This window comes from Streptomyces sp. AC555_RSS877, from assembly GCF_019049245.1.
Taxonomy (GTDB): domain Bacteria; phylum Actinomycetota; class Actinomycetes; order Streptomycetales; family Streptomycetaceae; genus Streptomyces.
The window spans coordinates 1-54,954 of record NZ_JAGMUK010000033.1 but is presented as its reverse complement, the minus strand read 5'-3'; the positions used below and the strand labels follow the sequence as shown (position 1 = coordinate 54,954).

Below are 54,954 nucleotides of genomic sequence, written 5' to 3'. Positions count from 1 at the left end.
GGGGGGGGGGTAGCTGACCCTTTCCTTCTCAGGGCGGCTTGGGTGATTACGCCGTAATCACCCAAGCCGAGGGCTAGCGACTCCACTCCCCCAGCCGGTCTACCTGCCGGACGTCTGCGTATGAGGCCGGCTGCGTGCCGCAGTCCTGACCAGTCCTGCGGACCCGAACCTGCCAGTGCACTGCGGCCCTGAGGCGGTTCTGCTGGCGGAGCGGCGTGCCGCGGCCCGGCCAGCGGCCGAGCCCCTGACAGAAGAGGTGGGCCTGCTGTCGGCGTGCGCCGGTGACCCTGGTTGCACGGCGGCTTCTCGAGCACCGTGGTGCCCTCGATGGCGACGATGACGCGACGCTTTGGCTGGACCAGATCGAGGCGTACTCCCCCACTGAAAGACCCTCACGCATTCCTCAGCCTCGGGACATGCGTGGAAGCGGCCGTGCATGAGCTGAGGAAGATAGACCGCCTCACGGTGCGTCCGCATGAGTGAGGATGTTCTGGCGGCGCTCGAAGCTGCCCTGCACTCGTAGACGCCAGCCGCCCCTTCCCTACTCACGGCCGCTTGGGTGATTACGTCGTAATCACTCATGCTCAGCTTCATCCCCCAGCCGGTGGCCACCTACAGGAAGGTCCCGTCTCACTCGGTCGAGTAGCTTTCCCAACGAACCAAGCCGTTCGGGCTTCCGTCTCCGCGAACCTGTTCGCGCGGATGAACGCGCTGGCACAGCTCGCTTCCCGCCCCGAGCAGGGGAAGAAATGCCATGGCTCTCGACTGCCGAATCGGCCAAGGTGCAGTAGTGAGCACTAAAGAGGGTCCTGTCGAACACGAGGACCGGTGGATCCTGAACCTGCGCGGCATGCGAGTCACCAGAATCAGTGTGGACTTCCGGCTCGTGCTAGTCCTCGACTCAGACTGGGAAGTCACATTGGAAGCACCCATCATCCTCTCGCACGGGACAGCTCGTACCAGCCCATCCGAGCTTCTGAAGCCGGAGTCGCAGGACGTGGCAGCGGCTCTCGCTCTCTTCGGAGCGAATGTCCTGTCGGCGGTGGCGTTCAAGTCCGGTAGTCTGCGCCTCGTTTTCGACACAGGCCACCTCCTGACCTGCTCGTCCGATCTTTCCTTCGAAGCGTGGCAGGTGACTGGCACAACGGGATGGCGCTTCGTGGCGCTCCCTGGAGGCGAGCTAGCCATCTGGTCCGGCTAAGGAACGTGGCCCGTGCCTGGCCTCGACATACACGGCTCCGCCGCCTCAGCTGTGCGCCAGTTCAGCGGCACTGCCTCATCTACGGGTAACACGGGACGGGCGTTGCGCGTCGGCTTCTCGGGCATCGTGCCGCCTTGGGTGACGACGATGACGTGTCGTTCTGGCTGGACCAGATCGAGGCGGTACTCCCCCACTGCGAGACCTCAACGCAGTTCTCAGCCTCGGGCTTTAGGTTGAAGCGGTCGTCGTGAGCTGAGGAGGGCAGGCCTCGCAAGGCGTCCGTCTGTCACCAGTGAGGACGCGTCGCGACGGTCGCAGCTGCTGCCCAGCTCGTAGGCGGTAGTTGACCCTTTCCTTCTCAGGGCTGCGTGGTGATTACGCCGTAATCACGCAAGCCGAGGGCTCGCAACTCCGCTCCCCCAGCCGGTTGCAGGACGTGGGCGTGTGAGGCCGGCGGCGTGCCGCAGCGTCCCGCGTCGCCGAGTCCGGGCTCCTCCGAGTGGCACGCGGGCGGCCCCATCGGCCTCCTTGACCGATCGTGCGGGCCCGAACCTGCCAGTGCGCCGCGTTCCGGAGGCGGTTCTGCTGGCGGAGCAGCATGCCGTTCGTGGACGCATTTGTACGTGAGCTGAAGAGCAGACCGGCTCACAACGAAGCCGACTGAGGCACGTGAGGACGGGCTCGCGGCCACGGCAGCTTCTGCCGCACTCATGGACGGCAGCTGCTTCCTTCCCTTCTCACCGCTGCTGGTGATTACGCCGTAATCACCCAGGCGCAGGCTTCACTCGCCCAGCCGTTGGCTACCTACGGGAAAGGGTGCGGGTGATGCCTGCCGCGATGGTCGTGGCCAGGATCCAGCCTGCTGCGATGAGCGCCGCGGCCAGCCACTGCTGCCAGCCTGCCGCGTGGAAGGCATTCTGCTGTCCGAAGTCCACGACTGGCAGCAGTAGATCGAGGGCGTAGAGGACTGCGTTGAAGGGTGGGGCTTCGGCAGGTCGTGCGGCGGCAGGATGTTGGGCCATGAATGCGAGGGTTGCGGAGGTGAGCAGGATCATCAGCCATGCCGCGGCTCTGATGGGGCGGTAGCCGTATCCGACGGCCCAGTCCTGAAGGTAGCCCCATATGCGTAGGCCCGGTGGCTGGCTTGAGCGATGGCGTCGGCATCGGGCGAGGAGAACTTCGCGGGCTTCGGCGTCGCGGCCCTGGCGGGTGTAAAAGGCGGCGAGCTGTTCGTAAGGCTGAGGCAGGTATTCGCTGTCCGGCCGGCCGAGCCAGGCGAGACGTTCGTCGAGGGGTGCCGTCTCCAAGTAGGTGTAGGTGAGGCCATCCAGGCTTGTCTCGTCGGGCCAGCTGGCTGGGGCATCTGCCAGGACGTCGATGTGGGCGTGCCGGAGGTCGACTGCGCTGCGCAAGGTAGTGGCGGCGTCGGTCTTCATTGAGCCGGCTCGCAGGCTCTTGAAGCTCAGGCGTTCTGTGATGGTTGCGCTGGTGAGGCAGAGCGTGCTGGTGATGGCGCTGTTGGTGAAGGACATGCGGCCCTGGGAGACGAAGCCGTCGCAGCAGTCGACGGTGCCGCCGACGGTCATGCCCCAGGCGGTCAAGGTGTCGGCGCCGGGATGTGCCAGCTGTGCGTTCGGGAGTTCGAGGCTGGCGCCGATCTGGGCGTCGGTGAGGACGATGTGACCCGTGGAGGACAGGCTTCCGCCGTAGAGGCGTCCGCGTACATGCAGGCGTCGGGCGGAGAGGCTTGCGCCTGCTGGGTTGTACAGCACGGCCTGGGTGAAGTCGGCTGAGCCGTCGATGTGTGCTTCCTCCAGCAGGGTTTCGCCCCGGATGGAGACGCCAGAGCTGGCGTTCAGGTCTCCTGAGATCCGGGCAAGTGAGGCGTTCAAGGCGGGTTGGCCGGCCGTGTTCAGGGTGGCTTCCCGGAGGAGGAGCGAGCCTTGAACGTGTGCGCCGGTCAGTTGGACGGTTCCTTCGGCGGTGAAGCCTGCGTCGAGGGCGAGGGGGCCGTCGACGTGGAGTCGCTCCGCGTTGAGTGCGGTGCCGTGGGGATTGTGCAGTCGGCTTCCGCTGAACGTGCAGCAGCGGGAGATCCTCGCGTCTTGCAGCCTGAGTTGCCCTTGAGAGGTGAAGCGGTGTCCGGTCCTGGCGCCGGGGGTTCCGCCGAAGAGGCCGTTGCCGACGACGAGGCCGTCGCCGTTGAGCGTCACGCCGGGGGAGTTGGTGATGCGAGTTCCTTCGATCACGAAGGTTCCGCCGATTCGGGCACTCCACATGAGGACTTCGCCGCTGATGTCCGCGTCCCGGAGTATCAGGTCTTGGTCAACGGTGAGGCTGTCGGCCAGTACGGCCGGTGTTCCGGCGGCGTGGAGCCCAGCCAGGTCTGCAGTGCCGGTGACTGTGGTGCGGCTGAGCCGCACGTGACGGAAGCTGTGGCAGCCGTTAAGACGGAGAGCTCCGTCGACGCGGGCATCGTGCAGTTCCAGGCTGGGGAAGCGTGAGCCGCTGAAGTCGACGAGCTTCAGGGAAGCCGCTTCAAGCCTCGGGGCCTGTTGAAAGGAACAGTCCTGCAGGAAGAGGCTGCAGGGCACCTCGCATGCTGACAGGTCCAGCAGCCCTGTCACCGTGGCGCCGCGCAGACGAAGTGACGGTACGAATCCTGGCCTCGGCTCCTGGTCGCCCAGTAGCAGCCGGGAGATGATGCTGGCCCGTACGAGCCGGCGGTTGGCAGAGGCGGGCTCGGCGGCCTGGCTCAGATCGACGATCTGTCCCGTAGGGAAGGCGTCCCAGAGTGCCTGTTCTTGGATGGAGAGTCCGGTGCCGGTCATGAGTCGCGTCCCCCTGTATGAGTCGCCTCATCGGTCTGCTCTTCCTTGGGATGCGCAGGCGTGTGGGCAGGGTTCCGCAGGGCGCTTCGGCTGTGTACAGATCTGGCACGGTCGCCAGAGACGGGGTACTGGTGCTTCGTCTCAGATCGCGCCATGAAGTCCCCTGCGCCGGGGGCGAGGCAGGTGGTTGCCCGTGAGGTAAGCGCGTCGGTCAGGGGAGGAGCGGTTTGGTGCGCATGGCTGTGCTGCCTGATTACGCCGTAATCACCGGAGTGGGGGAGTGAGTGCGCGGCGGCAGGTTGATTACGGCGTAATCACTGGTTTGGCGGCAGCCCATGCATCAACTTGGCCTAACTAACGTGTCACTGAGGTAGATGATCTACGGCGTTAGTATGGTGCCACCATGACTACCTCAGCCACCTCGAGCGACCGCGAGAAGGTCGTATCCAAACTGCCGGGACAGCTCCGGCAGAACCTCAAGATCAGAGCCGCGCAGCTCGGCATCGACATCCAAAGCGCAGTTGAACAGGGCATCAGTGACTGGTGCAGCCTCGCCTCAACTCTCCCAACCCTCGACACAGCCGGCGCGGACTCCTTCTCCACCTTCCTGCCTTCTGGCCAATGGGAAGAGTTCCGTCAGATCGCCACGGACCGGCGAGTCTCCCTCATCCAGGGCCTTGCCCAGGCTGTCCAGCTCTGGCTCGACACCAATCCCACTCCCGACGTGCAACGTCCCGTCATCACCCGCCGCATCGTCGTCTGCAACCAGAAGGGCGGCGTCGGCAAGACGGCCATCACCGCCGGCCTGGGCGAGGCACTCGCGGAAGACGCCAACTCCCTGCACCCCGTGCGCGTAGCCAAGGCCCTTACCAAAGCCCTGCGCGCCAGTGAGACAGAAGAGGGCGAAGCGGTCCTGGAGGACGGCGCCCTCGACATCGAGAACCTGCCCGGACCCGGCCAGCGCGTACTGCTCGTCGACTTCGACCCGCAAAGTCACCTCACCAACCAACTCGGAGCCAGCCCGCTGCCGCTCGACGGCGACAGCTTGACCAACCACATGGCCGGCGCGCCCAAGGGCGACCTCAGGGACCTCATCGTCTCCGTCGACGACGACAGCTTCGCCGGCCGACTGCATTTGCTGCCCGCCTGTAACGACGCCTTCCTGCTCGACGTGCGCCTGTCCGGTGTCCGCGCCCGCGAGTCCGCCCTCGAGCGTGCCCTTGCCCCAGTCGAGAGTGATTACGACGTAATCATCGTCGACTGCCCCCCGAGCCTCGGCCTGAGCATGGACGCTGCCGCCTACTACGGCCGCCGCCGTGACAACGAGAAGCCCGGCCAGTCCGGCGCCCTCATTGTCGTCCAGGCCGAGGACAGCTCCGCAGACGCCTACGAACTCCTCACCACGCAGATCGAAGACCTGCGTAACGACCTTAAGGTCGACATCGACTACCTCGGAATCGTCGTCAACCTGTACGACTCCCGCCGCGGCTACATCGCCACGTCATCCCTCCAGGGCTGGGTCGACATAAAGGATCCGCGGGTCGTCGGGCTCATCGGAGACCTCAAGGAACAGAAGGAAGCAGTCCGCGTGAAGAAGCCGTTGCTGTCCTACGCGCCAAAATCGCAGCAGTCCGTCGGCATGCGCGCCCTGGCCAGGGAGGTGCTGTGAGCAAGGCCGACCAGCTGGGCAGCGGCCGATTCGGCGGGGGAGTGCGCCAAGTCAGCGCACGCCGGCAAGCCGTCGCCGCCGCAACCGGGGTCCCCACCGACGGTGTCGCCGCGCCCACCGAGCTTCCCCTCAACCGCATCAGCCCCAACCCCGACAACCCCCGCTCCAGCCTCGGCGACCTCGCCGACCTTGCAGGCAGCCTCCAGACACATGGCCAGAAGCAGGCCATCACGGTCATGAACCGAGACGCCTACATCAAGGCCAACCCCGACCGCGAAGCCGACCTCGAACCAGACGCCACCCACGTGGTCATCGACGGCAGCAGCCGGCTTGCTGCCGCCCGCGAAGCCGGGCTCGCCGCACTCAAGGTCATGGTCAGTGACGAACAAGGCGGCACGTCGGAGGAGCTCCTGGAGTCCGCCCTCGTCGCTAACATCCACCGCCAGGACCTCGAAGAGCTCGATGAAGCGCGCGCTCTCCAACGGCTCCTGGCCATCTACGGCAGTCAGCGCGCTCTCGCCAAACGCCTGCACCGCTCCCAGGGGTGGGTGTCTCAGCGCCTTGCGCTGCTCAACCTCACTCCTGAACTGCAGGAACGCATTGGTGAGGAGTCCATCGATCTGCTGCGTGCCGTCGGCAACAAGCCCGCCGATCAGCAGGCGGCAGCTCTGGCGGACCTGAAGGCGGAACGGGCGCGGAAGGAAGACCAGGTTCGTGCCGCGAGGTCTCAGCCTGCACAACAGGACGAGGTCGTACAGGAGCCGACTGCGCGTCCGTCGGAGGGCGACGACGGTGATTACGACGTAATCACCAGCAGCACGGTCAACAACTCCCCGGCCACACCCGCCGATGAGGAGCAGAAGAAGCCCGTTCCCGAGCCCGAGCAGGGCGTCCCTGAACCGCGCGGCGCTCAAACTCGCCAGACCAAGGAAGCGCCGAACAACGAGGACAGGCAGCCCCGTTCCCTGCCCTACGACGATCCGTTCTTCATCGGGATGCACCTGTCGCGCAAGATGGAAGAGCCGGCGTTCTTCGAACTGCTGCGCGTGCTCGCCCAACTTGGCCAAGAGCGCGACCCCGTGAAGTACGCGGAGATCATGGCGTCGTTCTCCGCTGAGTCGGCGAGTTGAGCCTGACGGGCGCCTCCGCTTCGACCCGTAAGAGGAGGCGCCAAAAGTGGCGCGGTGCCGTGAGACACGTGAAAGTGTGAGTCTGTCCAGAGTTGACGATGTGGCGGGGGAGTAGGAGCGTGGCTGCCGGAAGCGGCGAGATACCTCAGCTGAACCGGATGCACCGAACTCTCATCGGCGTGGTCGTCGCCGGTGCGGTGGTCATCGCGGGCATCGGCTTCGCCGGTTCCTACGCAGCGGTCCGTGAACTGGCCCTACAGAAGGGCTTCGGGAACTTCTCCTACGTCTTCCCAATTGGCATCGACGCAGGCATCTGCGTCCTGCTGGCCATGGATCTGCTGCTGACCTGGACCCGCATCCCGTTCCCCCTGCTGCGTCAGACGGCCTGGCTGCTGACGGCGGCGACGATCGCCTTCAACGGCGCGGCCGCCTGGCCGGACCCGCTGGGCGTAGGCATGCACGCCGTCATTCCGGTCCTCTTCGTCATCTCGGTCGAGGCAGCCCGCCACGCGATCGGCCGGATCGCAGATATCACGGCCGACAAGCACATGGAGGGCGTCCGCCTCACCCGCTGGATGCTTTCCCCTTTTCCCACATTCCTGTTGTGGCGTCGGATGAAGCTGTGGGAGCTCCGTTCCTACGAACAGGTCATCAAGCTGGAGCAGGAGCGCCTGGTCTACCAGGCCAGTCTCCGGTCCCGTTTCGGTCGGGCCTGGCGTCGCAAGGCTCCCGTCGAGGCGTTGATGCCGCTGCGTCTGGCCCGGTACGGCGTCCCGCTTGCCGAGACCGCGCCCGCCGGTCTCGCCGCCGCCGGCATCGAAGAGCCACCCATCCTGTTCACCGTCGACCGGGACCCCGCCCCGGCCCGGCCGGCAGAGTCCGCGCTCGAGGCCGCCCCAGAGCGCGAGCAGCCAGTGCCCGAGCTGGAGAGCGCAGCGTCGCAATCGGTCCAGGTGCCGGTCCCAACTCCGGTGCCCGACCGGTCTCGCGAGCCGCAGGAATCGGCCGAGGAAGCCGCCGAAGGGTTCGCCGAGGCCTACCAAGCGTTCCTCGTCCAGTTCCAGGCCGAGCCGACCCCGACGCAGTGGGCCTTCTGGCTGCGCGACACCTACGGTATTTCCACGGGAGCCGGCGCCCCGCTCTCCGAGGACCAGGTGCAGCCCCTGCTCCAGGTGCTGCAGGCGCGCTATGCGCTCCACCTTCAGGAGCCCGAAGGCTCCGACGAAGCAGAGCCGGACGACCAGTCCTGGTACGACTACTTCCACAGCGCCTGGACCACCTACGCGCACGAGCACGGCACTTACCCCGATGCCGCCGCGCTCGCCGCGTACGTGTACGAGCGGGACGCCATCACCGGAAGCGGCGGCCAGCCCATAACGGGCGACGACTTGGCAGGCTTCGTCACCAGCTTCCAGGAGCAAGAGTCCGGCAGCACCCAGCCGCCCCCAGAAGACACGGCCGTGGATCCCGGCGAGCAGGGTGACGAGGTGCTCCCGGAGGAGACGGAGAGCGAGGAGGAGCCCGCCAGCGCGGGTGCGCAGCCCGCGAAGGAGAAGCGCACCCTACGGGTGAACGCCGCTATCGATGACCCGCCGCCAGAACCGGAAGAACCAGCGGGGGAGCGTACTGCCCTCACCACAGTCGATCGCTACTACCTCGCGTGGGCCGACTACCAGACCGAGCACGGCGACGAACCGACGGCCGAGCAACTGTCCGCCTATCTCGCGGACAAGGGCATGCACGGCCGCGGCGGTCGACCCGTCAGCCCTGCCAACCTGCGCCGCTACTTCCTGCCCTCCCGCGTCTACAACGTCTGGGCCGAGTACCGAACGCGCACCGAGCAGCCTGCGCCGGACGCCGTTGCGCAGGAGTGCGCAGCCCGCGGCATCACCGCTCAGTACAACAAGCCCGTCACCACCGACTACATCACCGAGAACGCCGTCGACTTCGAGCGCCGCTGGCATGCCCTCATCCGCCACCACGCCAGCGCACAGCAGTAAGTCCGCCACCGCGCACCGACTGCGCATCCGATGTCACCTCACGCCCAGCAGGCTGCGCAATCAGAAACCCCTGATCAGCCGTGCATTGCGCAGACCTCGTGATCATTGCGCAGCCCTGCGCGCCGCGCCTGCGCAGTGCGCAGCCGAGCCCTCGAGCCCCCGAGCCGACGAGGAGGAACCATGCGAGCACTGCGCATCGACCCAGATGCCACGGTCACCGTCCTCGATCTGCCCGCGACCGATGCGCAATCCGCGAGCCAGGTGCAGGTCTGATCCGACGCCGTCTACCAAGGGATGTACAACCGGCGGGCCCTTCTGCACATTCACGGCAACGGCCTAACTGATCGTTTCAGAATGAATTGAGCCGCAGGACTTGTGCTGGGCGATCTTGGTCGGCAGGGTGTCCGGGTGCGTGCTGATCTTGTTCCTGACGCTTTGTGGGAGCGGGTGGCACCGCTACTGCCACCCGCTCCCGCGCGACGCCACCGCTTCCCCGGACGGCTGCGCGTCCCCGACCGAGCGGCGCTCGCCGGCGTGATGTATGTTCTGCGCACCGGTGTCGCCTGGCGCGATGTCCCCGCGGAGACTGTGGGCTGCTCAGGCGTGACGGCCTGGCGCCGGCTGAGGGACTGGACGGAGGCCGGCGTGTGGCCGCGTCTGCAAGCCGCCTTGCTGACCGAGCTGCGCCGTGCCGACCTCCTGGACCTCGACGACTGCGCCGTGGACGGATCACACGTCCGGGCGCTCAAAGGAGGGATCACGTCGGCCCCTCGCCCGTCGACCGCGCCCGTCCCGGCTCCAAACATCATCTGATCGTCGACCGCCACGGAACCCCGCTCGCCGTCACGCTCACCGGTGGCAACCGACACGACGTCACCCAGCTCCTGCCGCTGCTGGACGCGGTCCCATCGATCCGGGGACGTCGGGGACGCCCCCGCCGGAAACCGCGGCGCCTGTACGCCGACCGGGGCTACGACTTCGACAAGTACCGCCGCCTGCTGTGGAAACGCGGCATCAAGCCGCTGATCGCCCGACGCGGCGTCGCCCACGGCTCGGGGCTGGGCAAGGTGCGTTGGGTGGTGGAGCGCGCCTTCGCCTGGCTGCACCAGTTCAAACGACTCCGGATCCGCTACGAACGACGCGCCGACCTCCACCAGGGCCTGCTCGAACTGGCCTGCAGCCTTATCTGCCTCCGCCGCCTGCGCACCGCACGTTGAAGCGATCAGTCAGAACAGGATGACCGGATTGGTGAGTGCGGCGACGGGCCCGTTGGGATGGCGGACCTCGATGCGGACGAACGCCGAGTCCTCCGCCGTCGTGTGCCACTGCACCACACCTGCTCCGTCACCGGGAAGGGCCGCGCGGTGAACCTTCCCTCGATCGGTGTGGAAGCTGACGGTCGCCGCCGGTACGCCCTGTATCGCTGCGCGCACTTCGACCCGCCCACCATGAGTTGCGAGCAGTTCTCCCACTCCGGCGATGCGACCCTCCACATTGGCCGTGAACGACACCTCCACGGCCGCCGACTCGGCGATCCAGCTCCGGCCCGAGCGGATCCCGGCCAGGATCGCCGCCGTACTCAACTCCTCGGCGAAGACCACAGTGTGAGGGATGCCGATCTGCCCCTCCAAGTGGGTGTCACTGTTGCCCATCGCCGGTCGCCACGAACCCGTCTGGATGTCGGCTGCGAGGCTCCGCCCCCATTCGGCCAGGGCAGCCTCGTTGTCAGCATTCCAGGGCCGGTCTGAAGTCCATGGCCCGTTCCACACCTCCACCACGTCGAAGCCCTGGAAGGAGTACATGAAGTCGCCCGATGGATAGGGCACATGCGGGTGCGCCGCCACGCACAGGCCTCCCACTCGATGGACCTGGTCCAGACACTGATCGATCAGTCCGTCTCTGACCCCGTAGTTCCAGTCGACGACCTGGCCGGGGCTGACGCCGAGCGCGAGCCAGTGCCCGGTCTTCGTGGTCACTTCCTCACCGAGAACAATCAAGAAGTCCTCGGTAGCCAGATGTCCCCATACACCGGGTTCCGCAGCAGACCTGTGCTCTGTCGTCGCGATGAAGTCGAGCCCGGCGGCGCGGGCTCCGAGCGCCAACTCTTCGGGAGTGAGTTCTCCGCCGCCCGAGCGCACGGAGTGGACATGGCAATCACCGCGATACCAGGCCGCCCCGCGTCCGACAGCCCGCACCGGCGGGAAGCTCAAGCTCGACAAGGTTCTCCCCTCATAGACCTGTCGAGCCAACGCGCAAGCAGAGCAACCGGTTCCGTGGCATCACCGAGTTCCACGCCGCCGAGCAGTCGAGATCAAGGTCTCATTCTGAAACGAGCAGTAAAGCTCGACCTACCTCAGAACCTGGCCCCCTGGGCTCTGGCGAGCGCCTGGGCGTGGCATGCCCCTGTACCCGTTGGCAGGTCCCATCGTCGTCACGGGCCGCACTGCGAGCGGGGACGTGACGGCTCTCGACGGCGACCTGGTGCAGCGCGCGAAGGCCGTTGCGCAGACCGTCCGCGACACGCTGTCCCAGTGGCGTGAACGCCCTCCTGCCTCCCAGGAGGCCGCCGTCAGGGAACTCCTCGCGTACGCAGCTCGCGACGTCGCCCCCAGCGGGCAGTGATGCGCTGCGCATCTGCGCGCACATCGGCTAGAGGGCCTTGCGCGCCGCCGGGCCCGGCCCGTTGAGGAGTTCGTTGATGAGCTGCTCGGTCTCCGTCTCCAGGGAGCAGTCGAGCGTCCGGTTGACCTGTTGGACACGGGTGATGGCGGTGTGCAGTCCCTGCCGGTTGCCTGCCGCGGCCTCAATCCTGCACCAGTCGCGATACAGCAGCTCCGCGGTGTCGTCGACGTCGAGGCCGGTCGCGATCGCCTGGCGGGCCGCGCTGAGGTCGTGGTGAGAGCCTGCGGGGGTGCGGTAGGTGGCCACGGTGTGCGCGACGTCGATGATGCGCGCGATCATTTCCTGCTGGTGCGGCTCGGCCCAGGGCAGGGACTTGCCTCCGAACGGCCGGCCCCGCACCAGGGCGAGGGCCCGCTCCAGGTCCGGCAGGCCAGCCGGTCCCAGGGGCAGAGCGCGTTCGACGAGCTGCAGGAAGCGGCTCCAGTCGCAGCGCACACCGGGGGAGAGCCGGTACGGGTCCTCGCCGGAGCTGCGTCGCGGCACGTAAGGATTGCCGGCGGGATCGCTGCCCAGGGAGCGACGCAAGCCCTGCAGACGGGCGTTGAGGGTGCTCGGCGACCAAGGGCTGACGGGGTCCATGTCGGAGCACAGCACGTCCGCACTCCGCCCGGGCCGGAAGAAAAGCAAGGCGGCGAGCTGTGCCATCCGCGGGCCGTGGCCGGTGCTGTCCACGCCGGTCACCTCGACCGGGCCCAGGACCCGGATCTCCGGTGCGTGCAGGTCAAGCGCCTCGCACTCCTCAGCCTCCGTCGCCTTGCTGTCCCTGGCGGACTCCTCGTGATCGGCGGCCCCCGCGGCCTCTCCAACGGCCGGGGTCTCCGCGGGCGCCGGGGGCGCTGCTTCGGTGTCCGGGCCGGGCTCGTCGGCGGACTGAGTCGACGCCGTGGCGGTGGGCAGGAGGCGAAGTCCGGACGGATCAGTGGTGGCGGCGAGCAGGGCCGGGAAGACCTCACCGCTCACATCCGTTGCCGCCGCCGGCGAGAGGCTCGTGGCAGCGGTGGCTGCGGGCGCGCTGGTTTCCTCCGGAGCGGGCTGGGCGGGCTCATCCATCCTGTCGGGCTCGTTGGGGACCTCCTGCCAAGGACCCTCGGCCGCATGCGGCGGCTGCCCGGACACCTTCAACGCGGTGGTGATCTGCAGATAGGCGGCGTGCTCCAGGCGCTGCACCGTGACGTCGATGCCGGCGTAGTCGAGGTGTTGCGGCTCACTGAGTGAGGCGTTGAGGATCTTCGCCTCGGGGAAGTGTGGGGCAGCCGAACTCGCCGGGGCGATCAGCGTGACGGGGACGGTGCCGGACTTGTCGATGACATCGGCGAACTGCCAGGCCGTGTCCGTGTCCAGAGAAGACGCGCACAGCAGCAGATACGGCTGATGCTGGGTCTCGGGCATCTGGTGTGCTTCCAGCAGCCGCTCGGACAGATCGCGCAGTGCGTGGGCGGCCTGCCGCATGTGGGCGATCCGCGCGGTGGGCAGCAACTGCGGCAGCTCCTCACCGAAGCCCACGGTGACGACCTCGACTTCACTCGCCCACGGGCTCATCCCGAGCTCCAGGGCAAGCGACGTGCACACCTCGGTGATGTGGACCGGGTTGCCGTCCAGGAGCAGCGCGGGCAGTTGCGCGAGGTTGAGCAGCAGAAGGTCACCGGCCTTGGTGCTGCCGATCGTGACCAGCCCCGGATACGGTGCCGGCACCTCGCTGGCGGCCTCCTCGTCCAAGAGGACGGCATCAGAGGACAGGGCCCACCAACCGGCCTTCCCGGACACAAAGGGCGCCTGCGGCTCCTGGGAGAGATCCTCGGGTAACACCTCCAGCGTGCGGGCGCCGATCCGCGCCGCCCGCATCGGCGGCAGGACGGCGTCCTGCGCCTGAGCCACCCGGTGGGCCAGGGTTCTCAGCGCCACGTCCAAGCGGGCGGCCCCGTCCGGTTCGGCGGTCGCCGCCAGCTGTGCCTCTGCCGTGGATGTCTCCGGTCCGATGGCGATCTTCTCGCCCGGTTTGCGCCGGCGGCGCTGCAGCGTCCTGCGTAGGGCGAGAGCGCCGGTGACGGCGGCGGCCAACAGTGCGCCGGCGCCGAGAACAGTGCGCAGGTTCAGCGGGTTGCCGGCCGGAGCCGTCCCCGGTGACTGGGACGCCGTGGTGTCAGGGGAGGAGGCAGCGGAGCCGGACGATTCACCCGACGCCGACGCCGACGCCGACGCCGACGCCGACGCCGACGCCGACGCCGACGCCGACGCCGACGGCGAGACGGCAGACGGCGAGACGCTGACGCTCGGCTCGGGCCGTGCGGAAGGAGAGCCCTGATCCTGCCCGGGCTGCCCGGCAGGGCGACTCGCCGGGGCGCTGGGTGCCGACGACTCCGGGGCAGGCGCTGCGGTGTGGCTGGGCACGGGCGTCTCATTCCCTGCACCCTCGCCCGGCTTCTCCTCACCGCCGGGCTTCTGAGTGGCCGGGGGAGTGGTCTCCTGACTGCCCGACTCCTCGCTCTGATCGCGGTCCTGGTCGCGGTCCCGGGGCGACTGGTCGGGCTGGGCGCCGGGCACGGTGACCTGCTGCCCCGCGTAGATGACGTCCGGGTCGGAGATGGCGGGCAGACCGTGCGGCTGCGGTTTGCCCTCGGTGGCCTCGAACAGCTGATGCCACTTGGCGCCGTCGCCGAGTTCCTCCTCCGCGATCTTCGACAGGTAGTCGCCGGAGTGGACCGTGACGACGTGCTCGCTCTTCTGGCCGGCGGCCGGGGCGCTGTCACCTAGTTGGGTACGGACGCCTCCCACGGGATTGGCGGTATCGGGCATCTTCAGCTGCCAGCCGGGCTGCAGAAAGCTGTTCGCACGGAAGACCTGTCCATCGACCATGGTCCGGCCCTCGTTCAGGCTCGCGATCTCCCGCCACAGTTCGCCGTCCCCCAACTCCCGTTCGGCGATGCCCCACAGGCTTTCCGCGGGCCGCATATCGCGCACCGTGTACGTGCGGGACGCCGATGCACTCGCGGCAGACGACGGAGCCTGATCGGCTTCGGCGGCTGGCGGGGCCTGCGATGCCTGTCCGGGGATGGGAGCCGCGGTGGCGGCCGGCGCGGCCTGCGCGTCGGAGGCCAGAGCCGAATTCGTGGGCAGCAGGACCAAGATGCTGCCCACCAGAAGCGCGGCGGCCCGCTGCGAGGAGCCCAGACCGCGCGGGGCGCGCCAGGTCCGGCCCCGCAACTGGGCGATCAGCTCACGGACGGCGCAGAACGCGAACTGCGCCCACCCGATCCAGCCCACCGCGACGAGCAGCAGCAGGAACACTGCCCCGGTGTCCTGCCGGTCCAGCAAGTGCATGAGGTCGTCGTGAGTGGAAGCCCAGATGGCCGGGGTGACCCAGGCCAGCAGCAGCGGCAGCCCGGCGACCGCAGCGGCCAGGACGATCAAACTCAGCACGGCCTTGAGAACACGGGCCAGGGTGCGGCCGGCCGACGCGGCGCGGGAGGGGGTGGTGCGCATCAGTTTCCTTCAGGAGCAGTGACGCCATGCAGGAGGGTGGCCTTGCCGTGGCCGGTCACCGACAACGAGCCGATCCCAACCGCCGACAGAAACTTCGTGTCGTACGAGCCGGTGACGACGACGCTGAGGGTCTTGCCGTCGCCGGACACGCTGACCCTGCCGGTGGCACCCGCCGAGCGCAGGTAGGCCTGGGCGGCGGCCTGCGCGTCCTGCGGATTGACGACGATCGCGTTGCCGCTGATGGCCTCGGCGGGGTCGATGGCCTGTCCGCCCGCCCGGGCCGCTTCGCCGGCGACGTAGTCGGCGCGTTCCGTGGCGCGCATCTTGCTGCCGCCGTCGACGGCGACACCGATGATCCCGAGCAGCGCGACGACGCACACCGCGACGAACACCGTCACACCACCCCGGTCATCCAGCCGGGTTCGGCACCGGCCAGTCCGACGGAAGATCATCCGTCACCCCGCTGCCTGTACTGGTCCACTACCGAAGTGGCGGTCGACGTGAGCGTCTTCGCTCCCGGCACTCCCGGAAGCAACAGGTCGGCGAGAATGACCGTGCAGGTCACCGTCGCGGTGACCGTCCCTACCTGCCCCACCGGCACGCTGAGACCGGCCGTGTTGATGCTGACGCTGGTCGACGCGCACTTGATGCCCTGGTCGTTGAGGGACTCAGCCGCCGCCGCCTGCGCGGCGCCCTGCGCGGCCCCCGCTGTGCGGTGAATGGAGGCCTCCCGCGCCGCGTCCTCCGCTGCCGCGTCGATCTTCGAGCCAGAGGTGACAATGCGTCCCCCGGCGATGGCCATACAGATGAACATGATCAAGGCAGGGAGGATGATGGCAGCCTCAATCGAGGCGCTGCCCTCATCGCCGCGGAGTCTGCGAGCCCATCGGACCGTGTATCGCACCTGGTTCACCCTCCCGGGACAGTCCAGCGCTCCACCGGACCGGACGCGGACTGCGTGACCTGCAGGCCGGACAGGCCCGGGATCATCGACATGGCCGTGCCCGAGACCTGGACCTGCACACGCTCCCCATCGCTGTTCGCCGTGACGCTGTAGCCGCGCAGGCTGTCACCCGCGGCACGCCCCAGGACCTCGCGGGCCCTTGCCGTGCCGTCGGCCGGGGAAGCCTGGTAGGAGCGGGCTACGGTGAGACCCTCGCGGGCGGCCGTCAACGCGATCTGCCGGGCGTAGTACCACATGGACGCCTGGATGACGGCGATCGTGGCCAGCAGCACGAACGGGTAGACGATCGCCATCTGGATGGACGTATCGCCCCGGTCATCGCGCAATCGTCGCCCGCGCCACCAGGCTTTCAGCCGGTCGCCGCCGTTCATCAGATGCCGGCCAGGTTTCCGTTGTACTTGGCGATCACCACGGCGATACTCCCGGCGATCACCAGGGCGCCCGTGACGGCGGCGACCCAGATGATGACGGTGGTGATGCTGATGTCACCCCGGTCCGGGTGACGCGCGGCCTCAGCCGTCGCCTCTTCCAGGCGCGTGGTCAGCCAGCGGACAGCGCGGTAGGAACGGATTGCGGTGTACTTCATCAGGTGTGCTCCTCCACCAACCAAGTTGGAATGTGAGAACGGTTGATCAAACGGTGAGCATGCGGATCACCGCGGGGAACGCCATCAGCAGCATGACCAGCACGGCGAGGAGAGCTCCGGGGGCGGTCATCTTCTCGCTGGCAGCGTTCGCTTCGGCAGCCTGCGCGGCCAGCAGCTCGCTGTTGAGAGCGGCAGTGCGGGCCCGCAAAGCCTTGTAGACGGCGGCGCCGTCGGTGGCCGACCCGCGCATGATGTCGGCGACATCGTCCAGGACACGCAGGTCGTACTGCTCGGCGAGTTCCGTCAGTGCCTGATAGGGCGGGATCTTCTCCAGCCGGGCCCGGCGCAGTGCTGCCTGCAGATAGAGGAAGGGCCAGCCGCGGCCGACTTCGGCGGCCTTTTCCAGTGCTTCCGCGGGGCCGGCGTCGGCGGCCCGCTTGAGCGCGACCAGGTCCAGGTAGGCGGACAGGGCGTGCGTGAACTCCTCCCGCGCCCGCTTGGCCTGGTCTCGCACCGCGAGATCCGGGGTGATGAACAGCAGCCCCGCGATGAGCAGGCCCACGGCGGCGGGAACGTAGAACGGCAGGGCGACGCCCGCGATGATCCACGGGATCGTGACGAGGACCGGACAGAGCAGGCCGAGAGCGGCAAGTGCGGTCTTCTTCAGCATGAACTGGCCCGGTCCCTGCCCGAGCAGGGCCAGGTTGGTGCTCGGGACCCGCACTCCAGGCAGGCGCTCGAGGCGGGCCAGCAGCCACCGTCCCCACTGCTCTTCGCGGTCCAGTTCCGGCTCGGGCAGAGTCATGGCCGTCGGGGCGCTGCGCGCGAGCGCGGCCGCCAGCGCGGGCTGGGGGCGCAGCAGTTCCCGCACCAGCAACGCGAGGCCGGCGCCGACCGTGCCACCGGTGACTACGACGGGAAGCAGGTTCACGAGCTGACTCCTTCCGGCTCACGGCCGGCGACCGGCACGTCCGGCATGTCCGGGTCCTTGGCGGGTGCGGGCAGGCGGACGGTGCTGGAGGGGTCGGTGATCAAGAAGCGAGGGATGCGGCGGAAGGAGCCCAGCTGCCGCATCAAAGCGAGCACCCCGATGAACCCGGCCATCAGAAGCGCGAGCACCAGCTGGCCCAGCAGCGTGGAGTACGGCTTGGTGTAGGACGGGACGAAGAACCCGGCCACGACGACGCCCACGGTGAGGATGGTCATCCACCGCACGGTGGTGCGGGGTTTGGCCCGGTCCGCCTCGATGGAGCGCTTCTTGGCGACCTCATCGCGGACCGTGCCTGCCAGGTCCTCCAAGGCCTGCGCCAGACCCGGCCCGCGGTCGTTGACCGACAGGATGAGCGCGGCGACCACCTTGTCCGCGGTGACGTCGTCAAGCTCCTCGGCGAACGCCCGCAGCGCCTCCTGCGGCCGCCAGCCCAGCCGCAGCCGGTCCGACAGGTTGACGATCTGCCCGGAAAGCTCCTCCGGTGCACCCTGACGGCTGGTGATCATCGCCTGTTCCAAGCCCATACCCAACCTCAAGAGCCCAGCCAGCCGCTGGGTCCATTCGCTGAGCGCCTCCAACTGCCCGATGCGTTCCTGCGCAAGCTGCGCCGGGGCGATCAGCCAGGGCACGCCGATGACCGCCGAGCCGAGCAGCGTGCCGCCCACGAAGTTCCCCGACACCAGCCACACGCCGACGAACACCACGACCGCCAAGACGGTGAAGGTCCGCCGCCGCAGCCGTACGTCCTCAGCCTTTTCCCGGCCGCGCAGGGCCTGCCACCGCTGCCGCAGCGGGGCCCGGCGCGGTGCGGTCGTGCCCACGACACCGGCCACGGCGCCGATCAGCCCGCCGATCACGGCCATGCCGCACAGCAGCCCCAGCAACAAGGTCATCGCCTTACCTCCACTTTCAGAGGCAGCGGCGCCTGCCAGGCCCCGTAGGGCTGCTGCAGGAGGGCGGAGTCGAAGCCGACGCGGCGCAGGTCGTCGATACAGCTCGGATCCATCCGCGGGACTGCCCGCAGGTCACCCCACTCGGTGCCGGGGGAGAAGATCGTGTTCGTGGCGGGACGGCCGTTCTCGCCGATCCCGGTCAGCTCCAGGACGTGGGAGACGTAGCGGTGACGCCGCCCGCCGATCTGCGTCTCGTCCGTCATGTCGACGTAGACGATGAAGTCCAGGCCGTTGGCGGTCTGCCGGTAGGCCAACTGCTCGCTCAGATTCTCCTGGGCGAGCGCGTACAGCTCGGCGATCCGGTCGAAGATGATGTCCGGGCGGCGGGCGTGGATGGTGCACAGGTTGCCGCCCGACCCGTTCGTCAACGCCTGCATCATGGCGACGACTTCCGGGCCGCGGACCTCACCGACCACGATCCGCTCCAGCGACATCCGCAGCGCCGGATGCATCAGGTCCAGCAGGGTGACCTCGCCGGCGCCCCGGCCGGTGACGTCCTTCTCACCGTTGGACTCACGCCCGACCAGGGAGACGACCTGGCGGTGGTAGCCGTTGGCGTGGGCGAACAGCTCGTCCTCGGTCTGGATGGTGGCAAACCGCGTCTCCGGATCGAACTCCTTGAGCATCGCCCGCAGCAGCGTGGTCTTCCCCGCCTTCTGCTTCCCCGCGATCATGATGTTCTTCTCCGCGCGCACGCACGCGCCGAGGAAGTCACGCAGGACCGGGTCGATCGTGCCCAGCCGTACCAAGTCATCGAGGTCCGCGTGGGAGACCCGGTGCCGGCGGATGACCGCATACGTCATCGGCCCCAGCCCGGAGATCGCCTGCAGACGGGAACCGTCCTGCAACGACAGCGCCAGCGTCGGGTTCGCGGTGGAGATGGTGCGCTCGTTGTGCCCGGAACCACGGGCCAGCTCCCGCAGGAGCTCCAGCAGTTCCTCTTCCGAGTCCGCGATCGGCCCCACCATGCGGCGCTCGCCGTCGCCGTAGTCCAGCCACACCTCGTGCGGCCCTTGGATGATGATGTCCTCGACCCGCTCATCGTCCAGATACGGCTGCAGCCGACCCGCCCTGAAGAGCAGGTCGTAGACGGCACGCCGCAGTGCTTCATCTTCCTGCGGCGCCATCGCCTGGGCGTCCGACCACACCGCAACAGCCTCGTTGATCCAGTCCAGGCACCGCTGCTCTTCGCTGGCCCGGTCCATATCGGGCGTCGACTTGAGCAGTTCCTCGCGCTGCTTGGCGACCTGGGCCGCGATATGCCGAGCGACCTTGTAATCGACGGTGACCTGAGGAGTGGTGGCGCCGAGCGCGTGCGCACTTGAGGCAGCACCGGCACGGGCAGGTGCGCCGTTCGCCTGGTGCGTCCACGCCTGCAGGGGGTGGCCAGCCGGCGCAACCACACTGGGATCGGTGTGCAGAGGCCTACCGCGCACGGGTCACCTGCCCGCCCGCGGCACGCACGCCGCCCGGATCGAGACGGGCCCGCCGCACAGCGGCCCGCTGCACCAGCAGGGCACTGCCCGTCCGGGCGGCCTTCATCAGCGGCGACTTGGTGAAACGACGGGCCTGCTCGGCGCCGTCCGACAGCACACGGGCGTCGTCCGGCGCGTACGGCAGGGTCGCTACCACCGGCACCTGCAGCACCCGCTGCACCTCGCCCGCTGGGTAGGGACCCTCATCGATCACAATCAGCCCTACCTCGCCGACCCGTTCCTCCAGCGCACGCACCCGGGCTTCCGCGGCCTGCAGGCAGCGCAGGGTGTTACGCACCACCACGATGACTGTGTCGGCCTGCTCGGCCAGGACACCGGAGGGCCCGAACGCCCCGCAGCGGCCAAGGTCGATCAGAACGTCGTGCCCGCTCTCGGCTTCGATGCCGCGGAACATCTGGGCCAAGACCTTCCATACAGAGCCCAGGCTCGCCGCCTGCGCGGGATCGGTAATGCCCGGCAGCAACAACCGGTCACGCGGCGATTCCTTCTTGCCGTCCTCACCGCTCAGGTCGATCAGCTGACGCCAGAACGCATCGCTGAACTCGCCCTTGCGGGCCGCGACGGACAGGTTGCGCAACCCGTACCGGTCACCCAGCGTGCCCTGCAGCAGCCCGTGCAGCACCGCCCCGCCATCCGGGTCACACTCAGCCAGGATCATCCGCCGCCCCGGATCCAGCGGCCACGACAGCAGCAAGGCGAGCGCACTCGTGGTCACGCCGGGTGCGCCACTGCAGCCTGCCAGTGCGATCACAGACATCAGTTACCGCCCGGAGCGGCGAGGACCAGACGCAGCGCGCCGGCCGACACCCACGCGGCGGCAGTGGGGCCGTCTTCCGCGGTGGTGGCGACATCGACGACCACAACTCCAGTGCCGGGCGCGGCGCCGGAAGCCTTCACGACCCGCCCGTCGATCGTCTGCGGTGTGGTGTTGGACGTCTTGTCGGTGTCCGTTGCGCCCTGGGCCGGGACGTGGACCAGCTGCACCTTCTGGCCCGGCACCAGCGCGGTGGCCGGGACCTGCTCGGGCTTGAGCCCGATCGGCACCAACTGCTCACCGACCTTCACCAGCGAGTCCTTCGTCACCTGCGACGGGGCAAGCAGGGAGCCGGGCTTGAGTTCCACGGCGGCCCGCTTGCCCACCACCGAGTCCAGGTCGTCGCTGTGCACAGCCTTGACGGCCGGGTCCAGCGCCATGGAGGCCTTGCCCAGGTCGTCTTCGGTGAGGACTTGGCCGACCTGGACGTCACGGACCACGGTCACTACCTCGGTGCGGTTGCCGACCTGCAGCAGCAGGACAGCGACACCTGCGCCTCCGGCGGCGATCAATGCCAGAGACAAGGCGATGACACCCGGCCGACGCCTGCGGGCCGATACCCGCGGGGGAGCCACCGGTCCAGCAATGCGTCCCTGCTGGGGAACTCGGTTCGAGCTGACCGCGTCTACACGTTCTTGGATGTTGCTCAACGTTCTGTCCTTCCGGCGGCGTTACCTGACGACCTGCAGTTCGCCGATCGCCACCTGCACGTTGGTTTGCCGGATCTCGGTGAGCTGGCCAGCTGCTCCGCCGCCCTGCCAGTCGATCGTCCACGTCGAGGTCGCGGTCACGGGGTACTTGCCGTTCTTGGCGCCGACTGAGGTCTTGGAATACACGTGTCCGCAGGTCGGTGACTGGGCCATGCCCTCGGAGCCCTGATAGGGCGTGCCGGGTCCGTTGCACGTCACGCTGGCTCCGTCTCCCAGATCCCATACGATCTTCGACACCTTCGCGGTCGCGGTGACGGTGATCCCGCCCGCCGACGCCGAGGCGGTGTTGGGCCCGTAGGTCGTGGCGCTCTGGTTGACCCACATCCACATCGGGACACCGACCGTGTACTTCCCGGCCGCGCGCGGACTGGCAATGTCCGGCCCGAGCAGCGTCATTGAGTCAACTGCGCGCTGCGCCAAGACAGCCGGGTCGACTGCCTCTTGCTCGGGCGGCTCGGCCAACCACACCATCCGAGCGATGGTGAGGTTCCCTCCGTCTCGCGTGCAGGTCTGTTCGTACACGGCCCCGTCGCCGGGTTCGTGGCCTTCCCAGTCCAGGCTGCCGGCGGGCGGCTGCGGGTCTGCGAGCTTGTAGGAGCAGACATTCGCGAACTCGCCGTCGTCGCCCCCGGCCGACCCGCTGCCTCCGCCCGATCCGCCCGTGCCGTCGCTGCCGCCGTCTTGGCCACCGGCCTGCCCGGGGACGTCAACCTCAACCTCGCAGTTGTACAGGCCGCACGTGATACCGCCGCCGCCGTTGGGGTCCTCGTCTGCGTAGCTGTTGGCAGGGGCGGCGAGCGCTGCGACTAAGAAAGTCGCCGCACTGGCGGCGATTCGGCGGGTCAGCATGATTTCCCCTGGGGCTCGTCGCTGGTGACGCGCCAGCCCTCTGGATACTTTTCGACCGTGCTGACGATCATGTACTTCGTCAGCCGGTTGTCCGGGAGGGGCGCTGGTTTCTGGGTCCTGGCGTCGACGGTCTGCCAGCGCGAGATGTCCAGGCAGCTGGAGACCGTCGCGTTCGGGATCTTTCCCGAGGCGTCGATCTTGGTGACTGTCTGGTCTGTGACGGCGACATCGCCGAGGTAGATGAGGCCGTTCTCGTGAGCGCGTTTGGCGTCGGACTCGGCGTTCTTCAAGGCTGCGGACGCGGCGTACTGATCGAGGCGGGCGCTCTTGCCTGTGCGGTCGGCGTAGAGCTTTTCCATCTCCTGCCAATACGCTCCATACGCTGCGAGCGCTTCTTTCTTCGCCGTCTCCTTCGGATCAGGGGTGGCGGACTCCGTCGGGGACTGCGTGACAGCCGGGGACTCGTCGCTCGTCTCGTCCTTTTTGTCGGATGAGCTGCAAGCGGTCAGCCCTGCCAGGCTGCCCGCGATCAGCAACGCGGCAGCCTTCCGGTGGATGCGCCTCGTGATGGACGTCCTGCAGCGAGTCGGGAACGCGCAGCGGATGGTGCCGTGGGGGGACGTCATGGCCTTACGGGTCTCCTCGAGTGCGGGCGGATGCAGGACCGGTGCGAACGGACTCGGATGCAGAGGACGTGTCCTTGAGCGGGGCCTAGGCCGAGTCGGGCCGTCGGCTCCTGTGGTGGGAGCCGATGGCCGCTCGGGACGGATCGCACCGTGGGGCGCACGCCCACAACTCCGTCGGTTCGGCCAGCAGGCCTTCGCCGGTGCAGAACATGCCCAGACGTCGGCTGTTGAGCAGGCGTGCGTCGCATGCCGCGCAGTGAGATCCATCGATTTGACCTTGGGTGAGGTGCGCGAGATCGGGCCGTACGCGGTCCGGGGCGGCAGGGCGAAGGCCGAGCGCAGTCTCAATGGCTGCACGCAGCTCGTCGGTACGCGTGTGCCACAGGCCCCGCTGGGGGGAGAGGAGCCAGTATGGGCCGGGCGGACGGATGCGGTAGTCGGGCGGGAGCGCGACATACGAGGCGGCGCTCAGCGCCGAAGTCTGCGGAACGTCCCACGAGCCGGTCGTGCCCGGCGGCACGAGAAAGTACATGCCGCGGGCAGGAGGGCCCATGAGGACGGCGCCCACAGACCCTGACACGTAGGTCATGGTCTGAAGGCCGAGTTCCCGGGGGAGCCGGACGGCATCCCAGTACGTGCCGGCGGGGGTGAGGGCGAACCCGTCGACGCTGCGTATCGTGCCGCCTCTGGGGTCACCGCGCATGACACAGCAGCCCTGACGGCAGCGGAAGCCTCGCTGGGGTGCCCGGATCACGCCGGGCACCCCAGCCCAGGTCAAAGCCTGATCGCGCGGGGGCAGCGATCCCTGGATGGCCCTGACCTGGCCCGGTCATCAGGGGCGTTAACCCTGTGACCGGGAGCCGTTGGCGACTCGGAGCGGTGGGCAGCAGGACTCTTCGCGGATGGCGGCCTCGGCCGGTCCCGGTGCACCTCCTCACCTGTGCTCCTTTGCTCATGCTGTCCTCCGGTGCCATCTAGCGGCGGAGGTGGTGCGCAGCGGATGACTGGACGGCGTTTTCTGCCCGGGGGAAGCCCTGATTGGGCAGTTGGCAGCGAGCACGCCGATGTACGACCACGTGTCGAGGCTGGCCCAGCGACGAAACTCCAGCCACACCCGATCCTGATACACCACGAACCAGAGTGTCAATAATTGTGAACGATCGTGGCGTTGGGGGGAGCATCCCCGTACGATCTCGGTGGATCCCCCGATACGGGGGCAGCAAGCGGGGTAGCTTCAGCGAACCCCCCTGCCAGATCTGTCGGGCCACCCATGGAGAGCTCAGGTGAACGAGGCCGTCGAGCCGCCCCCGGTAGCGGGTGACACGCCTGCCCATGCCGAACCGGTATCCGCCGAGGACAGCCAGCTCGCCCTGGTACTCGCCCAGCTAAACGAACTTCGGCAACAACTCCCACCCGAAGCCCGCGACAAACTCGCCCCATTGCTGGACCCCGAAAAGATCAGCCACGACACCGGCCTCACCCCGGAGCGGGTGACCGAGCTCCTCAACGGCGAGAGCCCCGAACAACAGGCTTCGAAGGAAGCCGTACAAGCCCGCTTCCTGCAACGCCTGACCTTCCTGCGCGAGACCCGACTCAAACAGCCGGTCACCCGCAGGCTCAGCGGCCGGACGCCAAGGCCATACAGCTACGGGGAGATCGCCCGCGGCGCACAGATCAGCAGGCAGACCGTCCACTACATCTTCACCGAGGGCCGCCAGGCGAACCCGGAGACCATCGCCCGCATCGAGCGGTTCTTCGGAGCGCTTCCCGGCTTCTGCTCCTACACCGAGAGCGAAGCCCTCGTCGCATCCCTGCGACCGATCGTGCGCGAACTGACCTTCCTCAACAAGGTCACCGACGCGCTCGCCCATGGCGTGACCAGGGTGGCGGCGCGCAGCACCGAGGAACTCGGCCAGGACACCGATGCGATGGACAGCATTCTGGCCGCGGTCATCGCCGCGCGTCGCCAAGGTCCCAGCTAGTGCCGTGACCGGGGTGGTGCCTTGTGGCGGCCCTCGAGGAGCTTCCGCACATCAGCTCAGGGAGCCGGTCGAGCCGGTCCTGTCCGCCGGGAGTCCCGGGGGCCTTGCGAGGTCAGGGCAGCCAGACGGACGCCGGGCCGGACAGCACCTTGGAGGCGCGGTCGCAGGGCTGGCCGAGACAGCGCTGGCGCACCTTGAGATTGATCCGGCCGACGCCCTTACGGCTCCTGGAAAGGAGACGTGACAGGTCGGCGAACAGCGCCGCGGAGTCGTCCAGTTCGGCGAGGATTCCGTTGGGTGACGGCGCCCAGGTGCCTCCGGTGCCGTACTGGTCGACCAGGGCCGTGCACGACGAGAGCAGGTCACTCAGCACCTTACGGAGTTCGGCGATGTCCTCTGGTGTGTAGTCCTCGGTCGCCCTTACCTGATTCATGAGGCCCGCTCCGTGTGCGGGAAGGCCGATACGAACAGGGAGGAGCCTGTCTCCGAACCTGCCGCCAGGCAACCGGTGCGGCTTGGCCGGGACGCGGGCCCCACGGTGCCCGCTAAGCGGGTGCCCGTGGCGCGCTGTTCTGCGGATCGTGGGCCCCAGCCCAGGTCTCGTCCCGCCGCATTGCCCAGTGCCGGCTCTTCGCCGCAGGCTGACGCTTTGCGCATGTGGTCCTCTCTCGTTGGCACCGGCTCGATCGTGACCTCGGTCTGCAGTCTGTGGAGCAACGGCCAAGGATTGCGCGCTTGAGCAGCCCTGGTGGCGGTTCGGGCCGGTGAGATCGCAGGTTCAGATCCTGCTGGAGCACTCACCAAAGTGTCAATGATCGTGGACAGTTTGGCTTAGAGTGGTGATCATGCGCATGAAAATCTTTGCAGTCGTCGGGTGCACCCTCGTGCTGGCCACGGCCTGCGCGGAAGGAGACAAGGATGACGCCGGCAGCACACCAGCACCGACAGCGTCCGTGCTCCCACAGAAGCTGACGAAGCCCGCCGCAACCGTCGTTGACGACGAGATAAAGCCCTCGCCAGCCGAAGACGCCCCCTTCGCGGATCAGCTGGAATACGAGCTGCGGCGCCGCACCGTCAAGATGGCTCACACGGAGGGCGAGACCACCGCCACGTGCCCCAGCAACCTCGCCTCCACGAGGTCCACCAGGGCGACCTGCACCACCACATTCGACGGACTCAAAGTCGAGTGGGCCGTGACGATCGGCGACAACGCCGCCTGGTCCGACAACTACGTGCAGTACGAGGCGACCCCGAACACGGGCATCCTCACGCGCGACGGAGTCGCCGGATACCTCTACGGGAACAACAAGGGCTACATCGACTACGCCCTGTGCAGCAACATCCCCGAGGCCGTCCTTGTCCCCCTGGACAAGGACACCAAGTACCGCTGTGAGGTGGTCCGCAAGGGCAAGAAGCCCACCGGTTTCTCCAATAAGGTCTGGGCCACCAAAGTGGGACCGCGGTCTTACTGACCACCGCCCTCCGCCATGGCCGCAGCGCCGGCCTGGCCGCGGAATGAGCAGGGGATGCCTCAGCCCTCTCCGGCCACGGCACCCCCTGCACCGCGCTACGAGCGCGGTGTCCGCAGACGAAGTTTGTCTCTCACGCCGGAGAGGAACTTGCCGATCATGATGGCGCGCATGACTCCGGTCGGTATACCTAGAGGGAATGGGGCCATATGAGTCCCTGCCTTCTGCTTTGATCAAACGGAATCGGCGGGCAGTGTCTTCCCCGGCTGGAATGCTCAGACACGGCCTTCCCCCGGACTGGCTGGAATTCGCCTGTCCAGAGCTGGCTCAACGGCCCGCGTGTGCTGCACCGTGGTCCGAGTCCCGGCGACGCTGGACGGTCATGCGGAGAGTCTTGGGCCGCACGGTGGCACGCGCCACCGGCTGTACGGTCTGGCCTGGAGCGAGAGTGAACCGCACTGCTCTGACGATCGTCGCGATGGCAGTGACGAGCTCGGTCAGCGCGAAACGGTCACCTATGCACTTGTGCTTGCCCGCGCCGAACGGAAGGAACGCTGGCGGAGGGCTGCTGTCCTTCCACCGATCCGGATCGAAGCTGAGCGGGTCGGGGAACAGCTCGGGGTCGCGGTGCAAGGCGTGTTGGCAGTAGGCCAACTCGGTGCCCGCCGGCAGCGTCCACTGGCCGATGCGGGTCTCCTCTGTCGTACGGCGGGTCACGAGCCAACCTGTGTGGTGCAGCCTCAGGGCTTCGTTGATGACCCGTTGCAAATAGGGCAGACGGCCGATGTCGTCGAAGGTCACCGGCCGCCCGCCGAGGACGTCGCCGAGTTCGGCCTGCACCCGTTCCTCGATGCCGGGATCACGGGCGAGCTCATACAGCACCCACGACAGCACCGAGGCGGTCGTCTCGGTACCGGCCACAGCCAGGGTGAGGATCTCCGAGCAGACCTGATGCCCGGTCAGCGGCCGGCCGGTCTCCTCGTCCTCGGCCCGCAACAGCATTGAGAGCATGTCCCCGGTGTCGTGCCCGGAGGCCTGCAGCTCGGCGACGGCCGTGCTGATGGTGGCGCGTACCGCCTCGCGAGCCTGGTCGAAGCGGCGGTTGAAGGGCAGTGGTAAGCGTTCGACCCAGTCGGGCAGCATGATGCGGGCGCCGACGCCGTTCATCACCACGGACAGATCCCGGCGCAACCGGCGGAAGGTGGCCTCGTCGAGGCTCCCGGAGAAGACCGTTTTGGAGAGCATGTCCAGGGAGAGACCGACCATCGCCTCACGTACGTCGAGGCTCTGGCCGGACTTCCAGTTGGCGACCGTTGCGGCCGCCTCGTCGCGCATGAGGTCGACGTAGCGGGCGATGTTGGTGTGGGTGAACGCGGGCTGCAGCTGGCGGCGCTTGCGTACATGGGTCTGGCCGGCAGCGGTCACCACGCTGTCGCCCAGGAGCTGGCCCATCTTCTCGAAGAATCGGCCCTTGTCGAGGCTGGGCCCGAGGTCGACGAGCATCGTCTTGATCAGGGCCGGGTCCTGGACGATCACCGTTCGGGTTCCTGGCTGCAGGGTGATCTCGACGAGGGGGCCGTAGGAGTCGCGGAGCGAGGAGATGAACGCGAGATTGTCACGCACGAGTTGAGGCGCATGGCCCAGAAGCGGAAATGATCCTGCCGCCCTGGGTATGGGGGGAGGCGCTGCGAGCGTCACGGGGGCATGCTCCCTTCAGGGCAATCACGGGCGCATACATCAATTCCCTTCTGAGGTCCCACCGCAATCTGCGCCTGGGCGTGTTCTTTGCCACGGGGCCATCGACCGGAGGATGCCGGACGCTCATGGTCAGCCGGGCCGGGCAGGGCGCGTGCCTGCGCGTTGCACCCTTGTATGTCGTACTCGACACATGCTCTACTGATTGCATGTCAACTCCTAGGCTGACAAAGCCAACCATCGCAGTGCTGGAGGTGCTGCTCTCAGCCACAAGCGACGCCCCTGCGTGGGGTCTGAGCATCTGCGCAAGCGCGGATCTCGGCTCGGGGACCGTCTACCCCATCCTTGATCGCCTGGCGGAGCGAGGATGGATCGTGAGCCGTGAAGAGGTAGGCCCACATCCGGGGCGGCCGCCACGTCGCTACTACGAGCTCACCGGCGCTGGCCGCGCGGAAGCACGCGCCGCTCTCGAAGCCCGGCGAGAAGCGCGCCAACGGCGGTTCGGTCTGGGATACGCGGGAGGCAGCCCGTGGTAACGAGCGAGCAGCGGCGCCGCGGCCTGGCCCACGAAAAATACCTGCGTCAGCAACAACGGCGCCTACAGGCGCGGCGAGCCGCCCGATTCCGCAATGCGGGTGCTCTGCTTGGGCTCAGCTTCAGCCTCGGCATGGCCCTGACGGAGGGGCTACGGCCGTACGCCCCCCTCGGGGTCGTGCCCCAACTCCTGCTCTACATATTCAAATACGCGACAGGGCCCCGTGCCCAGCAGTGGTGGATGGACGCAGCGGTCTACACAGCGGGTCCTCGCCGATCCCACCTTCGGGAGGACTGGCGCGCGGTTCTCGCCGGTTCACCTGAGGATGGGCTGGAAGTGCCGCCGAGAGGTAGGCGTCGCCTCCTGGCAGGCTTCGTGGTAGCCGCCATCCGTATGCGAGTCTCCGACATCGCCCGACCGATATGGCGGCCGGTCGACTGGCTCCTGGCGACCGAGCAGCGCACGAATACTGCCATGGCGGCCGTCGTAGGTGGGCAGGCGATCTACATCGTCGGTGACGGTGGTCTAGGTGCTCTGGCGACCGAGATCTGGGAACCCTGTGCAATCCTCAGCGGCGCGTTGTTCGTGCTCGCGCGATGGTTGCGCCGGCTGCGTGGGATCGAACTGGCCCCTGTCGATCGAACGGACACGACTGGAGAGGAATAGAGCCACCGAGCGAGCCCCTTGCTGCGCACGTCGCGGCGAAGGGCTCCCCACCTCCAGCGCCGGCCCTTGCACGCCGCAGCTAGTGGCACCTTGTGGCCCGCTCCTTTCTCTGTCGAGCAGCAGCGAGCAATGAGCGCCTCAGGCGAGGCGCTTGAGCGCCTCGGCCACGAGGGGATGGGACAAGTGCATAGCAATGCGCACCTGTCGGGCGCGCTCCAGAGTGGGAGGCGTGTCTTCACGGGGCGCCTCGTCCGGTCCGAGCGGCTCCGGCAGTGCCGATGCACTCAGGTCGTCGCGCCGCTGCCGCGCGTACTGGATCACGGCGGCGGTCTGGAGTGCTTTGGCGTCCAAGTCCTTCGCATCGGGTCGGCTCCGGGCGAGGGCCGTGACGGCTTCGGCGGGAGCCGTACTCATCCAGGGACGCAGACTGTACGTAGCGTCGAGAATCTCCGCGAGGAGGTCGGAGAGCGCGTATCGGCGATTCCACCACGTCATGCTGGGCGCGGCGGCGCCGTAGACGTCCGGGGCAGTGACGGTCTCCCAAAGCGCGAGCAGGGCTTCATGGTCCGCGCGCTCAGCAGCGCGTGCCGCGAGCGCAGGTTTTGCCAGGCCATAGCTGGCAACGAGTGCGCTGGTACTGCTGGCACCCGAGCCGACAGCGGCCAGAAAGTCGAGCGCGTGGTCCCCATGCGCCGCCGCGATGACGGCCGTGGCGGTGCAGGCCACGTAGGCAAGGTCCAAGCCGACAGCAAGCGCGAACAGGCGCAGGCTCTCGGCGAGTTCAGGACGCCCGGGAAGGGCGATAACGCCGTCCGGGCCACGGCACTGACGCACCGTGGCGACGATCCCGAGGACCAGGGCGGCTAGATACACCATCTGAAGCGCGAACGCTGCCGGCACGTGGGCATAAGAAGTGGCGAACGACAACGGCCGGGCCGGACCGCTCAGGTCGGCCCACCAGAACAGGACGGCCATCGCGGCGATCGCCGATCCGTACATCGGCGCCCATACCGCAACTGCACGGCGCAGCGCGTGCGAGGAACGTCGGCGGGGATGCCACAGGAACGTCAGCGCGTGGGCATGCCCCACGCACACAAGTATGGCGATGCTGACCAGCAGCGAAGGCAGGCTTGGAGATCCGGCCGAGGCACCGACCAGGCGGTAGACGGCCGGCGCGGACAGCAGGTAGACCACGGACGCGCACAGCAGCACGGACGCTGTGATCCGCAAGGTCGTGTCACGGTCGCTGCGGGCGGCCACTGTTTTAGCGGTGCCCACGGTGAAGCACACCGTAAAGATCGCCAGATTGACCGCAGTGAGGACGGCTTCGAGCACCGGCGTCAGATGCCCGTACGGCGGTGCGCAAATGACGAGGTGATGGCGCCGGTGCCGTCCGAGTCCTCGTCCAGCGGAATCATCTGCAGCATCTGCCGGGCGAACACCTCGGCCGGGTCATGGCCATGGTTGTGCTCACCGCGCATCTTCACCGGCCTGCGCTGCGCGATCACCTCACGGACCAACTCGGGAGACAGGGCGCCCAGCATGTGGGGAAGGCTGTCCACGTCGAATACCGAATGATCGCCGAAGGCGGATGCCGTCCTCTTCGGCTGCCGAAGTCCCCACCGCTCAAGCGGCCCAATCACAAACTGCCGCCACAAGCGGGCGAGGGGACCGGGCCCCACGAAGTCCTCAATCAAGTGCCACAGCTCATGAAGCGTGATCAACAGGCGGTGCAGGGGTTCGGCTGCAGCATTGACGACGATGGTGTCCCTGTCCTCGCCGAAACATGTCAGGCCCGTTGCCGTCACCGGCAGCGTGACGACCTGAATGTCGATCGGCTGACCGCGCAGACGCTCGATGTGGCTGATCATCGACGGCAGCCCCAGATCGGGGCGCAGACCCAGCTTCGTGGCGACCCGGACAACCCGCCTGCGGGTCCAGCCCTTCACGATCGCCTCACGCACACGGGCATGTGCCGTACCAGGCCGACGGGAGCCGGCCATGCGGCTGAGGGAATACGGCGACGGCGCGTTCATGAGGGCTCAGCGGCCCGCGATCTCAGCGGCGGACGATATCGCCGCGGCGACATCCTGGAGGTCAGCCGCCCGGGCGGCAGTGCTGCTCATCGGCCGGTACACGCTCCCATGTCCCCTCGTGGCAGGCCGTACATGCATGGTCACTGACGTACTCACGGAGAGTACCAGCGCCCGCAGTTTAAGAACGGCGGCCAGCGAAGCTCCACCGTCCACATCAAGACAGAGCCGAATCGGCGTCCGTCACCATGGGCGCCCTTCACGGTCGCAGCCCTCGCTTGCCACAACAGGCGCCCGTGAGCGGCCGATGCCGTGGCCATCATGTTCACGATTGTTGACTGTTCGGTAGATGGTGCACCAAGATCTGGAATCGCAGGGCATCGCGCGTGTGGCATTCGCGCGCGCCCTCCCTGAGACCTCCTCCTCACGATCGCGCGCGGCCGCCGCGGCGGCCGCGCTGCCGTGGGTTCACATTCCTTCAGGAAATCGGTGCCGCGATGACCTACCCGCCTCATGCCCGCCAGAACGACGGCGCTGCCCCTTTACCGCCTCCCCACCCCGCACACATCGAGCGTGTCCGTCTGACCAGTGACGACATGGTGGAAGAGCTCGGCGATCTGTACGGCAAGTGGCGGGCTGAGCACGGGCCAGTCGTGCCGGTCGAGCTGGACGGCGGGGTCCCAGCCTGGCTGCTGATCGGACACCGGGCGATCCAGGACGTCTGCCGCAGCGAGGCCACCTTCACCTCGGACTCCCGGCATTGGCACGAGCTCCGGGAAGGCCGCGTGCCCGCCAACTGGCCGCTGCTGCCGCAGATCGCCTTCCAGGAAGGCAATGCACGGTTCTTGAGCGGCGGGCCGCACCGCCGACTGCGAGGCCTCCTTACGTCCGGTCTCAACCAAGTCGACCCGGCTGGGACCCGCCGATTCGTGGAGTGGGTCGCGGACCGCCTGATCGACCGGTTTGCCTACGCAGGCCGAGCCGACATCGTCGCTGACTATGCCGCGCCGCTGCCGCTACTGATCATGCTCCGTCTGGTAGGGCTGCCCCACGAGGCGGGTGAGAACCTGCTGCCCGCCATCTTCCGGCTCCTGGAAGGCGGCGCCGAGGCCCAGCCCGCCAATGAAAAGATCAACGCAATGCTCGACCAGCTCGTGGCGGCGCGTCGTGAACAGCCCGAGCGAGATCTGGTCTCCTGGCTGATCCATGGGCCCTTGGAAGCAGGTCCGCCGCTTAACGATGTAGAGGTACGCAACCTGGCGTGGCTGACTGTCATGGCGGGGGCTGGCGGGACGACCGGCTGGATCTCCAACGTCATGGAACAGTTCGTCCGCGGCCAGGACCTGCATTCGCTGTACCTGAGCGGCAGGGCCTCCATCGCCGAAATCATGAACGAGACGCACCGCACGAATCCCGCAGTGCAGAACGTCATGGGTAGATTCCCTTTGCGGGACCTGTCGGCCGGTGAGATGGGCAAGTACCCGATCCCGCGCGGCGCTCTGCTCGTGCTCGGACTGGCCGGCGCCAACGCCGACCCCGAGGCCACCGGCGGCGACGCAGCAGGCGCCCACCACCTCAGCAACGAGTACCACTTCGCGTTCGGCGCGGGGCCCCACGAATGCCCCTCGGCTGCCCAGAGGCTGGCCCACATCATCACCCAGAGCGCGATCGAGCGCTTCCTAGTCCGCTCCAGGGGCCCAAAACTCGAGGACGCTGATGCTGTGCGCTGGGGCGGGTCGGTCATCGTGAGGCAACTGCAGAGCATGCGCGTCACGTTCACACCCGGGGAAGCTGCGGCGCGCCCCGACGCCGCTGGCCCGGCGCTGGGGGAGGCTTCCCGCAGCGCCCACTCCCTGTTCCCGCCTCGAATGCGCACCCTGCTGACAGCACGAGCTGACCACTGAGCTGTGTCCGGCAGTTCCTGTCTCGCACGGTCAAGTTCGCGACAGGAACTGCCGGACTGTCGCCTAGCTCTAAGCCGTCGTCCTCGCAGCGAGGTGGACCGGGACTCGGGCCGGGGCGTTGCTCGACAGCGACGCAATCTCCTCGAGTGCATCCAAGGGCTCAGCGGGGGTGACGGTGAACCGCTCGAACAGCGCGGGTAGCGCGATGCTGGCCTCCAGACGCGCCAGCGGAGCACCGAGGCAGTGGTGCGCGCCGTATCCGAAGGCGCGGTGCTGGTTCGCGTCGGCCCGGTCGGCGATGAACGCGTGAGGGTGGGGGAACACCTCGTCGTCACGGCCGATCGCAGCCGTATAGATCATGACGGCTTCGCCCGCACGGATCGTCACTCCTGCGACGCTCACGTCGCTCGCCGCGTAGAGGAACATCGTGGTCGCGGCGGGGGCATCCATGCGCAGTCCCTCTTCCACTACGCCGGGCCAGGGATTCTCCCCAAGGTGGCCGTCCAGGATCCGGGTGAGCTGATCCGGGGACTGCAGCAGGCGCCGGACCACGTTCGACAGCAGATTTTGTGTGGTCTCCTGACCTGCGATCAACATCAGGAACAGGCTGCCTGCCAGTTCCGCTTCGGAGATGTTGCCGGCGTCGAATTCGGCGATGAGCGCGGTGGTGAGATCCTCGCCCGGCTCCGCACGCTTGGCAGCGATCAGCTGTGCCATAAGACCGAAGATCGAGGCCTGTGCGCCAAGCCGCTGGTCGGGAGGGGTCGTGCTGCTCAGCAGCAGGCGCGTGTCGACGGCGAGCTGTCGTCGCACTGCCGGGTCGTCGACGCCGTACAGCTCGCAGATCACCGTGACCGGCAGTTGGAAGGCGTACGTGCTGCGCAGATCCGCCACCGTACCGGGATCGGCGGCCGCCAGGGCGTCGAGGAGGTCACGGACGATCTCCTCGATCCGCGGGCGCAGGTCTTTGACCCGGCGGGCGGTGAAGGCGCGCTGGATCGGCTGGCGCAGTCGGGTGTGGTCGACGTCGTCCATGATGAGCATCGTGGGGGTGGTGAGGATCTGCAGCAGGGGCGTTGAAGCCGGTATGCGGCCCTCCGTGTACGCCCGCCAGTACGCGGGGCTCTTCTTCATCTCCGGATGCGTCAGCAGCAGATCGGCGATGGTTTGCCGCGTCACTGCCCATGCCACCACCTCGTCAAATACTTCCACCGGGACGATCGGCCCGATCTCCTGGAGCGCTTGTCCCTCACCGGTGAAGTCGCTGCCGTGGGGGTCGAGGCGATAGAGAGGCCGGTCGAGTGCCAACTCGTGGGGGGCGGGGACGGGGTTGGTGAGCTGGGGCTCGGTGAGTTCCACGCAGGGCCTCCGAAGGCAGATTGAACAGGAGCCCGGCGAGGGCTGGGCTCGGTTGGGGTAAAACGACGTGCAGTGCGGCGGGGGCCCGCACGACGAATCGGCCAGCTCGCAAGGGGCAGCGCTGGTGCTGGTCTCCCAAGGACGCATCGGCGGACAGATGTCTGGAAGAGTGGGGCGAAGTCATCGCACCGTTTCCTGTCGAGAAAGGGAAACTTGCGGGCAGCGCGGCCGCGGCCGTGTGTGATCTCTACGGGGCGATCCTGAAGCACCAATCGTTAAAGTGTCAATAATTGTGAACGTTTTGGACTGTAGGTGCTTAGAATCCGTTCAGGGTCTCGCCTGAGCATTCCTGCACGGTCACAAGCCAACCCCTGCATGTATCCATCGATCCGCAGCCGTTGGCAATCAACCGCTCCAGCCCCCGGCATACGCTGCCGCCATGGGATTGGACCTCACCCTGCGCATGGTGGACTGGCAACGGCTGCGTGAGATACCCGCCGAGGAACGCATCCGAACGCTGGACGAGGCGACCTGGCCGACGGGTCTCGACGACGAGTCCTACAGCACGTATGGCTTGGCTGACGGCTGGGTATGGCCCCCGGACCAGGACCCGGCGTGGTGCGCCGAGTACCGCTTCTTCAGCACCAGTGGCTCCTACAAACCGCATTCACGCGCAGGCAATGCTTGGGGCGACATGCGGATGTTCGCCGATGAATCCCTGCGCGTTCCGATGGACCGCTTCTTGAACGGCCTGATCTGGGACGAGGAACCGGACGAGAACCTCACGCTGACCGGCAGCGCGGGATTCTTCCCGCCCGCCGACCGCTGGCGACCCCATCTGCTCCTCGTCTGCCCGCCGGAGGCGGCACGCCTCAAGGCACGCGCCTGGGAGCTGGTGGCGCCTCATCTGGAGCAACTGCGTGGACCCTTCGCCGCGGAGTGCGAGGGCTGGGCCGGCCGGCCGGACACCTTCGAAGAGTTCACCACGCTCGTCCTCGAATGGGGTGATGTAGTAACAGAGACCGCTGGCCGCGGCTTTGGCCTGGTCGGCTTGCCGTAGGAACCCACACCCAACGCGCCCCGCCGTAAGCGCTTGACGCGGCAACGGCTCGGCCGTGCTGGGGATGCCCGTGGACGACGTGGACTCTGTACCGGTACCGGTGGTCACTTGGCTTTGTTCACCGGTTTCGGTTCTGGCACAACTTTCGTGAAGTCGAGCCGCTCCTTGGCGCCAAAGGCCGGTAGTCCCAGTGAACCGGCAGGTCAGCGGCTTCTCGGACGCGGGCACGTACTCGGCCGACACAGCTTCACGGATGTTGTGCCAGAGCCCGAGAAGTGACAGCACCCGCGCACGCCGACGAGAATGTTGCCGCTCCAGGCGGACCCTCCGAGCTACTGAATGCTCCAGCGGTGCGGATGGCCAGTATCAGTGGAGCAAGCGAAGACGCTGAGCTCGCCGGAGCGACCCACGGTGACCTCGGTGGGGGTTGCGGACCGAAAGGCGGGCAGGTCTCGGTCCTAACGGCCAGCCGTCGGCGTGGCCGTCGGGTGCCACTCGCGGCGGAGGAGGCCGAAGACCCAGGAGTCGGATACGTCGCCGTTGACGACGCAGTCCTCGCGGAGGGTGCCTTCGCGAACGAAGCCGAGCTTCTCCAGGACCCGGGCGGACGCCACGTTGCGGGTGTCGGTCTCGGCCTGGACGCGGTTCAGGTCCAGGGTGTCGAACGCCCACCGCAGGACGGCATGGGCGGTCTCCGCGGCGTAGCCGTGGCCCCACGCGGCGGCGTCGAAGACGTAGCCCAGGGACGCGCTGCGGAAGTCCGGGTTCCAGCTGGTCAGGCCGCACCAGCCGATAAACGCGCCGTCGGAGACGCGGTCGACGGCCACCCGCGCTCCCGTGCCTTCCTCCTCGATCGTCCGGCAGGTCGCGAGGAAGCGCTGGGCGCGGGCCGGTTCGGTCCACGGCGGGGAGTCCCAGTAACGCAGCACGTGGGCGCTGCTGTGCAGCGCGTAGAGCGGCGCCGCGTCGGCGTCGGCGAACGGCCGCAGTCGCAGGCGGGCGGTGTGCAGCTCGGGGGTGGGCAATGTCATGCGGAGCATCCTGCCGCGTCACGCTCGCCCCCGACCATCCGTTTATCCGGACGGTCGGGGCGCGTACGTCCCCGGTGACGCCGGACGCGCCGCATGGGCGGTGAGTCCGCAGTACCGTCCCGGCATGGCGAGCAAACGGCGGCCGTACTGGCGCGCCCTCGGGACGCCGACCAGCCTCGTCCCGTACCGGACCCCGGACGGATGGAGGTACGCCGTCCACTTCACCGGCCTGGCCGACATCGCCGACGGCACTCTCGCTGGTCCTCCGCACTCGTCCGAGCCGGACATCGCGCAGGCGGCCCTGGTTCAGAAGGCGGAGGAACTCCCCCACCGCCGGCTCGACGTCCTCCGGCACGCACCCGATCAACCGAACTGGCGGACCGGCACGGTCACCGTCGCAGGGCCGCTTCCACCTGCCTGAAGCCGGCGCACCAATGCGATCAGGGCACCAGACCCGACGGCGCCGGCCATCGCACCCAGCAGCAACCTCTCCGTGCCAGTGCTGCTGTCGAAACCCGGGTTCTGGCACAGATCTTGGGGAGCAGTCGCAGAGCGTCACCTCGCTGTTCGATCGTGAGGGGCCGGGTCGAGTGATGCTGCGGCCGTCATCTCAGGTGATTTTGAACCGTTGAGGCCCGGTCGTCGCTCATTGCGGTGTAGACGGTCACAATCGAGGCGGCAGCTTCAACTTCGGCCGGTCCAACGATCCGTAGCCACGCGAGCTCGCAGAGTCCGTCGAACCGCCGGACACGGGCAGCGGTGTCCGCAGGCCATGGGTGCGGGAGCACCGGGAGGTGGATCAAGGAGATCTCATCGATGAAGCTACCGGCGATCTGCGGGGGCTTGTCGACCGAGACGTGGTGGAGATTGGAGAGGGAGATTACTACGTCCGGCTTCCACGGCCCCTCCCTGAGGGTGATCTCCAGGGAGTCTTCCTCGGCGAAGGCGTCGAACGAGATGCGACTGATGGTCGCATGCTGAGAGTGTGCGTGCGGCGTTGGTGCATCGATTCTTGAAGGCGTCTCGCTCCTCAGTCATATCCGTCACAGCGAGAGGCTACGAGCCCCAGTGGCCTGCGTCGAGCGGGTTGGCTGGACCAGCCACTGGTACGGGACGATGAGGGTCATTGAAGCAGGATCATCTTGGGGAGAAGTTCGAATCCGGCTCGGCCGTAGAGCTGTCTCTTGATCTTCTTGATGCGGTTCACGGCTCCCTCGATGCTGCCGGAACTCCGGTTCTGGCACAACTTTCGTGAAGTCGAGCCGATCCTTGGCGCCAAAGGCCGGTAGTCCCAGTGAACCGGCAGGTCAGCGGCTTCTCGGACGCGGGCACGTACTCGGCCGACACAGCTTTTGTGCCAGAGCCGGTTCTCGCGGACAGAGCCAGTCACTGGTATCCCTTCTGCAGCCGTAGGGCCGACGGGGTGGTGGTGGCGTGCTGGGCGAGGAAGTCGCTCACACGGGCCAGTTGGCCGGTGGCGCTGGCGGTGAGCTGGCCAAGCGGCGCGGCGCCGGCCATGGCGAGGGCGGCGTGCTCGAGTGCTGCCGTCTGGCGGGGACGGGCGTAGTGGGCGAAGACGTCGTCGAGGTGCGGGCCGGTGATCCGGACGGGGCCGACGCGGCGGCCTGTGACTGTGAGCGTCATGTAGTGCTCGAAGCGGTCCAGGGTGGCGACGACGTCAGGTCCGGGGTCATCGCCCCATTCCGCAGTGATCGGAGCGATGGCGGACTGCGATCCGGCGGTGGACGCGAGAGTGGAGGCGTTCTGGACCAGGGAGAGACGCACTTGGAGGGGCAGGCGGGCCAGCAACTGAGTCATGCCGTGGACGTGGACCTTGTACTTGCGGAAGTCCTCGAACATCGAAGCGATCGTCTCTGCGGCCGCACCGGTCAAGGTGATCAACTCGTCGAAGTACGGGCGGAACGGCACCCGCTGGGCTTCGGGGGTATCGCGACGGGAGCGCACGGCACGCAGCAGGTCCCGGGCGAGCAGTGCGGTGATCAGCCGGTCGGTGGGCCCGTTTCCGCCTGGGCACACCCACACGATCATCTTCGAGTCCATCGCGGCGCGGATGTTGTAGCGGCCGGCGGGCTGGCCGAGGAAGGCGCGGGTGACGGGGTTGGAGGCGAGGCGGGCGATCGGGTTGAGGATGACGGCGAAGGAGTCCGGTGGCAGGGTCGGGAACACCGTCTGCCACCAGGAGCGCGTCTCATCGTCCAGGCGCCCCTGAACCCCGGCGAGCGCCGCAGCGCGGAAGTCCGGATCGGTGAGCAGCGCCCGCACATGGAAGATCGTGGCCTGGTCCTCGGGGCGCCCGGCCTGGCAGGCGGCCTCGTTGACGGCCACCAGCACCGCCAGGGCGGCGGTGAGGATGGTCAGCGCGCGCGGTGCGCTGGCGTCCTCCCAGCCGAGGGCGGACGCGAAGGCGTCCACGGTGGCCTCGACGACCTCGTGCGCCACCTGGCCCTGGTGCATGCCGAGCGGGTTCCATGAACTCACCTGCGGAGCAGGACCATGGGCGTTGAGGTCGACGAGCGCGATCCGGTCCATCAGCGCGTCGTGTGCCAAAAACGGCAGGGCGCGGGGCCAGGAGTCGCGGTGCGGGTCGACGAACATCAGCCCGCCTCCGGCATGGGCCCAGCCGATCGCCTGCGCGAGGGCGCGTTCGGTCTTGCCGCCGCCCGCCTTGCCCACGCCGACCTCGAACAGCGTCTCCTTGGCGTAGCTGGCGACCAGGCGCCGTCGGCCGTCGGGGGCGCGGTAGATGCCCTGCAGCAGCAGCTCGGGGTTGTTGAACTCGAACGTCGGCAGGTCTCCTGCGAGCAGGGGCAGCCGGCAGTGCACCGTGGGTGGCTTGAGCAGGCCGAGCAACTCCTCCAACCTGACCCAGTTCGGGCGGGGCGGCTGGCAGTGCCCCCACGTCCAGCGGCGCTCGAAGCTGCGGCGGCTGGGCCAGCGGTCCGCCCCGAACCGCCACGGGCCGATCTGCCATCCGCGCATCGCCCACCGTGAGCTGCCACCGAACACGTCGAGCGCGGCCTGGAGCTGGCCGAGCCGGGCCTGAGCTCGGCCTTCGGTGTTCGACGCGCACATCACCAGCAGTTGCACGCGCACCAGATGGTCGTCATCGGCGAGCTTGCCCAAAGCCTCCGCGGGCTCCACCCGGCGAGGGACGGGCGGCATGACCAGTCGACGCCCGCCCGCGTGCTGCTTGCCGCTGACCAACTGCTGGAGCTGCCAGGCGAGTGAGTCCTCGATGCCGGTGGCGTCCTGGCGTACCCACCGGGCCGCCCGCTGGGCCTCGCGCCGCTCCCTGCGGCGGGCGTCCGACATCAGCTGCAGACGGCGAGCCCGCAGCGCCCACTTGGGGGCCCGCTGGATGTCGAGCCGTATCTCCGCCAGATCCCCAAGCTCCGCCCGCAGATCGGAGACGGCATCGATCAGCGGCTGCAACGGGTCCGGGTCCAGCGGAACGTCCCGCAGCGGGGCCGTGGGCTTGCCGCGCAGAACGAACTCCGCCCGCACCATGTGATCACGCGGCTGATCGGAGAGGGGACGAGCCCGGTTCACCGTGACGGACGGACCGAACGGCGTGATCGACAGCAGGCGTTCACCACCGGCGGGACCCTCGATCCGGTAGCGCAGCGGGCTGGAGCCGTCCGCACGCAGCCGGATCTGCACCGCCTTCGTCCGGCGCGGCGCCCACCACGGCATGCTCGTCGAGGCCCGGGCGAGCTGGACCCCGCGGCGGAAGATCTCCTCCAGGCCAGGGTCGAAACGCCGCGACGGCACGAGCTCCAACGCCATCCGCTCGGCCGAAGCCTTCCGTGCCAGGCGGCGCACTACCAGCTCGCTCGCCGCCCAGGCGATGACGGCGACGGCCGCAGGCACCCACCAGTAGGTGATCATCCAGCCGACTGTGTGGATGACGCCGGTGAACAGTCCGAACACCGAGCCGGACGCCGAGGGGGCCGCCTGGCCGGTCAAGTAGAGGGCTGAGGCGTCCACGTGGACGCTCCCTTCGTCGAGGTGCGGGTGAAGTACCAGTCGGTGATGCGCCGGTCGGTGTAGGTGCCGCCACGGTCGGCACCCGCCCACACCAGGTGCACCACTGCCCGGTTCGGACTGCCGTTGCGGCGGGCGACGGCGGCCTGGACACGGAAGCGAGCGGTGGCGAACGCCGGTGCGATCGCGTGGTCCGGGGCGCCGAAGAGCGAGGGCCACTTGGAGCGGCCGATCCCGGTGGCGTCCGCGCGCAGCAGGTCACGGCCGGCCTCGAGGAGCGTGTGCTCGTCGGCGGCGGCAAGGTCGGCGGGCCAGGCGTCCTCCAACGACTTCTGGATGACGGCATCGCCGGCCACGCCCTCGCCGTGCGGCGGCAGCGCGGAGGCGCTCGCCGACCGCGTCAACGCGGTGGAGGCCGTGGCCTGCGCGGACCTAGCCGTGGTCTGCGCCCCGGGGCGGCCGGGAGCGGTCGCGGAGGGAGGCGGCGTCGGAGCGGCCGTGCGAGATGGCGATGAGGCTGAGGGTGCGCTCGGTGAATGCGGCACCGCCAGCAGGACCACCCCGGCCACGGCCAGGACCACAGTGGCGATCAGCAGCAGGCGCGGTGAGGGCGCCAGGGATGTAGGTTCCGATCTGACTTGTCGTCCGAGACCTGATAACCAGGAATGTCGGACGGTTGTCCGGCCGATCTGTCGGCGGGATCGTCCAGCGCATCTGTCGTTTTCCTCCGGGCAGGATGCGAGCTGGTGTCGCCGAGCAGAGTGCGTGCTCTGGAGGGTTTGTCTGTTCCCTCTGCCATCGTGTGCCCCATGGGTGAACTTGTTGAGCGGGTTGACGAGCGTGACGAGGTGATAGCTGTCGTGGAAAGGGGGGAGGCGATCCGTCACCGGTGGCTGCACCGCATATCGACGATCGTTTGCCGCAACAGTGCGGGGCAGTTCCTTGTCCATCGCCGTCCCGACGAGGTCGCTCTCTTCCCGGGACAGATCAACTGGATGCTGGGAGGCGCAGTGGACGTGGCCGAGTCGTATGAAGAAGCCGCTGCGCGGGAGTTGGCGGAAGAACTGGGTGTTCATGCCCGTCCTCGTTTCCTGTTCAAGTTCTTGTGCAAGGGCCGTGATCAGCCCGTACTGGCTTGGTCTGCATGAGGTCGTCGTCACGGAACCGGTCCGGCCCGACCCTTCGGAGGTCGCTTGGCATGACTGGCTGACTGAGGCCGAACTGACTGACTTGGTCCGGCATCGGGAGTTCGTTCCGGATGCTCGCGAGGCGTTCGACCGATATCGCGCTCTGCCGTTGCGGCCGGGAGTGATGTGAGCTGCGGTGCGGCTGGAGTTCGTGCTCCGCGGCTTGGCGTCCTACGGCGGTGCAGACTCCGGACGTGACGGCGGTGCGGTACGAGAACCGGGCCGAAAGAGAGCGTCTACCGACAGGTTGACGACAGATCACTTGGACACCGTCGTCTCTTTTCGGAACCTACAAGGGAGGTGGTCATAGCAGCCGGGCCCCTCCCGCGTATCCCGACATCGCGGTGACCGCGTCCAGGCGGACCACGGTGGCCGGGCGGGCGGCGTTGACCATCTGTCCGCTGCCCAGGTAAATCCCGACGTGATAGATCGTCGCGTCCCGGCCGGGGGCGTCGGCGTAGAAGACGAGGTCGCCGGGCTTGAGCGCGCTGGTGCCGAGACTGGCGGGGATGCGCTGGCCAACCCCGGCCTGCGCGGCCGCGGTGCGCGGCAGCTGGATGCCGGCCTTGGCGTAGGCGTACACGGTCAGCCCCGAGCAGTCGAAGCCCTTGATGTTCGTGCCGCTCTTGCCGCTCGGCGAGCAGCAGATGCCGTGCGACTTGCCGCTGGCGTTACCGCCGCCCCACGAGTAGGGCACACCGCGCTGGGAGAGCGCCGCCTCGATCACGGTGCGGACCTTCCCGGACACGTTCTTCAGGTCCGGGTCCTTCGCGGCCGCCGTGTACTGGTCGATCCAGCCCAGCACGTTGGCCACGTACTCGTTCGAATGGTTGTACTGGAAGATCGCGGCCTTCAGCTGCGCCCGCTTGGTCAGGTCGCGGCCGTTGCCGCACAGGTAGATCGCGGCGCCGAGCGCGGCGTCGTCGGCGTTGTGCGGGTCGGCGGTCTTGTCGCCGCCCGCATCCTTCCCGACGCCCTCCCAGGTGGAGGGCAAGAACTGGAAGGGGCCAATGGCACGCTCACCCCCAGAGGTGCCGTCCCATTTGCCGCCATCGGTGTCCGGGAAGACGGTGGTGTTGCCGCCGGCCCCGGAACCGTTGAGGAGCACCCCGTAGATCTTCGGGCGGATATCGCCGTTGTCGGCGATGTTCCTACCCACCGCGTGGTTGGACTCGACCTTGGCGATCCCGGCCAGGATCGGCCAGCGCATGCCCTGGCACGTGGGCACGTGCTTGACGACCTGCTGGACAGCCTTCTTGTAGGCGGTCAGCATCCGGGCGGGGATGTCCGCCGCGGTGCCGCCGTCGGCGATTCCCCCGTCGTCCTGGAGCCCGGTCTGCAGGGCGACGTACGCGCTGATCGCGCCTGAGACAGGAGCCGCGCAGCACACCGCGGCGAACAGCAGTAACACCGTCACACATCCCCACCGCCCGAACCGGCGCCGAGACGCGCTCACTCGCTCTCACCGCCTTCGCCCTGCCACCGTTCCCGCATCTCACGCAGCGCCTCGGCCTGGCGTAGCCGCTCCGCATCGGGGGTTCCCCCTCGCATGGCGCGCGCCAGATCGGGATCCACGCGCGCGACGTTCTCGATGGTCCGGCGCCCAAGTTCCGCGGGATCGTTGAGCAGCCGCCGCAATGCCTCGTTCGGGCCCGAGCCGCCGGACGCCGCAGGTGCAGATGAGGGGCCGGCGGCACGGGGGGACGTCGGTGCTGCCATAGCAGTGGCACGGGGTCCGGCCGTCGTGGCGCGCGCCTGCGCTGCCCCTGCGGTACCCGTCGCGCCACGCCCCGTGGCGCTCGGCAGGCGACGGCCGCTGAAGTGGCCCGCCTGGCCGCTGTCGTCGCTGTGCCGGCGAATGACACGGGACACCTCCCGGCCCATCTCGGACCAGGCCCGGCCGTCCTCGCGGACAGTGTTGCCCCACACCCGCACCTGCTGGCGGGCGTCCTGCGAGTAGAGCGATCCCTGCGTGCGAGCCCGGCGGACGCTGGTCGCAAGACCGGCCGTCGCCCCGTACGCGGTGCGGCCGCCCCGGTTCAGGATGCGGTAACCGCGCAGGCGCACCAGACGGTTGTGGGCACGCGTGGACAGCAGTGTGCGGTCGGTGTTCTGGTCGTGCAGGACCTGACCCGAGCGGGGGTCGACGACCTGGCCGTCCTCATTGCGGTAGCGGTCGGGCGGACCGCCAGGACGGCGCGGCCCCCCGCCGCCCGGACCACCGCTCCCGCCGCCGACTGCGCCGCCCGGCTCGGGGGCACCGTCCGCCGTGGGCTTTTGCCACTTGGCCAGCTGCTCATTGTCCGGCCGCCGGCCGATCAGCAGCCAGACAGAGCCCTTCGCACCGAGCCGTGTCCCCACCCCGGCCACGGCGGCGGCCGCGGCGAGGGGTGCGAGTCCGCGCCCTGCTTCGGCGCGTGCGTCGGCGAGCACCCGGCCGGTGTCCACCGGCATGCCCGCCCCGTCGGCCAGCGACGTCAGCGCGCCCATCAGGCGCTGGCGGGTGCCGAGCAGCCCGAACCGGCCGCCGCCGTTGGTGAAGGCGCGCAGCCCGCCACCGTAACCGCCGAGCGCGGCGGGGGAGTTCATGGCGAGGGCGGCGCCGAGTTCGGAGGTGTCGCCGGGCATGTGGGTGCCGCCGACCTTGGCGTAGCGCATCCGCATCGCCATACGACGGCCAAAGGATGCGATCCCGGTCAGCAGCCTGCGGTGCCCGGCGGCGCCCGCAATGGCGAGGACGTCGATCAGCAGGATCCGTTCCACCATCAGGTCGGGGCCATCTGTGATGGTGGCGTCGATGGCGATGCCGAAGAACGGCACGAACGCACAGAGCACGACCACGGTCAGGACGGAGATGCCCCAGATGGACAGCCATTTCCACACCGACTGGCGTGCGGGACCGGGCAGCATGCCCGCGATGAACGTGACGCCGCCGGCGGCCGCGGCCGCCGCGCACACGCCTTGGGTGCCGAGCAGGACGATCGCGCTGGACAGCAGCATGCCGCAGATGAACAGGGCGGCGATCATGAGCAGGGCGGCGCCGCCGACCCGCCACCACGTGGGCTGTTCGGCGTAGGCGGCGCACGCTTTGCCGACGTCCCCGGCTTTCTTCAGGTCGGCGAGGAAGGCAGCGAACTCCCTGTCCTCGTCGGTGACGATCGCGGAGGAGGCGTCCAGCAGCTCGCCTCCGGGCGTGAGCTCTGGCAGGCCGCTGCTCGGAATGCCGCCGATGTCCCGCTCGCAGTACTCCTTGCCCGGGCCGTAGACCAGACTGCAGGCGTCCTTCCTCTTGTTCTGCTCTTCGCAGGTCTTGCGCATCGGAGGGGCGAGCGCGTCACAATTGGCGTCCCCGCCATCGCCGGAGGAGGCCTTGTATCCGCCGGAAACCCATTTCAGATGGACGGCGTAGGCCTTGCGGTCGCCGGTCTTGGCCGGGTCGAGGATGCGCCCGTACTGCAGCAGCATGTAGGGCTTGACGACGAGAGCGTTGGTAACCGAGTCCTGGAGTGGGCGGGCCACCTCCGTCGACGACACCGGCTGGGCTTTTTCACGCTCCAGGCACGTGGCCTCCTGCATGCCGGCCATGCCACCGCACGGCCCGCGGCTGGCGAGCTTGCCACCCCAGTCATAGGAGTTGACACTCTGCTGCGCGACCTCGGCGGCCACCTGCTGGGCCTGCCCCAGCGGCCCGTCCTGAGCGAGCAGTGTGTCGGGGCGGATGAGGGCCGACGCGGCGATCGCCCCGATGAGCAGGGTCAAAAAGATCTCGCCCAGACCCCGGCCGACGCGACCACGCACGATCATGAAACCGGCGAAGACAAACGCCCAGGCCAGCAGCAGCCCCTTCAGCCCGAGCGTGTCGACGACCAACACGTCGTAGGTGTCGGCGACCTTCTGCGCCGGGCGGATAAGGATCTTCAGCAGCGGGAACCGGAAGGCGACCTCGATCGCCCACCCGGCCAGCCCAACGAGCAGCCGGATCAGGGTGAACAGCCCGGACAGGGCGAAGGCGAGGGCCTGCGTTTTGAAGGCGACGATGGAGCCGCCCTCGGCGTTCAGGTCGTACCCATCGATCGGCACGCCCTCGGACGAGTAGATGTTCAGCGGGGCGAGCAGGTCTCCGGTCTCGTTGTTGCTGCCCGCCGCGTACACGACCTGGCTGTTCACCATGACGAACACCCCGGTGAGCAGCAGGACGAAGCCGGCTGAGCGCAGCGCGCCGCGGTCTGGACGCCACATCTCAAGCCCGCCCTTGCCTCGTAGATGTTCGGCGTCGCCAGACCACGAGCGCGCCTACCGCTGTCGTGGCCGGCAGCAACTTCCACGTGGCGGCATCACCGCCGTGCTGGTTGGATCCGGTGCTCGCGGCGTGGCGGCCGCGCTCGCAGTACGCCTTGGCCGGTCCCACGATCAGGGCGCACGGATCCTGCTGCGCAAACTGCGGACGGGCGGCGAAGGCATGTCCGGTGCGCGGCCACCACATCTCCGGCAGGCTCGCCCCGAGCGCCCAGACGAGCACACCGACGGCGACGGCGATGACCGTGAGAGCGCTCGCGGCTGCGGCGAGGCGCCGGGCGCGGCTGGGTGCGAAAGGGGTCATCGACATTCCTTCGGACTCTCGCCTGTGGCTGCGCCGGCGAGCGGTGCGGACCTGGGCGCTGTGGTGCGGGGTCCCGGTGTGGTGGTGCGGCGTCCCGGTGTGGTGGTGATGGCGGAGGAGATCCGCTCGATGCGGGGGATGACGACCTTGACGCGGCCGGTGTTCTGCCGCGGGCACGCGAGGAGGAACTCGCCTTCGCGGCCGCGTTGTCCGACGGGGGACAGGCCGGTGGTCACCAGCCGCAGCAACTCGGGGTCTTTCGAGTCGAGGCCGAGGAACTCCAGCCCGCGGCGGGCGCGTTCACGGTCCGCGGTGCGGGCGAGCGCCCGGTAGGCCATCAGCCCGCGGTCGGGGCCCAGTTCCTCGGCGTCGTGCGATCCGGCGATCAGGCCGGCGCCGTGCTTGCGGCCGTCGTGGAGGATCTCGTGGACCAGGGCGGTGCCCTCGGCGGACGAGGTGAGCCAGTACAGCTCGTCCAGCACCACGGCGGTGAACCGTTCCGGGTCCTCGAAAGCCGTCTGCCGGGCGATCGCCGCGATGAGGTAGAGGACCGCGCGGCCGATCAACGCTTCCAGCGGCTGCTGGTGCAGAACTTCGGGCTTGTCGAACGCGGCCTTCGGCGGCAGCTTCAGACCGGTCGTCGTAATCACGATCATGTCGGAGGCGCTGGAGGCGTCCAGCCGCACGGGCGGCAGGCTCGGGTCGAACACCATCGCGGCAAGAGGATTGCCGGCCACCACGCGGATGAGGCCCGTGAGGGTGGCGGCCGCGTCCTGCCGCTTGCCCGCCTCGCCCGCGGCCATCTCCTCGAGAACCTGAAGCACGCGGTGCATGGAGGGAGCGGTACTGGCGGCGGCCTGTTCGACGGCGTGGTGCAGGACCTCCCCGCTGGTGCTCATCGGGCCGATGCCGAGCTGGAGCGTGAGGTAGGACAGGGCGTAATGGCGGCCTTCGGGGCCGGTGAACATGCGCAGCGGGTCGATGGACACCTCAGCCTGGGCGGCGTCGATGATCTGGCAGCGGCCCGCGGCAGCAGTGCGGGCGAAGGACGCCCATTCCCGCACCGGGGTGCGGTCGATACAGATTGCGACCCCGCCGCGCGCCCACACCGCCTCGGAGATCAGTTTTTCCAGGACGCTCTTGCCTGCGCCGAGATCGCCGATGATCCCCATGGAGGCGGAGGCGTCCTGCTTCGGCGCGTCCGCCACGTTGATCATCACGGGGCGGGTGGTGCCGCAGTCCAGGTCGAGTCCGAGGAACATGCCGTTCGGGTCGCCGACCTCCGCGGCGGTGAAGGCCCCGCCCAACGCCCAGTCCTCGCTGACCTGGTGCTGGGTGAACTCCCGCACTACCCCGGGACGTGCGGTGCCGGGCAGCCCGAGGGTGAACAAGGCCTCTTGCAGCCCGGCGGGGCGCACGGCCCGGTAGTCGGCGCCGCCGAGCAGTGCGGCCAGAGCTCGGGCGCGGGCGTCGCAGACGGCGGCGGTCGGCCCCCACACGGTCAGGACCGTCACCGACTGGACCTCGACTTCCACGCTGGTGCGTGAGAGGCGGGCGTCCAGCTCGCCCAGGTCGCGGGCGGCGTCGGTCAGCGAGGCGGGCATGCCGGTGGGGCGTGCGTCGTACTGGTCGGCCTGGTCGATGAGTTCGTTCTTCTTGCGCCGCACCTGGTCGCGAGCCTTGTCGGCCGGCACCAAGGTGAGGTCGACGGTGTAGTCGACGGGAAAGTCCAGCATCTCCAGCTGCGCGAACAGGTCAGCGGCGTCCTGGCTCACGGCAGGCGGGCACTCGGCGAGCGCCAACTGCGCCTGATAGCCCACCCCGGCCTCCACCTCCACCTGCAGCCACCGCCGCTTGAGCGGCGAGGACGTCCCCAGCCGCCACCACGCCGTGCGTCCCGACCGGCCGACCCGGTCAGCGCCCGGCAGGTCCTCGTAGTCGAGGTCGGGATCGACGCCGCCCTCCTGCAGGCGGACCTGGCCGAGGTCGGCGTAGCTGGGGGAGCGCAGCACTCCCTCGCGGACCTGCCCGCCGTACAGGTCACTGGTCTCGGCCTCGGTCAGCAACGGCTCGGCAAGGCCGCGGTGCAGGGCGTGCTGGACCATCCACACGATCTCCGCCGGGCGGGCCGGGCGGAAGGCGACGCTGCCGGCGAGCGCAGCTTCTACCCGGGAGGCCTGCTCGCGGTAGGAGGTCACCTCACGGCGCGCCACGGGCGCGGCCCGCATGCCCAGCATCGGCGCGACGTCCGCCCACATCGCTCCCAGCGACGCGGTCACCTGCCCGCCGGCGGCGTCGCCTTGCAGCGGCACCGCCAGCCAGAGCGTGCGGCGGTGCATCTCCTGATCGCCCAGCAGGTCCAAGGTGGCCTCGACGTTCTCCACCCACGGATGCGTACTGCCGGGCACCTGGTCGCCGGGCTCGATGCCCTCGATCATGCGCAGGGCGATCTCGCCCGGGTCGACCTGTGCGCACAGCCCGAACAGGCGCGGCGCCCCCGACAGGGAGCGGATCAAGTGCGTGATCTTCGCGAGCTGCTCGTCGCCGGCCGCGGCCGGGACGTAGGTGCCCTGGACGGTCTCCTCGCGCTGGCCGTGCGCGTCCGGTCCAGGGTGCAGCCGGTAAAGCGCCCACACGCTGCCGTGCGTCGACCACACCAGGTGCCCGGCGATATGACGGATCGGCACCCTCACCTGGCACCCCCCGCCTGCTGGGCCAGGGCGAGCAACTGCTGCACACCCGACACCGGCACACCCAACACCGGCCCCGTCGGCGCCGGGCGAGCCTGCGGCTCTGAGCGCGGCCCTGCGGACGGACGGGCAGCCCGGCCCCGGGGCGCGCTCCGGCCGACTGCCGGCTGGTCGGCGCGCGGCGGCGCCGCCACCGCCGAGACAGCGGGATCAGCCTCTTCGACGGTGAAGCCGCCGAGCAGAAGACGGGAGAACCGGTCCCGGGCGGCGCTGCCGCCCATCCGTCCGCCCTGCGGCTGCCAGGCGAGCAGCACCCAGCCCAGCGCAGCCTGCAACGGGGCCCGCCCCTTGATCTTCGGTCGGCGTACCGCCCAGACCGTCAGGACCCAGGCAACGATCGGCACCGGGCCCATCCACGACCACCAGCTGATCGTCTTGACGAGCAGGAAGCCGCCGCCGACCGCGACCGCGATCTGTGCCGGGGTGTAGGGGCCGAGCGGGATCTTCCAGTCGGCGACCTTGCCCAGCACCCACGGGTGTCGGCGAGCGGAGGTGTAGAAGCGGCCCACCCGCCCAGCGGCCGTGGCGCTCACAGCCAGCCTCCCGTGCCGTCAGAGTGCGCGCGGGCGAGCGGGTCAGGTCCGCGCACGGTGCCGGGCACGGCGGGAGCGCCCTTGGACGGGTTCTTCACCTCGTCGGTGAACATGTCCGCCAGGTCGTTACGGGAGTCGTACAGCCCCAGCGCGATGATCATCAGCAGCAGGGCACCGATCCCGGCCTTCAGGCTGAATTTTTGGATCATGATGACGACGACCAGCACGATCAGACCGGCCTGCAGGCCCTTGGTCGCCCAGTCCTCGAACATGGTGATCCAGCTGTCGCCGAGGTCGTCCAGCTGCCCGGCGAGCATCAGGCCGTGCACCCCGGTCACCGGGCACCCCCGTCCCGGGCGGTTCCGGACTCCAGTGCCGCGACGTCCCAGCGACCGGAGCGGGCCTTGAGGCCGAGGTCGTACGCCAGCGGCCAGCGCCCGGCGCCATCGCGTGCCTCGACCTGGACGCGGACGCGGACCTTCGTACCGTCGACCGGCACCCGCTCGGCTGCCGCGCCCTCCTCGGCGCCCCACACCTCCTGGACGGTCACCGCGCTGTAGGGGGTGGGGGAGACCGGCGACAGCTTCACCCCCGGCGCCAGGTAGCGGTCCACCTCCCCGGCCCCGGTCAGGTACGCGCCGAAGAACTCCCCGACAGCCAAGGACAGATCGCCGTCGGACGGAACGCTCACGCCGTACGGCGACTTGGCCACCGCCGCCCGCGCCGGGCCGGCCACCACACCGGGAGCACCGGTCACGGTGACCGAGGCACCGCTCGCGTCGGCGGTCACAGGGACGACGAAGTAACGCAGGCGTCCGTCGGCGTATTGCGCAGCCACGGTCACCGCCCACTCGCCGGCGCCACGCTGCGCACTGCGCACTGCGGTCACCGATGCCGGCTTCGGCTGCGCACTGGCGCCCGGATCCGGCAGATCGACGTCAGGTGCGAGGGCCCGCGCAAGACGGGCCTGCGCACTGTCGGCGTCGTTGACGCTGCTGCGCAACCACGCGTCGACGAACACCTGCGCATAGCCCGCCGGGTCAGCGGTGGCCGCCGCGGCGCGCACGGCGGTCGGCGTGTCCGAAGGGGCGGCCGCGACGGTGGTCGGGCCGGACATGACCGCGACGCCCAGGGCGACGGGGCCGGCCGCGATCGCGGTGAACAGGGCCAAGCGCGACAGGCGGACGCGCCGCCTCATCTTCTCCAGCTCGACACCTGCGGCCATCGGGGGAGCCGCGTCGCTCTCCGATGCCTGCTTGCCAGGGGACATGGTCAAACTCCCAGGTCAGAACGTGTACTTGCTGACCTTGAGAAAACCCGCCGACCCCGACCCGACCACCAACCATGAGAGGCCGACCACGATCACGATGAGGACACAAAGCCCGTGGTCGGGGTCATGGTCGGCCCGACCACAGCCCCGACCATGGCCTCAGACGGCGACCAGGCACGTACCAGGCACGCCTGAGCCCTCCATCGCCGTGAAGGTGGTGGGGACGGGGAACTGGTCCGACGAGCCCAGGATGTGCAGAGGGGGAAGCGCCGACGGATCGGGCCCACGCCGGCTCCCGGAAGGAAGCTGTGGGAGGCCCAGTTGCGCACGACCCGGCCGAGTGCGCAGACCCGCCGTCGACGGTGCCTGTCCACTGTGCGCAGTCGGCTGCACATCCGAATGCGCAGGACCCTGGCAGCGTTGCGCAGCCGACTGCGCAATAGGTGACGGTGCCGTTGCGCAACCGCGACTGCGCAGCCTTCGGCTGGCACCGGGGAAGGGCCGTGGTCGGCCCGACCATGACCCCGACCACGGCAGCCCAGTGCGCATGTTGCCGGATCGTGACCGGTGGTCGGGGGTTGTGGCCGTCGGCCTGGTCGGGGGCGCCGGGTGAGCTGACGGCATGGATCTCGCTCACGTCACCTCACGCGGCGGCCCCGGCCACGTCGCTCCCGCACCCCGGCTCCATGCCATCGGTGGCGTCGCGAACATGGCGCGCGAGGAAGCACGATGAGCCGCTTCGGGGCGGGGATCCGCCGGGGAGTGATGGCGGCGGACCAGTTCACCCAGATCGCCAACGGCCTCTTCCGCGACCCCAAGATCTCCTTCAGGGCGAAAGGCGTCTTCGGCTACATCAGCACGCACCGCGCCGGCTGGCACGTGACGGTCGCCGACCTCGTGCGCGCCGGACCCGACGGACGCGACGCCGTACGAGGCGGCCTGAGCGAACTGCAGCGGCACGGCTACCTCATCCGCAAACAGCTCAGGCACGACGACGGGACGCTCGGCGAGATCGTGTATTCGATCACAGACCGTCCCGCTCCCGTCGACACCGACCCTGCCGCGGCGGCCGGTTCGGTGTTCGCCTCCGCGTCGGCGGGTGAGGCATCCCCCGGTTTCGGGGCGGGGATCCGCCGGGGGGTGATGGCGGCGGACCAGTTCACCCAGATCGCCAACGGCCTGTTCCGCGACCCAAGGCTCTCCTTCAAAGCCCAGGGAATCTTCGGGCTCATCAGCACGCACCGGGACGGCTGGCGGATGAGCATCCCGGACCTGGCGCGCCGCAGCCGCGACGGCGAGGCGGCCGTCAAGAGCGGCCTCAAGGAGCTCGAGAAGCACGGCTTCCTGCTCCGGGAACGCGAGCGCAACTCGGACGGCACCCTTGGCCCGGCCGCGTACTTCATCACCGATCTGCCCAGCCTGCAAAACAGCAGGTCGCAACCGGTGTCGGGTTTTCCACCGGTGGATAACCCGACGTCGGTTAATCGCCCCACTAAGAACACCAACAGAAAGAAGACCAACAAGCAGAACACCAGCACCGTCCCTCCGTGCGGCCGGAGCGACGTCGCTGGATCGCCCGAAGTAACGGACCGGCCGGACGCACCAGCGTCCCCGCCGGCCGCGCTTCCGGCGGATGACATGCACCCGGGGATCCAGCTGCTGCTTGAGATCGGAGAGAGCCGTCCGGAACTCCTGCTGACCGGGAAGGTGCTGACCGATCAGGGCCGCGTGGCCACCGTGATGATGGCGGCCGGCTGGAGCAGCGAGCAGCTGCGCCATGTCATCACCGACCGGCCGTTGCCGCAGCCGGTGCGTACCTCGGTCGGTGCGATCATCGCCGCCCGCCTGCGGGCCGCTCAGGCCTACCCGCCGCCCGCCACGCTGGATCGCACCCCCCACCGCGGTGACGCCGTGGAGGACGAGTCTCCCGCCTGGCCGTCGGCCGAGCGGTCGTCCACGGTGTCTGCCGCCCGCACGGTGACCGAGGCCCTGACCTACCGGGCGCTCGTCGAATGCGCCGGCTGCGGCGTTCCCGCAACGGCCCCCGGCGAAGACCTCTGCCCGGCCTGCCTGGGCTGGCCGCGGTGCCGAACCTGCCCTGGACCCACTCCACGGCGCGCCCGCCCCGACGGCGACGGCCGCTGCACCACCTGCGCCACCGCATCGACCAACGTGCTGGAAGGAAGCACCCCATGACCACCTATGCACCGCCGACAGTAGGGACTGTTCAGCAGCTGACCCCGTTCGGGCAGGAGGTACAGCGCTGGGAGAGGAAACGGTCCCGCGCCGTGCGCGGGGGGCACGTCTGCTGCGGCGCCGGTTGCTCGGCCGGCTGCGAGCCTGTCCTGATCCGTGAGAGGACGGGATGGGGGTGGATCGACTGGACGGTCCCAGCCGATGGCAGCCTGCCCGAACACCCGCACCGTCTCGCCGTGTTCACCCCGATCGCGACTCGGCCCCAGCGCCTGGCCTTGCGCTGGCTGGCCCGACGACCGGCACACCGGATCCGCCTCGGCACAGTGACCATACGGCCGGCCACGACCGTCGTCACGGCACTCACCCTGGTGGCGGCCGCACTTGCCCTCATGTACAGCGTCCCCCTCAGCATCGTGCTGCCGGCGGCCGCCCTAGCCCCGCTGCTCGTGGAGCACCTGCCTGACCGGTTCGACACCCGCGCCGGTGAGCACGCCCGGATCGTCGAGGACGAAGCCGCCTGCCGTTACCTGCAGCGTCTCGCCGCTCTGCACACCGGCCTCCTCCAGGCCGCCGCCAGCAGCGACCGCTACGAGGTGCGGCGCGCCGTCCGGATCGGCCACCACCAGCTGTTCGACACCGCCGACCTCCTCCAGCGCCACGACACCCGCTCGGCCTCCAGCGAGCTCATCGCCCGGGAGCGGCTGATGCTGCAACTCGCCGTCCAGACCCGCCAGATCGTTCCTCCCATGCAGGGTGGCGCGGCGGCTGCCCGGCACGACCGGTCTGGCGAGCAGCCGCCGTGGGGTCCGTATCCGCCCGCACCCCACCGGCCGTCCCGGCCCTCACCCGGACACACGACCCCCATCCCGCCGACGAAGGAGGAAACGAACATGCCCCAGGACGGTCAGCCCGCCGACGAGGTGTACCTACTCTTCGCGCACGAGGCCTACTACCCGGCCGCCGCACAGAAGAGGGAGATCAACACCTCGCTCGTCGCCGCCGCCTCCCTGCTGCACCCCCGCGTCCGGCAGCCCGACGGCACCCGGATCTACGAGCGCCTCACCCGCGGGCGCCGGCCAGGCGAGATCGTGCCGCTTGCCACGCTCACCCACGAGCTGGACGGCGGTCGGCTCTGGCCAGAGGTCGGCGACTGGGAGGCGGTCACCGCAGATCTGCTCCAGCTCATCCAGGAGGAGGAATGCGATGCCCTCAGCCTGGGACTGCCGCACATCGCCCGTGCCCTGGTGTGCTCCGGCCCGCACAGCGAGGTAGAGGTCTACGACCCAGCGGCCGGGCGGCATCGGGCATACGGGCCCGCCGAACGCATCGAGGTCCTGGCCGAGGTCGGCAAGCAACTGGCGTGGGCCGAAGCCGGGTGCGCCCTGTGGCCGGGCGACGGCCTGCTGGCTCCCGCGAATCCTGAGACCGCCACCTGAAGTTCGGCCACGCAGCGTATGGTTTTGTTGACGGGTTTCGACACCAGCTCAGGGCCGAGAACGCCTTGTTTCATCGGAGGGCGATGTCTGTGAGTTCTGGCAACGCTTGAGGGCTTGCGGTGGGAGCATGGACATGCTCTGCGGGGTGAGGCTGCGATGGCCTCACCGAAGTCCAAGGTCGACTTGTACGCGGCGATCCGCCGTGACGCCCGGGCAGGGATGTCGTACCGGGCCTTGATGCGTGAGTACGGAGTCGGATTC

General features: G+C 68.7%; 43 protein-coding genes and 3 pseudogenes. 17 read left to right on the top strand and 29 right to left on the bottom strand.

Annotated elements, in window-relative coordinates; genetic code table 11:
* The first annotated feature begins 790 nt into the window (after window positions 1-790).
* Window positions 791-1,201: a DUF6188 family protein gene (locus tag KUM49_RS15810; protein ID WP_217237480.1), complete on the top strand. Its 411-nt coding sequence runs from the start codon at window positions 791-793 to the stop codon at window positions 1,199-1,201.
* An 800-nt stretch (window positions 1,202-2,001) separates the two neighbouring features.
* Here the strand turns inward: KUM49_RS15810 and KUM49_RS15805 are convergent.
* A complete protein-coding gene (locus tag KUM49_RS15805) occupies window positions 2,002-4,032 on the bottom strand; it encodes a hypothetical protein (RefSeq protein WP_217237479.1) in 2,031 nt (676 codons plus the stop codon).
* A 403-nt stretch (window positions 4,033-4,435) separates the two neighbouring features.
* On the opposite strand from KUM49_RS15805, the gene KUM49_RS15800 reads away from it, so the two are divergent.
* From KUM49_RS15800 to KUM49_RS15785, 4 genes and pseudogenes are all read left to right on the top strand, one after another.
* A complete protein-coding gene (locus KUM49_RS15800; RefSeq protein WP_217237478.1) occupies window positions 4,436-5,701 on the top strand; it encodes a ParA family protein in 1,266 nt (421 codons plus the stop codon).
* Window positions 5,698-6,831, top strand: a complete 1,134-nt coding sequence (locus KUM49_RS15795; RefSeq protein ID WP_217237477.1) for a ParB/RepB/Spo0J family partition protein — start codon at window positions 5,698-5,700, stop codon at window positions 6,829-6,831. Before KUM49_RS15800 ends, KUM49_RS15795 begins: the two co-directional genes overlap by 4 nt.
* 158 nt (window positions 6,832-6,989) lie before the next feature.
* A pseudogene (locus KUM49_RS50695) lies at window positions 6,990-7,662 on the top strand (DUF2637 domain-containing protein); the annotation flags it as partial.
* 1,577 nt (window positions 7,663-9,239) lie between these two features.
* Window positions 9,240-10,048 (top strand): IS5 family transposase gene (locus KUM49_RS15785; protein ID WP_374200156.1). Its coding sequence is split into 2 segments (ribosomal slippage): window positions 9,240-9,588 and window positions 9,588-10,048, totalling 810 coding nucleotides; the frame shifts between segments, so codons are not numbered across the junction.
* A gap of 9 nt (window positions 10,049-10,057) precedes the next feature.
* Here the strand turns inward: KUM49_RS15785 and KUM49_RS15780 are convergent.
* Complete coding sequence (locus KUM49_RS15780) at window positions 10,058-11,080, bottom strand: CehA/McbA family metallohydrolase (RefSeq protein ID WP_254401315.1); 1,023 nt, start codon at window positions 11,078-11,080, stop codon at window positions 10,058-10,060.
* Between the two features lie 163 nt (window positions 11,081-11,243).
* On the opposite strand from KUM49_RS15780, the gene KUM49_RS15775 reads away from it, so the two are divergent.
* Window positions 11,244-11,453 carry a hypothetical protein gene (locus KUM49_RS15775; RefSeq protein ID WP_217237475.1) on the top strand — a complete coding sequence of 70 codons (210 nt, stop codon included), beginning with the start codon at window positions 11,244-11,246 and terminating at the stop codon, window positions 11,451-11,453.
* A gap of 27 nt (window positions 11,454-11,480) precedes the next feature.
* On the opposite strand, the gene KUM49_RS15770 is transcribed toward KUM49_RS15775, so the two are convergent.
* The 12 genes from KUM49_RS15770 to KUM49_RS48310 form a co-directional block, all read right to left on the bottom strand.
* Window positions 11,481-14,993 carry a LysM peptidoglycan-binding domain-containing protein gene (locus KUM49_RS15770; RefSeq protein ID WP_217237474.1) on the bottom strand — a complete coding sequence of 1,171 codons (3,513 nt, stop codon included), beginning with the start codon at window positions 14,991-14,993 and terminating at the stop codon, window positions 11,481-11,483.
* A complete protein-coding gene (locus KUM49_RS15765; RefSeq protein ID WP_217237473.1) occupies window positions 14,993-15,445 on the bottom strand; it encodes a pilus assembly protein TadG-related protein in 453 nt (150 codons plus the stop codon). Before KUM49_RS15765 ends, KUM49_RS15770 begins: the two co-directional genes overlap by 1 nt.
* Entirely contained in the window at window positions 15,442-15,906 is a 465-nt protein-coding gene (locus tag KUM49_RS15760; protein WP_217237472.1) for a TadE/TadG family type IV pilus assembly protein, read from the bottom strand. Before KUM49_RS15760 ends, KUM49_RS15765 begins: the two co-directional genes overlap by 4 nt.
* Entirely contained in the window at window positions 15,903-16,328 is a 426-nt protein-coding gene (locus tag KUM49_RS15755; protein ID WP_217237471.1) for a TadE family protein, read from the bottom strand. The genes KUM49_RS15760 and KUM49_RS15755 overlap by 4 nt, the downstream gene beginning before the upstream one ends.
* Window positions 16,328-16,543 carry a hypothetical protein gene (locus KUM49_RS15750; RefSeq protein WP_217237470.1) on the bottom strand — a complete coding sequence of 72 codons (216 nt, stop codon included), beginning with the start codon at window positions 16,541-16,543 and terminating at the stop codon, window positions 16,328-16,330. Before KUM49_RS15750 ends, KUM49_RS15755 begins: the two co-directional genes overlap by 1 nt.
* A gap of 46 nt (window positions 16,544-16,589) precedes the next feature.
* On the bottom strand, window positions 16,590-17,474 hold the full coding sequence (locus tag KUM49_RS15745; protein WP_217237469.1) for a type II secretion system F family protein: 885 nt from the start codon (window positions 17,472-17,474) through the stop codon (window positions 16,590-16,592).
* Window positions 17,471-18,427, bottom strand: coding sequence for a type II secretion system F family protein (locus tag KUM49_RS15740; protein ID WP_217237468.1), 957 nt, complete (start codon window positions 18,425-18,427; stop codon window positions 17,471-17,473). The genes KUM49_RS15745 and KUM49_RS15740 overlap by 4 nt, the downstream gene beginning before the upstream one ends.
* The gene (locus KUM49_RS15735) at window positions 18,424-19,923 is read right to left on the bottom strand and encodes a CpaF/VirB11 family protein (protein ID WP_217237467.1); all 1,500 of its coding nucleotides are present in this window, start codon (window positions 19,921-19,923) and stop codon (window positions 18,424-18,426) included. Before KUM49_RS15735 ends, KUM49_RS15740 begins: the two co-directional genes overlap by 4 nt.
* On the bottom strand, window positions 19,913-20,740 hold the full coding sequence (locus tag KUM49_RS15730; protein WP_217237466.1) for a hypothetical protein: 828 nt from the start codon (window positions 20,738-20,740) through the stop codon (window positions 19,913-19,915). The genes KUM49_RS15735 and KUM49_RS15730 overlap by 11 nt, the downstream gene beginning before the upstream one ends.
* A complete protein-coding gene (locus KUM49_RS15725; RefSeq protein ID WP_308406636.1) occupies window positions 20,740-21,384 on the bottom strand; it encodes an SAF domain-containing protein in 645 nt (214 codons plus the stop codon). The genes KUM49_RS15730 and KUM49_RS15725 overlap by 1 nt, the downstream gene beginning before the upstream one ends.
* A gap of 84 nt (window positions 21,385-21,468) precedes the next feature.
* Window positions 21,469-22,356, bottom strand: a complete 888-nt coding sequence (locus KUM49_RS15720; RefSeq protein WP_217237464.1) for an ATP/GTP-binding protein — start codon at window positions 22,354-22,356, stop codon at window positions 21,469-21,471.
* A complete protein-coding gene (locus KUM49_RS48310) occupies window positions 22,350-22,982 on the bottom strand; it encodes a hypothetical protein (protein ID WP_254401312.1) in 633 nt (210 codons plus the stop codon). The genes KUM49_RS15720 and KUM49_RS48310 overlap by 7 nt, the downstream gene beginning before the upstream one ends.
* A 1,283-nt stretch (window positions 22,983-24,265) precedes the next feature.
* Here KUM49_RS48310 and KUM49_RS15710 point away from each other — a divergent pair.
* Window positions 24,266-24,964: a hypothetical protein gene (locus KUM49_RS15710; protein WP_217237463.1), complete on the top strand. Its 699-nt coding sequence runs from the start codon at window positions 24,266-24,268 to the stop codon at window positions 24,962-24,964.
* 112 nt (window positions 24,965-25,076) lie between these two features.
* Here the strand turns inward: KUM49_RS15710 and KUM49_RS15705 are convergent, their stop codons facing one another.
* Window positions 25,077-25,397: a hypothetical protein gene (locus tag KUM49_RS15705; protein WP_217237462.1), complete on the bottom strand. Its 321-nt coding sequence runs from the start codon at window positions 25,395-25,397 to the stop codon at window positions 25,077-25,079.
* Between the two features lie 412 nt (window positions 25,398-25,809).
* On the opposite strand from KUM49_RS15705, the gene KUM49_RS15700 reads away from it, so the two are divergent.
* Window positions 25,810-26,436: a hypothetical protein gene (locus tag KUM49_RS15700; RefSeq protein WP_217237461.1), complete on the top strand. Its 627-nt coding sequence runs from the start codon at window positions 25,810-25,812 to the stop codon at window positions 26,434-26,436.
* A 324-nt stretch (window positions 26,437-26,760) separates the two neighbouring features.
* Here the strand turns inward: KUM49_RS15700 and KUM49_RS15695 are convergent, their stop codons facing one another.
* A complete protein-coding gene (locus KUM49_RS15695; protein WP_217237460.1) occupies window positions 26,761-28,131 on the bottom strand; it encodes a cytochrome P450 in 1,371 nt (456 codons plus the stop codon).
* Between KUM49_RS15695 and KUM49_RS50200 the strand changes: the two genes are divergently transcribed.
* The 3 genes and pseudogenes from KUM49_RS50200 (at window position 28,086) to KUM49_RS15685 (ending at window position 29,329) form a co-directional block, all read left to right on the top strand.
* A complete protein-coding gene (locus KUM49_RS50200) occupies window positions 28,086-28,664 on the top strand; it encodes a helix-turn-helix transcriptional regulator (protein ID WP_308406634.1) in 579 nt (192 codons plus the stop codon). The genes KUM49_RS15695 and KUM49_RS50200 overlap by 46 nt on opposite strands.
* Window positions 28,658-28,804: pseudogene (locus KUM49_RS50690) on the top strand (peptidylprolyl isomerase); the annotation flags it as partial. The gene KUM49_RS50200 and the pseudogene KUM49_RS50690, both read left to right, overlap by 7 nt.
* Window positions 28,796-29,329: a hypothetical protein gene (locus KUM49_RS15685; RefSeq protein WP_217237458.1), complete on the top strand. Its 534-nt coding sequence runs from the start codon at window positions 28,796-28,798 to the stop codon at window positions 29,327-29,329. The pseudogene KUM49_RS50690 and the gene KUM49_RS15685, both read left to right, overlap by 9 nt.
* Window positions 29,330-29,467: 138 nt before the next feature.
* Here KUM49_RS15685 and KUM49_RS15680 read toward each other — a convergent pair whose 3' ends face one another.
* Complete coding sequence (locus tag KUM49_RS15680; RefSeq protein ID WP_217237457.1) at window positions 29,468-30,664, bottom strand: hypothetical protein; 1,197 nt, start codon at window positions 30,662-30,664, stop codon at window positions 29,468-29,470.
* Between the two features lie 5 nt (window positions 30,665-30,669).
* Entirely contained in the window at window positions 30,670-31,293 is a 624-nt protein-coding gene (locus KUM49_RS15675) for a hypothetical protein (protein WP_217237456.1), read from the bottom strand.
* Between the two features lie 665 nt (window positions 31,294-31,958).
* Here KUM49_RS15675 and KUM49_RS15670 point away from each other — a divergent pair.
* Entirely contained in the window at window positions 31,959-33,266 is a 1,308-nt protein-coding gene (locus tag KUM49_RS15670) for a cytochrome P450 (RefSeq protein WP_217237455.1), read from the top strand.
* A gap of 69 nt (window positions 33,267-33,335) precedes the next feature.
* Here KUM49_RS15670 and KUM49_RS15665 read toward each other — a convergent pair whose 3' ends face one another.
* Window positions 33,336-34,574, bottom strand: a complete 1,239-nt coding sequence (locus tag KUM49_RS15665; protein WP_217237454.1) for a cytochrome P450 — start codon at window positions 34,572-34,574, stop codon at window positions 33,336-33,338.
* A 490-nt stretch (window positions 34,575-35,064) separates the two neighbouring features.
* Between KUM49_RS15665 and KUM49_RS15660 the strand changes: the two genes are divergently transcribed.
* Window positions 35,065-35,685 (top strand): hypothetical protein, encoded by a 621-nt coding sequence (locus tag KUM49_RS15660; RefSeq protein WP_217237453.1) that lies wholly within the window; start codon window positions 35,065-35,067, stop codon window positions 35,683-35,685.
* A gap of 458 nt (window positions 35,686-36,143) precedes the next feature.
* On the opposite strand, the gene KUM49_RS15655 is transcribed toward KUM49_RS15660, so the two are convergent.
* The gene (locus KUM49_RS15655; protein ID WP_217237452.1) at window positions 36,144-36,716 is read right to left on the bottom strand and encodes a GNAT family N-acetyltransferase; all 573 of its coding nucleotides are present in this window, start codon (window positions 36,714-36,716) and stop codon (window positions 36,144-36,146) included.
* 124 nt (window positions 36,717-36,840) lie between these two features.
* Here KUM49_RS15655 and KUM49_RS15650 point away from each other — a divergent pair, with 124 nt between their 5' ends.
* The gene (locus tag KUM49_RS15650; RefSeq protein ID WP_217237451.1) at window positions 36,841-37,137 is read left to right on the top strand and encodes a hypothetical protein; all 297 of its coding nucleotides are present in this window, start codon (window positions 36,841-36,843) and stop codon (window positions 37,135-37,137) included.
* A 965-nt stretch (window positions 37,138-38,102) separates the two neighbouring features.
* Here KUM49_RS15650 and KUM49_RS15645 read toward each other — a convergent pair.
* Together KUM49_RS15645 and KUM49_RS15640 are read right to left on the bottom strand one after the other, a co-directional pair.
* Entirely contained in the window at window positions 38,103-40,625 is a 2,523-nt protein-coding gene (locus tag KUM49_RS15645) for an ATP/GTP-binding protein (protein ID WP_254401321.1), read from the bottom strand.
* A 74-nt stretch (window positions 40,626-40,699) separates the two neighbouring features.
* On the bottom strand, window positions 40,700-41,125 hold the full coding sequence (locus KUM49_RS15640) for a hypothetical protein (RefSeq protein WP_254401311.1): 426 nt from the start codon (window positions 41,123-41,125) through the stop codon (window positions 40,700-40,702).
* Window positions 41,126-41,530: 405 nt separating this feature from the next.
* On the opposite strand from KUM49_RS15640, the pseudogene KUM49_RS15635 reads away from it, so the two are divergent.
* Window positions 41,531-42,038 (top strand): annotated as a pseudogene (locus KUM49_RS15635) (NUDIX hydrolase).
* A 174-nt stretch (window positions 42,039-42,212) separates the two neighbouring features.
* Here KUM49_RS15635 and KUM49_RS15630 read toward each other — a convergent pair.
* The 7 genes from KUM49_RS15630 to KUM49_RS15600 are packed head-to-tail and all read right to left on the bottom strand — an operon-like array spanning window position 42,213 to window position 51,061.
* The gene (locus KUM49_RS15630) at window positions 42,213-43,325 is read right to left on the bottom strand and encodes a bifunctional lytic transglycosylase/C40 family peptidase (RefSeq protein WP_308406633.1); all 1,113 of its coding nucleotides are present in this window, start codon (window positions 43,323-43,325) and stop codon (window positions 42,213-42,215) included.
* Window positions 43,326-43,360: 35 nt separating this feature from the next.
* Window positions 43,361-46,147, bottom strand: coding sequence for a hypothetical protein (locus KUM49_RS15625; protein ID WP_217237448.1), 2,787 nt, complete (start codon window positions 46,145-46,147; stop codon window positions 43,361-43,363).
* A gap of 1 nt (window position 46,148) precedes the next feature.
* Complete coding sequence (locus tag KUM49_RS15620) at window positions 46,149-46,508, bottom strand: hypothetical protein (protein WP_217237447.1); 360 nt, start codon at window positions 46,506-46,508, stop codon at window positions 46,149-46,151.
* Window positions 46,505-49,201: an ATP-binding protein gene (locus KUM49_RS15615; RefSeq protein ID WP_217237446.1), complete on the bottom strand. Its 2,697-nt coding sequence runs from the start codon at window positions 49,199-49,201 to the stop codon at window positions 46,505-46,507. The genes KUM49_RS15620 and KUM49_RS15615 overlap by 4 nt, the downstream gene beginning before the upstream one ends.
* Entirely contained in the window at window positions 49,198-49,791 is a 594-nt protein-coding gene (locus tag KUM49_RS15610; protein ID WP_217237445.1) for a hypothetical protein, read from the bottom strand. Before KUM49_RS15610 ends, KUM49_RS15615 begins: the two co-directional genes overlap by 4 nt.
* On the bottom strand, window positions 49,788-50,108 hold the full coding sequence (locus KUM49_RS15605) for a hypothetical protein (RefSeq protein WP_254401317.1): 321 nt from the start codon (window positions 50,106-50,108) through the stop codon (window positions 49,788-49,790). Before KUM49_RS15605 ends, KUM49_RS15610 begins: the two co-directional genes overlap by 4 nt.
* A 17-nt stretch (window positions 50,109-50,125) precedes the next feature.
* Window positions 50,126-51,061: a conjugal transfer protein gene (locus KUM49_RS15600; RefSeq protein WP_217237443.1), complete on the bottom strand. Its 936-nt coding sequence runs from the start codon at window positions 51,059-51,061 to the stop codon at window positions 50,126-50,128.
* A 729-nt stretch (window positions 51,062-51,790) separates the two neighbouring features.
* Between KUM49_RS15600 and KUM49_RS15595 the strand changes: the two genes are divergently transcribed.
* Window positions 51,791-53,257: a hypothetical protein gene (locus tag KUM49_RS15595; protein WP_217237442.1), complete on the top strand. Its 1,467-nt coding sequence runs from the start codon at window positions 51,791-51,793 to the stop codon at window positions 53,255-53,257.
* A gap of 323 nt (window positions 53,258-53,580) precedes the next feature.
* The gene (locus tag KUM49_RS48305) at window positions 53,581-54,693 is read left to right on the top strand and encodes a hypothetical protein (protein ID WP_254401310.1); all 1,113 of its coding nucleotides are present in this window, start codon (window positions 53,581-53,583) and stop codon (window positions 54,691-54,693) included.
* Window positions 54,694-54,954 lie beyond the last annotated feature (261 nt).

Bases quoted from the DNA above. Each gene is read 5' to 3' on its own strand.
- KUM49_RS15805 (WP_217237479.1), bottom strand. From the start codon at position 4,032: ATGACCGGCACCGGACTCTCCATCCAAGAACAGGCACTCTGGGACGCC.
- KUM49_RS15800 (WP_217237478.1), top strand. From the start codon at position 4,436: ATGACTACCTCAGCCACCTCGAGCGACCGCGAGAAGGTCGTATCCAAA.
- KUM49_RS15770 (WP_217237474.1), bottom strand. From the start codon at position 14,993: ATGCGCACCACCCCCTCCCGCGCCGCGTCGGCCGGCCGCACCCTGGCC.
- KUM49_RS15765 (WP_217237473.1), bottom strand. From the start codon at position 15,445: ATGATCTTCCGTCGGACTGGCCGGTGCCGAACCCGGCTGGATGACCGG.
- KUM49_RS15755 (WP_217237471.1), bottom strand. From the start codon at position 16,328: ATGAACGGCGGCGACCGGCTGAAAGCCTGGTGGCGCGGGCGACGATTG.
- KUM49_RS15750 (WP_217237470.1), bottom strand. From the start codon at position 16,543: ATGAAGTACACCGCAATCCGTTCCTACCGCGCTGTCCGCTGGCTGACC.
- KUM49_RS15740 (WP_217237468.1), bottom strand. From the start codon at position 18,427: ATGACCTTGTTGCTGGGGCTGCTGTGCGGCATGGCCGTGATCGGCGGG.
- KUM49_RS15730 (WP_217237466.1), bottom strand. From the start codon at position 20,740: ATGTCTGTGATCGCACTGGCAGGCTGCAGTGGCGCACCCGGCGTGACC.
- KUM49_RS15720 (WP_217237464.1), bottom strand. From the start codon at position 22,356: ATGCTGACCCGCCGAATCGCCGCCAGTGCGGCGACTTTCTTAGTCGCA.
- KUM49_RS48310 (WP_254401312.1), bottom strand. From the start codon at position 22,982: ATGACGTCCCCCCACGGCACCATCCGCTGCGCGTTCCCGACTCGCTGC.
- KUM49_RS15705 (WP_217237462.1), bottom strand. From the start codon at position 25,397: ATGAATCAGGTAAGGGCGACCGAGGACTACACACCAGAGGACATCGCC.
- KUM49_RS15700 (WP_217237461.1), top strand. From the start codon at position 25,810: ATGCGCATGAAAATCTTTGCAGTCGTCGGGTGCACCCTCGTGCTGGCC.
- KUM49_RS50200 (WP_308406634.1), top strand. From the start codon at position 28,086: ATGATCCTGCCGCCCTGGGTATGGGGGGAGGCGCTGCGAGCGTCACGG.
- KUM49_RS15685 (WP_217237458.1), top strand. From the start codon at position 28,796: ATGGCCCTGACGGAGGGGCTACGGCCGTACGCCCCCCTCGGGGTCGTG.
- KUM49_RS15670 (WP_217237455.1), top strand. From the start codon at position 31,959: ATGGTGGAAGAGCTCGGCGATCTGTACGGCAAGTGGCGGGCTGAGCAC.
- KUM49_RS15660 (WP_217237453.1), top strand. From the start codon at position 35,065: ATGGGATTGGACCTCACCCTGCGCATGGTGGACTGGCAACGGCTGCGT.
- KUM49_RS15655 (WP_217237452.1), bottom strand. From the start codon at position 36,716: ATGACATTGCCCACCCCCGAGCTGCACACCGCCCGCCTGCGACTGCGG.
- KUM49_RS15650 (WP_217237451.1), top strand. From the start codon at position 36,841: ATGGCGAGCAAACGGCGGCCGTACTGGCGCGCCCTCGGGACGCCGACC.
- KUM49_RS15645 (WP_254401321.1), bottom strand. From the start codon at position 40,625: ATGATCACCTACTGGTGGGTGCCTGCGGCCGTCGCCGTCATCGCCTGG.
- KUM49_RS15625 (WP_217237448.1), bottom strand. From the start codon at position 46,147: ATGTGGCGTCCAGACCGCGGCGCGCTGCGCTCAGCCGGCTTCGTCCTG.
- KUM49_RS15620 (WP_217237447.1), bottom strand. From the start codon at position 46,508: ATGACCCCTTTCGCACCCAGCCGCGCCCGGCGCCTCGCCGCAGCCGCG.
- KUM49_RS15605 (WP_254401317.1), bottom strand. From the start codon at position 50,108: ATGCTCGCCGGGCAGCTGGACGACCTCGGCGACAGCTGGATCACCATG.
- KUM49_RS15600 (WP_217237443.1), bottom strand. From the start codon at position 51,061: ATGTCCCCTGGCAAGCAGGCATCGGAGAGCGACGCGGCTCCCCCGATG.
- KUM49_RS15595 (WP_217237442.1), top strand. From the start codon at position 51,791: ATGAGCCGCTTCGGGGCGGGGATCCGCCGGGGAGTGATGGCGGCGGAC.